Below are 54,526 nucleotides of genomic sequence, written 5' to 3'. Positions count from 1 at the left end.
GATCATGCCGATGCCGTCGCTGGTGGCGGTCATGATCATGGTGTCCATCGGGACGTTTTCGTGGTCGTCGATCAAGAACCTGAAGACGCATCCGCGGTCGTCCTCGATCGTCATGATCGCGACCGTGGCGACCGTGGTCTATACCCACAACCTGGCCATCGGCGTGCTGGTCGGCGTGCTCCTGTCGGGGATCTTCTTCGCCGCCAAGATCAGCCAGCTGTTCCGTGTGACCTCGCATCTGAGCGGCGACGGCCGGACCCGGACCTACAAGGTCGAAGGTCAGTTGTTCTATGCCTCGGTCGAGGATTTCCAGAACGCCTTCGACTTCCGCGAAGCGCCCGAGAACGTGATCCTGGACGTGTCCGAGGCGCATATCTGGGACATCTCTTCCGTCCAGGCCATCGACATGATGGTCCTGAAGTTCCGCCGTGAGGGCGCGCAGGTCGAAATCGTCGGCATGAACCGCGCGTCCGAGACGCTTGTCGACAAGCTGGCCATCCACGATAAACCCGGTGCGCTCGACACGCTGGGCACACATTAAGGGAGGGCAGAGCCATGACCGACAAGATCATCGCCATGGTCGACGGGTCGATCTATTCGCAAAGCGTCTGCGACCACGTGGCCTGGGTCGCGGGGCGCACCGGTTGCGCGGTGGAACTGATCCACGTGCTGGGCCGGCGCGAAGGGGCAGAGAAGAAGGATTATTCCGGCTCCCTCGCCCTTGGCGCGCGGTCGCAGCTTCTGGGCGAGCTGGCGGAGCTGGACGCGCAACGCGCCAAGCTGGTCAGCCAGCAGGGCCGCGCCATCCTCGAAGACGCGCAGAAGATCGTGACCGATGCGGGCGTGACCGACGTGACCACGCGCCTCTTCCACGGCGACCTGGTCGACACGGTCATGGACCGCGAACAGGACGCCGATTTCGTGGTGATCGGCAAACGGGGCGAGGCCGCAGATTTCGCCAAGGCGCATCTGGGATCGAACCTGGAACGCGTCGTGCGGGCCAGCAAGCGCCCCGTCATGGCCGTCGCCCGCAAGTTCCGCCCCATCGAGAAGGTGCTGATCGCCTATGACGGCGGCGTCTCGTCCCGGAAGGCGGTCGAGCATGTCGCGCGGACGCCGCTCTATCGGGGGCTGGATGTCCACGTGGTCACCATCGGCACCTCGACCGAGGAGACCCGCCGCGGACTGGACGACGCCGAGGCGACGCTGGATGCGGCCGGGCTGGCGGCGACGTCCGGGGTGATCTCGGGCAAGCCGGATACGGCCCTGGCCGAATTCGTGGACCTGTCGGGCTATGACCTGCTGGTCATGGGTGCCTATGGCCATTCGCGGATCCGCACGCTGATCATCGGGTCGACCACGACCGAGATGCTGCGGTCCTGCCAGCGGTCCGTCCTTCTGGTCCGGTAACGGGCCTTCTGGTCAGGTGGCGGGCGCGTCCTGCCAGGTCATCGCCTCGAACCCGTCGCGAAAGGCAAAGCGTTTCAGGTGCTCGTCCATGACGGACTTGGCCCGCGGCAGGCTGTCCGCATCCGGGGCGGTGACATGGATGGTAAAGACCGCCTCGTCCGCGGTCATCGTCGCCGGGCCCAGCGGCATCGCGCATTCGCCCTTCCTGACGTCATAGGTGACCTCGATCTTGTGGGCGAAATGCTTGCACAGCTGCTGCAGGTATTTCGACGCATTTGGCGTCGCGTACGTTCCGGTGGAAGACAGCATGGGAACCCTTTTCCGATTGTTTTAGTCAACAACCCATGAGGTGCCGTGTTTTCCAGGCCGAGTCAATCGTGCGGCGCGACCGTCAGCCCGTCCCGGCCGGGGGATCGAGCGCCTCTGTCAGGTTGGTCCGCACACGGCGCAGCATGTCCAGCAGGGTTTCGACCTCCTCCGGGCTGAACCCCGCCAGCGAGGTGTCGTTGACGGCCCTCGCCGCCTTCTCCAGTGCGGGGCGCTTGGCGCGGGCGGCATCGGTCAGCCAGATCCGTTTGGTCCGCCGGTCCTTCGGATCGGGCTGGCGGGCGACCCAGCCGGCGCCTTCCATCCGGTCGACCAGCCCGCTGAGCGCGACCGTCCCGATCCCCAGCAGCCCGGCCAGTTCCACCTGCGACCGGCCGTCCTGCCGGAACAGGTGATTGATCGCATAGACCTGGGCCGACGTCAGGCCATGCCCTTCGACGCCCCGGTCGTAAAGCCGATTGCGCAGCCGCGCGACGTGCTGGAAGATCAGGCCCACGGCGTTTTCGGTCTGCTGGTCTTCGGTCATGCGGCGAGGCTCCTTCACTTCGCGCCGGCAACAGGGTCGCGGCACCGGTCAGGTAGCCTCTCGGCCCCGCGAATTTAAGACCGGGAATTCCAGACTGACGTCGGGGTCCCCCGGTGCCCTGACCCTAGCCGAAGGCCAGAAGACCCGCCGACAGAAGGACAAACAGCGCCACGCAGTAGCTGCCGTTCCAGCGCATCGCGATTTCCCCCGGTTCGTGCCCGATGATCCGCCCCAGCATCCGGGTCGAGGCCGCGAAGGGGCCGGAATTGACGATCCAGGCCCAGGAACAGGTGGCCATGATGGCCACCGTCAGCGGGTCCATGTCCAGGTCGGGGATGTGGGGCAGCACCTCGACCGCGATGGTGACCGTCAGGATCGGGTTCAGCCCCAGCATGCCAAGGCCCGCGATGAACCAGAAGGCCAGCATCAGGATGCTTCCGGAGTTCAGGCCGATGGCCCGGATCCATTCGCCCGTGGCTTCCACGTCCACGACCGGGGCCAGAAGCACCCCAATGAAGGAGGACGCGGCGAAAATCCCGATCTCGGAGTGCATTTCCGACAAGGACGGCAGGGTCACATGGCGCAGGCGGCCCCATGTCCGGGCCAGCGGCCGGTCCACCGTCCCGCGCATCTGCAGGAAGATCCAGAGGATCGAAAAGACCGGCACGATCAGCACCAGCCCGCTGATCAGGCTGATTGACAGAAGGCTCGACACCGCCAACGCCCCGCCCGGCAGCGCGACCGCCAGCACGACCAGGTTCAGAAGCGGGGTCAGCGGCTCGGGCCGGCCGCTGGCCGCGCCCCGCGACGGGGCGGGATAGGTCAGCCGGTCCACCGCCCAGCCCAGCCCCAGATAGGCCAGGCTCAGGCAGATCCCGTAGGGCGCGATCTGCGCCCATTTCAGGTCCGGCATGGACGACAGCAGGATGACCAGCGTCACCGCCACGGGCGACCACATCGGCACGGTGGCAAAGCCCCGCAGGATCGCCAGCGACATCCGTTTCAGCCGGATGTCCGCGATCCGGTCCCCGGCGGTGGGGCGGTTCGCCTCCACCCCCTGCTGGACGATGTTGGCAAGAAGATTGACGCCGCCCAGGTTCAGCAGCATCCCGAACAGCGCCCCGCCCGAGGTCAGAACCAGATAGCGCCGGCCAGGGGGCTGGTGGACCAGCACATGCCCGCAACGCCGGATCATGGGAGAGCTTCGCGCCGCCGATTGCAGGAAGCCCAGCACCGTCACGAAGGCGGTCAGGAACATCGCGCGGTCCGTCGCCTCGACCAGGCCCGCCAGGGTCAGCTTGCCCAAGCCCGCCACCAGGATCACGACCGCGCCCGAGGCAAGGGCGAGCACCTTCGCCACCCGGGCCAGACGTTTCCATTCCAGCCCCATGAACAGCAAGATCAGCGGTCCGCCCAGGGCCGCCGACCACGCGCCCGCACCAAAGATCCAGGCCAGCGTGGCCGCGACCAGCGCCAGCATCGTCATGGCGGACAGGGGCAGGCCCGTCGGCAGTTCGATATCGGGGGGTCGGGACGGGTGGTGGTCTGGTGCCAAGATAGGGGCCCTGTCTGGGATCGTCGTCGGGGCCGCATCCGCCACGGGATTGCCGCCCCGCCCCCTTCCTTCTGCCCAGACAGGCCAAAAGGCCAGACTTAAATGCGCAGGCGTATAGTTCCGATGCGATCCATCACGCCCTTGCGGCCGTCGGGACCGGGCCCGCGCACCCCGCTTGTCGAGCCCGTCACGGGAAGGCAGGGACGGGCGCTGGCGGGCACGGATTGGGCATGGACGGGCATGGGACGTGTATGGACGGCGACGAACGGGCCACCCCGCGGCCCCCTGCCCCGGCGGCCGGGTGCCCGTCCTGCCAAGGGACATTCCCCGATGGCAATTTGTGGTCTATGTTCCACGAAAGGGAGGAGAAGGGTCTTGGCTACAGCTTCTCAACATGTTGCCCGCGTCGTGGAGATCGCGACCGATCCCGGCGCTGCCGCCCGGTCGCGGCTGGCCGCGTCCTGGCGCCGGTCGCTGGACCATTACAAGCTGGACCCCGCCCAGAAACGGGCCGTGCATCGGATCGACGCCGGCGCGCTGTCGGGACGGCTGGACCGGGCCGCCACCATGCTGCGGGTGGCGGCGCCGAAGCTGGACGCGCTGCACCAGCTGGTCGGCGCCTCGGGCTGTGGCGTGATGCTGACGGATGCGGAAGGCGTCGTTCTGGCCTCCCGCGCGGCGGATGCCGACCTAAGAGTTTTCCACGCCTGGGGCCTGGCGCCCGGCTCGGACTGGTCCGAAGCGTCGGAAGGAACCAACGGCATCGGCACCTGCATCGCCGAGGCGCGGCGCATCATCATCCACCGCGACGAACATTTCCACGCTCGCAATACCGCGATGAGCTGCATGGACGCGCCGATCTTCGGCGCCGAGGGAGAGCTGATCGGCGCGCTGGACGTGTCGTCCGCCCGCGCCGACCAGACCGAAGGCTTCAACCGCCTGATCGCTGCCATGGTCGCCCAGACCGCCAAGCAGATCGAGGTGGAAACGTTCCGCGCCGCCTTCCCCGGCGCCCGTGTCATCGTGGCCGATACCGACGATGCCGAAGCCGCGATGCTGCTGGCCGTCGATCCCAACGACATCGTGCTGGGCGCAACCCGTGGCGCGCGGAGGGCCTTTGGCCTGGCCGCGACCGGGCCAATCTCCGCCCTGCCCGCCTCCGACCTTTTCGGTCGCGAGGATGGGCCCACGGGGTTCGAAAAGGCCGAACGGGCCGCCGTGATTCGCGCCCTGACGCGCGCCGGGGGCAACGTGTCCGAGGCCGCCAGGACGCTGGGGATCGGACGCGCGACGCTCTACCGGCGCATGAAACGGCTGAATATCGGCTGAAGCGGGCCCCGAACTGTCTCAACCCTGAGACAGTTGCCCGGATCTGCCCCCCGGCGCCGGCCGACAGGCGGCCTGACCGGTGTCACATTCCCTGTAACCCCGGCGGAGGAGCCGAGGCGTCAAGGAGGACACCATGAACGAACTGACCCAGGTCACGGCCGAGTACACCTCGCCCTTCAAGAGCCGCTATGACAACTTCATCGGCGGCAAGTTCGTGGCCCCGGTGAAGGGCCAGTACTTCGACAACATCACCCCGATCACCGGCGCCAAGGTCTGCGAAGTCGCCCGCTCCACCGCCGAGGATGTCGAGCTGGCCCTGGACGCGGCCCATGCCGCCAAGGACGCCTGGGGCAAGACCCCGGCCGCCGAACGGTCGAACGTCCTGCTGAAGGTCGCCGACCGGATCGAGGAAAACCTGGAACTGATCGCGACCGCGGAAACCTGGGACAACGGCAAGCCGATCCGCGAGACGATGGCCGCCGACATCCCGCTGGCGGTGGACCACTTCCGCTATTTCGCCGGCGTGCTGCGGGGCCAGGAAGGCGCGATGTCGGAAATCGACAACGACACCGTGGCCTATCACTTCCACGAACCGCTGGGCGTCGTGGGCCAGATCATCCCCTGGAACTTCTCGATCCTGATGGCGGCATGGAAGCTGGCGCCGGCGCTGGCGGCGGGCAACTGCATCGTGATGAAGCCCGCCGAACAGACCCCGGCCGCAATCATGGTGCTGATGGAATGCATCGCCGACCTTCTGCCCGACGGTGTCCTGAACATCGTCAACGGCATGGGCCCCGAGGTCGGCAGCCCGCTGGCTGAATCCCCGCGCATCGCCAAGATCGCCTTCACCGGATCGACGGAAACCGGCCGCATCATCATGAAGGCCGCGACCAAGAACCTGATCCCGGTGACGCTGGAGCTGGGGGGCAAGTCGCCCAACATCTTCTTCTCGGATGTGATGGCCGAAGACGACGCTTTCCTCGACAAGGCGGTCGAGGGCTTCGTCCTGTTCGCCTTCAACCAGGGCGAGGTCTGCACCTGCCCCAGCCGCGCGCTGATCCAGGAAGACATCTACGAGAAGTTCATCGAACGCTGCATTGCCCGGGTGAAGGCGATCAAGCGGGGCGATCCGCGGGAACTGGACACCATGGTCGGCGCGCAGGCCAGCCGGGAACAGCAGGACAAGATCATGTCCTACCTGACCATCGGCGTGGAAGAAGGCGCCGAGGTGCTGGTGGGCGGCGATGCCGAACGCTTCAACGGCGAACTGTCGGGCGGGTTCTACATCCAGCCGACCATCCTGAAGGGCCACAACAAGATGCGGGTCTTCCAGGAGGAGATCTTTGGCCCGGTCGTGTCGGTGACCACCTTCAAGACCGAAGAAGAGGCGCTGCAGATCGCCAATGACACGATGTACGGCCTGGGCGCCGGCGTCTGGACCCGTGACGGCACCCGCGCCTATCGCTTCGGCCGCGAGATCGAGGCCGGCCGCGTCTGGATCAACAACTACCACGCCTACCCGGCACACGCGGCCTTCGGCGGTTACAAGCAGTCCGGCATCGGGCGCGAAAACCACAAGATGATGCTGGACCACTATCAGCAGACCAAGAACATGCTGGTCAGCTACAACCCGAACAAGCTGGGGTTCTTCTAGGGGACCGATCCGGGCGCCCGCTTCACCCTCCCTCTCGCCAGGGTGCCCGGGGAAGACACTTGGAAGCAGAACAGGCCGGGGCCGCGTCCCCGGCCTGTTCGCGTTTGACGACCCGCGATTGCATCGGCGGGCCGGTCCTTCCTGCGGTCCCGACAGCCCCGGGTCTTCGGATCGGTGGCGGCACGCGCCCGTCAAAGTCTTGACGCAAGGTCAATATCAAAGGTGAATTGTCAGACGGTCTGACATCATTCTAGCGTTTTACAAGGGGAGAGGGCGCCAAGTGCAGTGCGTGGACGAACATTTTTCGTCGACGGCTGACCCTGCATCGCCCCGGCCTGCCGCGCAACCAGGACCCAAGCCCGAGGCTGACATGACCGACTGGACCCGCTCGACCTATCTCGATCTGACGAGCTACGGATCATACGATTACACGTCTTCCACTACCGTGGTCGAAGCATACAACCTCGACCCGGACGACGTGTCGGAAGCGACGACGCAGACGCTGCGCATGGGCTTCGTATTGCCGCGCGCGAACGAGGCGACGGCGCTTCTCGACATGAACTGGGCCGACCGGCAGGCCGAACTGGCCAAGTTGAAGGCCGATGACGCCCTGTGGAAGACCTATGGTGCCGACAAGGCCGCCTTCGATGCGATGGCCGACGCGATCGAGGCGGCAGGTGGCAAGATCGCCGACACCGACGACGGTTACCTGACATCGGCAGAATCACGGACCGTGTGGGTCGAACTGGACCCCGCAGCCTTCGAGGCCCTGCTGGGTCAGACGCTCATGGTCACCGAAGACGGAAGGTTGTTCTGGGAAGGCGCCCTGGACCCGCAGGTCCAGAACCTGATGGGCCTGATCGTCGAAGCCGATTTCCACCCCGCCGCGCAGGTCCTGTACGACGAGACGGTGGAACTGGAGCAGGGCGACCAGAGCATCGGCAACGGCCGGTCGGCCCCGACGGCCGCGCGCCCGCAAGAGATTGCCGACCTCTACAATTTCCCGCTGACCTCGGACTTTGCCGTGGACTCGACCGTCGCCCTGATGGAACCCGGCGTAGGATCCGCGCTGCCGTCGGACGCGACACATACCTTCCAGGACCTGCTGGAGGAGTATGTCAACCTGATGGGCCAGCCCGGCGACCAGATCACGTCCTACACGGTGGCCCCGGGCGGCCAGTCCTATACCGAAGCCTCGGGCGAGCGTTCACTGGACGTGGGTGTCGTGGCTGCCGTGAACCCCTATGGGCGGATAGGGCTCTACGCGTCGCCCCACATCATGTACGCGACCTACCAGCTTGCCATCTTTGACGATGTGAACGACCCTGACGTCATGTCGTCGTCCTTTGGCGACAACGCCCAATATGCGCCGGATTCGCCCTTCTTCACGGCGACCCAGGAGATCTTTATCGACGCCCTGCTGGCCAACCGGACATTCTTTGTGGCAGCCGGCGATTCCGGGTCAGGCGCATTTGTCCTGGATGGGACGAACAACATCTTCTACTCGGGCTCCAGCCCCTATGTCGTATCGGTGGGCGGCACATCACTCAGCACGCAGGGCGCGGCGGACGAGGACTCCAGCCTGGTCGACATCGTAGTGCAGGCCGGTATCGGCGACCCCACCACGATCTGGAACCTGGTCCGCGGCGGCATGACGTCCATGCCATCCTCGTCGGAAGATGGCACCTACCTGATCGAGACCGCCTGGAACAACTATGTGCTGGATGGCGACACCATCCACTATCTGATCAACCAGACCGGATCCGGCGGCGTCGATGCCAGGGTCGAAATGCCGGGCTACCAGACGGATTACGGGGCGGCATCGACCGTGATGATCGCGGCCGGCGAGACCGGGCGGGCAATCCCCGACGTGTCCGCCGCAGGTGGCGGCAATACCTTCTACCTGGTTCCCGCGGGCGATATGGACAGCCTGGAGCCCAATGCGGGAACCAGCGCCGCGGCACCCTTGTGGGCCGCGCTGTTCCAGCAGATGACCACCCTGTTCGAAGCCCAGGGCCTGCCGCGGCCGGGCTATGTGAACGACATGCTCTATCAGGCCGCGGCGATCTCTCCGGCCGTTTTCAACGACGTGCTGCTGGGCAACAACAGGTCCAGCGCAATTCCCGGCAGCGACTACAACAGCGTGGATACAGACGGGAACACGGTCACCTTCGACGCGACCGGCCAGGGTTTCGAAGCCGGGCCGGATTTCGATCTGGTGTCCGGCCTTGGCACGCCGAATGCAGAGCTGCTGGCCCAGACGCTGCTGGCCATCGCCCACAACCAGACCTCTGCCGATGCGCCCGCGATCCTGGACGAAGGCACCGGTGGCTGGACCATCGGCGCGACCGGCACCGTGCTGACCCAGGTCTCGGGCAAAGCCGCGGCCGAGGTCGACCTGACCATCGGCGGCACCATGTCCCGAATCGACAGCGCGGCCACGGATGAATTCGCCTGGACCACCCGGCTGGCCCAGCAGTCGCTGCAGGACGACTTCTCGGCCGAACTGGTGGCGTTGTTCGACGGCAATGCCCAGGGGGCCGTGACCGAAATGGCAGTGACCTCCGGCGACAGCATCGGCGTTGCGGTAGACGGCGAAGCCGCCAGTTCGGCCCAGGGGGCGTTGACCCACGATTTCGGCTTCGTCGATTTCGTGAATACGGACGAACATTCCGGCCTGCGCATGGCCCGCCCCGTGGCGGTGGCCGATACCATCGGCGGCCAGGACGGCCAGAGCATCGTCGTTTCCACCCGGCAGGGCGGCCAGAACGACATCGCGCTGCAGATCTTCCGGGTCGACGACTTTGCCGGGACCATCAACGGCCTGACCCCGGGCGAGGACGGCTATGCCGAGGCAGCGGCGCGGCGTGCCTACCTGACCGACAGCGGCGCAGCCTGGGTCGATGGCGGCGGCTTCGGGGCGCACCGGTCGACGACCTTCGACGGCGTGGATGCAGGCGACCTGATCGGCATGCGCATCCAGACCGAGGAGGACGTGTTCTGGGGCTTCAGCGCCGGCAACGCGACGGCGGACGAGGATCCGACCACCCACCTGTGGAACTATGGCCGCAACACCTGGGGATTCGAGGACCAGAAGGACGGCGGCGACCGCGACTACAACGACCTGGTCGTGGGATTCGACTTTGCCCCGTTCACGGATCTGAGTGCATCCGACATGCTGGCCTAAGGCCAGGGCCCCGCGGCGCCCCGGGCGCCGTGCCCCTGCCGGACAGCGTGCAGTCGACCGCGATCCGGACGGGACCGGGTTGACCAAATTTCCGGAAAATGGTGCCGGCAGAGGACGCGCAACCAGCGTCTTATGGTGTCTCACGATGTCTCCTTATTTCCCTTTTCCCAAAGGCCCGTGCGACAGAGACTGTCGCATGCTGTCGCATCCCGAATCGTGGCATCGCAGGCATTTCGGGGGACCAGATGTGGGACCGGAGGGGACCGATGAAGAACAAGCTGACCGCGGTCCAGATCCGCAACGCGGGCGACGGAAAGCTCTACGACGGCGGGGGGCTGATGCTGGTCAAGAAGGCCGGTCTCGGGAAATGGGTCTTCAGGTACAGCTTTCTTGACCGGCGCCGCGACATGGGGCTGGGGTCGCTTGCCGATTTGACCTTGGCTGACGCAAGAAAGCTTCGGGACCAGTGGGCCGTGGTGCTGGCACATGGCGAAGATCCGATCGCGGTGCGGGATGCCAGACAGGAGGATGCGAAGCGCGCGCTGGACCGGTCAGACCCGACCTTCGCCGATATGGTCGATACCGTGTTTGAGGCGCGCAAGGCCACGCTCCGGGCCGATGGAAAGCGCGGCCGGTGGCGCAGTCCGCTGGACCACTACGTCATCCCGGCAATCGGCAAAAAGCGCATGTCCAGGATCGATGCGACCGACGTCAAGTTGGCCCTTGCCCAGATATGGCGAACGAAGCACCCAACCGCGGTCAAGGCAATCCGCAGGACAAAGATCGTTTTCACACAGGCACAGCTTATGGGCGTGGCGTGCGATCCGTTCACCGTGGACGCCGCGCAGCACATGCTTGGGGCCGTCAGCCATGAAGAGGTCCACCACCCGGCCGTCGCCTGGCAGGACATGCCGGCGCTGTACCGGAAGCTCAGCGACGAACACGTCAGCCACCTGTGCCTGCGGTGGGCGATGCTGACTCTGGTCCGAAGCGATGGATGCCGCGGCGCGCGCCTGGCGGAAATCGACGGCGGTATCTGGACCGTGCCGAAGGATCGGATCAAGGGCCGTGAGGGCAAGGTCACCGATTTCCGGGTGCCACTGTCGCAGGAGGCGCTGCACATCGCCGACATCTGCCGCAGGTTCTCCGGCGACCTGCTGTTTCCCGGGCCGCGCGGCACCCCAGTGTCAGATCAGGCCATGCACAAGATCTTGAGGAAGCAGCAGGTCGGAGGTTCTATCCACGGGTTCCGGACCAGCTTCCGCACATGGGTGCAGGACACCGAGGCCTGCAGCTACGAGGTTGCGGAGACTGTGCTTGGGCACAAGATCGGCGGAAAGGTGGAACGGGCCTATGCCAGGTCGGACCTGCTGGGCCTGCGGGCGGAGATCATGGAGCGGTGGGCCGGGTTTCTGACCGGGCAACAGGCTGACGTGATCAATCTTCCCCGGCGCGAAGGGCAGGGAACGGTTCTTCGCTGTGCGAACTAAGCGTTCCAGCACCAGCTGGAGAACGGCCACTCAAGCGCAGCCAAGAGTACCGCCGGCCCCCGTAACACTGGAGCATCAGATCGTGACGCGAACTTCATGTGGAAGACTTTTTGATTTGAAGTAACATTCTCTTCCACCTATGATGACATCCAAATAGTTAAAAAATCACGATGAGGCTGTCACATGGCGGAAAATGACAAGATTGAGAATGATTTCGTCCACCTAGCGCGAGTAGCGCTGTCAGGGCGCGCTCAGGACGTCCAAACGTACCTGCATCGTGTTGCGAAGCGTCGCGGCCTGAACAGGGAGCTTTCTATCGCGTTGGTAGACCTGCTCCGCAACAATCCCACCCGCTCGTCACCCTTGCGCAAGGGCATGGAAAAGGCTTTGCCGACGGACACAGATTCTCGCTTTCAGCTGCTGCGGGTAGAAGAGACTCCGTTTCTGCACATTGAGCCAGTCTACACTGAGAAAGTTCAAGGCACGCTGTCGCGCTTAGTTGAAGAGCGACAAAACCTAGGCGCCCTGCTTGAAGCCGGCTTGGAGCCGACTCGAACAGTGTTGTTCACTGGGCCTCCGGGCGTTGGAAAGACCCTGGGCGCAAGGTGGGTCGCGCGCGAACTTGGGCTTCCTCTCATGATCCTCGATCTTTCCGCCGTAATGAGCAGTTATCTTGGGCGAACTGGCTCCAATTTGAGGCACGTGCTTGATTACGCGAAGTCCAAAGATTGCGTACTTCTGCTCGATGAACTGGATGCGATTGCAAAACGTCGTGACGATTCGGGAGAGATCGGAGAGCTGAAGCGCCTGGTCACCGTTTTGCTCCAGCAGCTCGATGATTGGCCATCCTCCGGCTTATTGATCGCGGCAACCAACCATGCCGATCTACTCGACCCCGCTGTTTGGCGTCGCTTTGAGCAACCCGTCGATTTTTCACTTCCAGGAGAAGCTGGAATACGGGCGTTCTTGGGGGCGCTCTTTGACGAGGTTGCGCCAGATATGTCGGCTTGGGTCGAGATCCTATCTGTTTCTCTCGTTGGACGTTCTTATAGCGATATCGAGCGAGAGATCACTCTTGCACGGCGTTCTGCTGTGTTGAAAGGTGAGGGACTGGACCACTACCTCTCTCAACTCGTGACAGCTGACGAGCATTCGAAACAGGAACGTATCGAGATCGCGGTCCGACTGGTAAGCAATGGCCTAGCAACACAAAGAAAGGCCCACGAAATCACGGGCGTCGCACGCGACACAATCCGCGCACATTTGAAGAACGACGCTTTATCAGGGGGGTGACAAGGAAAATGAGCAAACAAAACTTTCTTTTAGGTAAGGGTGAACGACTCACCGACAACATCGTCATCAAAGGCGGGGGTGCGCCAAAGGAACCGCCCTATACCTTCACCGAAGCGAGAAGGCGACTTTCTCCGATGGTATCTGAAACGTCATCTCGTATCGATGAACTGCCACAAGCGGCCTGTCCAGGTGACGAGGCGGTAATTGCGCTGACGCTCAATCCAGAGTACATCGCAAAGTCTTACTTCCCGCATGAGCTCATGCGGGAAGTTGGTATTGAAGTGATTGGCAGTCGTCCCAAAAAAATTACTCCTGAGAAACGGTCACGCGGCAGGGCGCCGGAAGAGGCTGTTACCACTGAGCTGTTTGCGAGGGGACGCAGAGCCGCCATCAGATCTTGGAGCCAGCAGTTGCCGGATTGGCGCGCGGACAGAAGCAGCGCAAACGCACTCATTTCAATCGAAGAAGTTTCCGCGCCGGTTCCCCACGCCAAGATCAAAGGGGCGCTCCCCGAACATGGACGAATAGCGCTGGAAACCGTGCTTCACGCCAACGAGCTTGAATTGGGTATAATACAAGCCTTTGTTGCATACCTTGAAGGGGAAGAAATAGAGGCGGAACTCGGCCGCCGCTTCTTTGCAAAGGGACTGTGTTTCCTGGAGCTCGATGCGCCTGTGGAACGCGCGGATGATATCGCTCTCTTCACGGGAGTGCGTACATTGAGACAGATGCCGGAGCTAAGGGTCATGCGACCGACTGTCCGTTCTGCTGGCATCCCGTCAACGGATTTGGAATTGCCCACTGAAGCACCTGTTTCCGAGGACGTCAGGGTGGCCATCTTTGACGGTGGCGTTCCCAAGAATCACGTATTGACGCGATGGGTTTCACCGCTCGAGCTTCCCGGCATGTTACCGGCGCCTGACGAGTTCCTCGCGCACGGTGTTGGGGTGACATCGGCGGCGCTGTTTGGGCATATCGACACCAAAATGCCTTTACCGCGACCCTACGCAAGTATCGACCACTACCGTGTTCTGGATGATGCGCCTGGGCAGGATCCTCATGAACTCTACGAAGTGCTCGATCGGATCGAAGGTGTGTTGTCGAGCCAGGAATACGATTTCATCAACCTGAGCCTCGGGCCGCGTCTCCCTATTGAGGACGATGACGTTCACGCTTGGACCGCCGTGTTGGATGATCGACTTTCTCGGGTATCTACACTTGCGCTGATTGCCGTCGGGAACGATGGCGAAGGGGATTCCATTCTCGGGCTGGATCGCGTGCAAGTTCCCTCCGATTGTGTAAATGCCTTGGCGATTGGCGCATGTGACACTCCAGGCAAGGGTTGGCAGCGCGCGCCCTACAGTTCCAAGGGCCCGGGGCGTAGCCCGGGTCTAGTGAAGCCGGACCTAGTCGATTTTGGTGGAGAGTTCAGCCGCCCATTTGTTGTCGTTGCGCCGGATGCGACGCCGTCCCTTACGACAACCGGAGGCACATCTTTCGCCACCCCAAGTGTACTACGGCTAGGCACTGGCATTCGTGCCCATTTCGGCTCCAACTTAAACCACCTAGCCATCCGAACACTTCTTGTACACACATGTGAAGAAGGTGACCAGGATCACAAGGCCATTGGCTGGGGGCGTGTTGCCCGCAGTCTCGATGATATCATTCTGTGTGATGACGACACTGTGAGGGTCGTATATCAGGGCGAAATTTCGCCTGCGAAGTACATTCGCGCCGCAATCCCGGTACCTTCCGATCCGATGAGCGGCATGGTCTCGATCAAGGCGACGATCTGCTACAAGACCCAGATCGACCCGCATCACCCCGGAAACTACACCCAAGCTGGTCTGGAAGTGACATTTCGACCCAACGACACCAAGTATTCCCGTGACAAGCAAGTACATCCGGATTCCGACAGCTTCTTCGGATCGTCTCTACCTGGCGCGGCGGAAGACGAGCTGCGGCGCGATGCCTGGAAATGGGAAAACTGTCTTCACGCGGTCAAACGCAAACGGGGCAGTTCACTGGCTAATCCCAGCTTTGACATCCACTACAATGCCCGTCTTGAAGGTCGGAATTTCGCACCGCCGGAGAACCTAAGCTATGCGATGGTCGTCTCTGTCCAAGCAAAAGGCGTCGCCGATCTTTATGATCAGGTTGTGCGCCAGTATGCGACGCGAATCGAACCACTGCGGCCGATCCTCGAAGTGCCTATTCTAACTTGACCTGCAACGACGGCTTTCATCAAGCTGCATTGCAGCAATGGAGGAAGCAACAGATGTCCGGTCTGGGCCATCTGCAGCAACTGCCCCGACGCCATCAAGCGCCGGGGCAGTTGGCCTTCAGGTCTGGGGATCTCGAATTCCCAGCATCCGTCGGGAACGCGGGCGAACGCGCCCCGGGCGGATTTCGTCAGCGGCTTACCAGCCGCAGCCAGCCTCATTGGCCAGCACCAGGTCAGTCGCGGCTTCCCCGACCTCTTCGGGCGTAGCGGCCGCATTCCGGTCCAGCGCCGTTCGCAGCGCCACCACCGGCCGCCGCAGCCCAGCACACAGGCCCGAGGACTCAACAGGCGCCGTGCAGGCGGTCAGGCCAAGCGCAGCCGTCAGGGCGATCCAGCGCATCGTCGATCCTCTCGCGTGTTTCGATGTGGTCTTCCAGGTCCTGGACACGGTCGCCCCGGGCCCAGAACATGGCGCCGGCGGCGAAGGCCGCGATCACGGCCGCCGCGCCGATGCCGATCAGCGCCAGCCTCATGCCCCGCGCCGCTTCATTAGCCAGATGATCGCCGCGACCGCCGCCAGGACCAGTACCGCCGACAGCGCATAGGCCAGGGGCCCGTCGCCATCCGCTGCCGCGACGACAGCCGCGACGGTCGACCCGACCCCGCCCATGGCGGCCGGGCTCTTGATCGCGTCCAGCACCGGCTGCAGCGGCTTCTCGGGCCCCGCCCCCGCACCCGGTGCGGAAGCGACCTTCGGCGGCGCCAGGTCTTCGTCGGTCGCCCACATGTGGGCCAGCTGGCGCACATCGGCCACGCGCCGTGTCCAGCCCTTCCCAAACGTCGGCCAGGCGCGCAGGCGCTTCAGGAACGCCAGGCGGGCATCGCACATCGCGTCGATCACCTTGTGCGCGGGCGCCTTCGCAGCTGCCGCCAGGGTCTGCACCCCGATCACGCCATCCGCCGTGACACCCACCGCCGCCTGCAACCATTTTGCGGCGCGGGCCGGGCCGCTGTTCACGGCCGCGTCGAACACGGCATAGGCCACGCCCGCCGGCAGCTCGTCGCCGCGGATCGCATCCCAGTACTGCACCCCGTAGATCGCCGCGACCTCGGCATCCGAGATGTACTGGACGGGGCGAGACGCCCTGCCCTGCGATTTCAGCCAGCCATTGTAGGTGGCCTGCGTGATGCCCCGGTTCGTGGCCCCGCCCGGATCGGCCGGGTGGTTTACGAACCCGCCTTCGTGGGCGAGGATCCGGGGCAGCGCCCGGGCGAAACGGTCGGTCATGGCGGTTCTCCAATGGAAATGGCCCCGCGCGAGGCGGGGCCGTGATGGTCAGAGGCCCGCGGTTGCCGCGGCGACGGCGAACATCGCCGCCCCTTGAATCTGCGTGATCGCGATGGCGGCTTCACGTGCGCCAGGTCCGCGTTCGTCGCGGATCATCTCGCACTCCGAAACCAGGGCCGCGGCCAGCGCCTTCATGCGGTCGACCGGTTCGAGCCGGGACGGGTTGAACCCCATGCGCACGGTCTCGGCCGAGGTGTTCGAAATGGTCGTGGTCCCGTCCGGGATCGCAGCGGTGTGGATCTTGACGTGCATTTCAGTGTCCTTTTGCTGAAAACCCGGTGACGCTCGGGCGGGCGATCTGGCGTTTGCCAAATGCAAAAGACCCCGCACGAAGGCAGGGCGGATAGGTCGGATTGTCGGGATGGATCAGCCGGCCCGGGACTTGTCCCAGTCCAGCCGTTCGCGTTCGATCCGCTGCATGGCGCGCTTGTGCCACCATGACAGGGCGAGGCCCGCCACGCCGATCACGACACCGACCCACGCGATGACGATTTCGGAGTTGGCGATCCCCACCAGGGCGGTGCCGGATCCGCCGTAGGTTCCGACGCCCGAAACGATGGCGGCCGCCTTGCTGGCGACCGTTTGCTGTAGATCCGGGTTATGGGTCACCGGCCCGCCTCCTTAGGCTTCGTCATGATCGGATCCGGGCCGTCAGACCGTGATGCCGACGACGGCCATGGCCGCCTTGATCTGCGCGTACTGCGTCGCCAGGTCGGTATCATCCAGCTCGGCATCGTAGATGAACGCCGCCGCAACCCCTGTCCCGCCCGAGGACGTGCCGTCGATCGACCGGCCGATCAGCAGGTTGTCCGCCGATACCGGCATGGCATAGGCCAGCGTGTCGGTCGTCTCGGAACCGGCCGTCAGCATGGTCAGGCGGCGCACCCGGGTCGTCGCGTTGTAGCGCAGGGCCGCACAGAACGGCACGCCCTCGGTCAGCACACCGGTCGGACCGACCAGCGTGTCCGACGCGATCACCCCGCCGTTGTCGGTATAGGCCCCCGCCGTCAGCCGGTCCGGCGCGAAATCGGCGCGATAGAGCCAGATACCTGTTTCCTCGGCAGCGTTCCGGCTGCTGATATGCCACCCGGTCTGATCATTGTCCGTCGGCTTGGCGGCAAGGATCAGGGTAAAATCCCCGGCCGGCGACGGGATGTTGGTGTTGATGTAGTTGCTCTGCCCGACCTCTGCGAACTCGCCGGCCACCGGCGGAGCCCCCACGACCGTGGCCAGCGACCCGCCATCGACCAGGTTCCGTTTCAGCTTCGCAGACGCGTTGAAGAAGTTGGCATAGACCAGATTGGCCGAGATGTCGGCTTCGTATCCGTCTGCCACGCTTTCGATGTCCAGGCCGGACGGGACCGTCAGAAGTGCGCCCATGGATAGGTTCCTTGTCAGATGATGAAGAAGGTGTTGACCAGGTGCCCGGCGAACAGGCGTCCGCCGAGGTCGTTCATGTGCGAGTTGTCCCGCCAGATCCCGAGGTTCTGCGTGCTGGAATAGGGGCCGATCAGGTCCATCATGTTGATGAACTCGACGTCATCGCCGTCCTCGGCCATGTCCGCGCATTGCTCGGTATAGTCCGCGACGACATAGATGCCGGCCCGGAAGCACTCGTTGGGCGGATCCAGCACGATCCCGCAGTCCGGGCTGACGGCCCGGATGACGTCGATCATGCCTTCGATGGCGGCGCGATAGTCCAGCGGCGGAACCGCGTTGCTGATGTCGTTGGTTCCCAGGCAGATCGTGGCGGCGTGCGGGTCCACAAGGTCCAGGATATAGGCCAGCATCGGCGATGCCATGATCCGGTCCCAATCGAGACTGTCCGCCCCGCCGTTCCCGCACTTGCTGACCTCGACCCCATCGATCCCGGTGCAGTAGAGCCCGCAGTACCGGGCGGTCCCGGTATTGCCGACTGTGTCGAGCTCGACCGTGTGGGTTGCTCCGGTCGAAAGTCCGGAGACGGTGACCTTGGCCGGGTCGCCGCTGTCGGTCCCGGCGACCACGACCCAGCTTCCCCCGTCGATCCGGTAGCGGAAGGTCCCGTCGCCGTCCTGATAGAGTATATGGATCGTCTCGGCCCGCAGCCCGGTCGCAGTCCATGTCGCAAGCGTGCCGGTCGCTTCCAGGTAATCCGCCGTGATGGACCACGGGTCGGCCACGGTCCCGCCGTCGTCGGTCACGTCCATCTCGGTCCAGCCGCTGAACGAAACGGCAATGTCGTTGCAGTTCTCATCGGCCGCGCCCGAGCTGTCATGCGTGGGCGAAATCCAGCCGTCTGCCCCTTGGCCGTACCGGTCATAGAGCAGGTTCATCACTGCCTGAGCGATATAGGCGTGCTGGTGCCAGCTATCCCCCAGGAGCATGATCCGGGCCGTGGTCGCATCACCGGCCGCCAGGCGGGCCAGCATCAGGCGGAACTGCCAGAGCCCGGCGCCGTTCGTATGCAGCGGCGTGGTTTTCGGCTCGGCCGTCCCGGGCTGGTCCAGCCGCACCGTGAACCCGCGGGCATCGCGGATGTAAAAGCCGTCCTTGTCCGTGCTCCGGAACAGCGTTCGGGCACCGACAGGCTCGAACCAGAAGCCGCGGCTGTCCCGGATCCGGACACCGCCGGTTGCGCTCGGCACGATATCGAAGCCACCGCCCCGCAGGCGATCCGGGCTGATCTCATATTGGCTCGTCCGCAGCCGGTCCGCACCGGCGCGCAAGGCCCGAAAGCCGCGCTTGTCCCGCAGCACGATTTCGGTTCCTGCGCGCTCAGGCGCCGACACCAGGGTGGAAAGCGTGAAGCTGTCCGCTGCCTCCTCTGCCGCAGTGCCCAGCCCCAGCGCCGCCTTCTGCGCGTCAACATCGGCCGCCGTGAGCAGAGACCGTCCGGCCTCGGTGCTGTCGCTGATACCGGTCGCCGTGTGCGTGTGGCCTACGTCCGCCTTGGATGCCACCAGATCCCCGAAATCGTCCATCACGGCGAACTCGATATCATCGGTGCCCAGCGTCGTGACCGCGGAAATGCAGACCCAGGCCGTCGCCGCATAGGTCGCCCCGCCGGCGACACTGACCCGGGCACCTTCGCACTCGCCGGCGGCATTCATGTCCGCCGCGCGTGCCCAGGCGCCCGCCGCGGACACATAGATCCCGTTTTCCGCCGGATCGGTCTGACCGGTCAGCAGAACGCGGCTCGTCGCTGTCAGGACCCCGTCAATCGTCTGCTCGCCGGACAACACGATATCGGTCACGGCGACACAGGCGACCGGCCCCCCGGCCACAGGGAAGGTGCCGGAAGCCTGTGCCGCCTCGACAGCGGTCAGGCGGATCCCGTGGGCTGCTATGTCGGCTTCCGTCGTATTGATCCCGGTCTCGACCGTTCCGCCCCAATCACGAATGTCCGACTTCTCCGGATTTTTGGCGAGGCCGCCGTCAGTATCAGCCCATACGCCCGCGGCGCCACCATGGGGAAATTCAGTTGCCATGCTTTTGACCTCTCAGGTGATCGTTTGTGTGATGGGGCCCGCGTCGGATGCGTTCTCGGTGCCGGACACGTTGATGGACCGGGCCGTCCAGTCGAAGGTGCCGGCGCCCGGGCTGTCGAAGAAGACAACCGCTTCGCCCGGGTCGTCGTAGAAGGTCCCGATCAGGACGGCGTCCCGGTAGACCTCCGTCTTCCACAGATCCGGACTGGTGCTGGTGACCAGCTCCACCCGGGCGCTGCCGCCGGTCTCATTCGTGACGGCCAGGCCGGTCGGCGCGGCGGGCGCCGTCGTGCTGGCCCGAGCCGTGACCCCGGCAATCGTGACCTTTGCGGAGGTGTTCCCGTCCACGGTCTGGAACCACATGCGGATGTCGTAGCTGGCCCCGTCGACCAGGGGCGCGATGGTCGCGCCGTAGCGCTCGCTGGCCACAGGCCAGCTCTGCCAGTCGTCGTCGCCGGCGGAGGCGTATTCCAGCCGCAGCGCCAGGGCATCGCTCGCGGGCGCGTCGCAGATGGCCGCGATCCCGGCGGTGAAGCTGTTCTGCGCCGTCCGCACCCCTGCCCCGGCCGCGGCCGCATTGGCCGGCGACGGGATCGCCGCCGCCTCGCTCCCTTCCGGCAGGACCAGGGGCTGCCCCTCTTCGGCCGATGTCCAGGCCAGGCAGCTTTCGTCGTAGGAGGCCAGGCGCAGGACCACCGCGCCGTCGGAGAGCCGCAGGCTGTAGCCCTTCACGCGCCACCAGGTCCCGGGCAGTTCGGCCATGTCGATGCCGATGAAGCGCTCGAAGAGCGCCCTGCGCGCGGAAGGCCGCCAGACCGCCACCAGCTCGTGCAACGGGTTGTCCCGCTCGATCCGCTCCTTCGCCGCCCGGCGCCCCTGCCCGTGCGAGGGCGCGAAGGAATAGTCCTGCTGAGGGCCCACGGCGATCTCGCCATTCGCAGCCTCGCGCGCGGGATCTTCCCAGGTGTCCCCGGTGGTCGCCTTGAAGTCGAGCGCCGGGTCCACATAGGTGAAGGGCAGCTCCGTGTAGCGATCGAGCTTGTCCGGCCCCGAGGACCAGGACGAGATCTCGATGAGCTCGTCCCGGCGCAAGGTCACGTCGGGGGTCCGCCACTTGCCGACATGTACCCCGATCTTGCCATTGGGCAGAAGCTGCACGTCACCAGCGCAGGCATCGAGCATCCGGGTCAGCACATCCCCCGGCTTCTCCGTCAGGGCATAGCTGCCGCCGATCTGCCAGCGCGGCTCGGTGCCCCCGGCCGCCACCGGGATCGCGTCGTCGCTGTCATCCGCGGCCACCTCGAGCACGGCATCATCGACCATTCCGGCCAGGTTGAACCCGTCCGGGTGTTCGATCAGGTCGGCGATGGCCAGGGCCATGTTCTTCGAGAAGACGGTCAGCCCCGTGCGCGGGTCCCGCAGCTTCGTGGTGTTTGCCCGGATGGCAAGCGATGGCTCGCCATTCGGATAGACGCTGCGGAAGGCCTCGGCCGGCACCTGTTCCGCCATGGTCAGGGACGTCCAGAGCCCGTCGAGCCGGTGATCCTCATCAAAGGCCGGCCAAATCCCCTCGATCTGGTCGTAATGGGCGGAGGGCGCGACGCCCAGGCGGGACGCGATCCGGACACGCCTGGCGCCGCCGTGCTCGTACTGGCCCTCCTGGACGAAGAAGTCGGCCGGGTTCACCGTCACTTCCTTGCTGTCCAGAATGTAGCTCTCGATGCTGTCGATCTCGCCGTGACCGTGCACGATGACGCGGAAGAAGGTGCCGGAGCGGGCCCGGAAGAAGACGATGGTGCCGCCCACCTGCACCGTGCCGTAGTGCCGAATGCGCGGACCGATCGCCTGGCGGATGTTCAGCTGGACGTTCTCGGGATCCGCCGAGGCGGCAGACCTTCGCTTTTGCAAAGCCGTGCCAGCCGTGGCCAGCAGGACGGAACTCCCGATTGACACGGCGATCCCGAGGCCGCTGAGCGTGGTCACGCCCGCCGTGGTCACGAACAGCGCGGCGGTCCCGCCTGCCGCAAAGGTCGCCGGAAACGCGAGCGCAAGTCCTGCCGGCATCAGAAGCACCACCTGTCGAGAATCTTGAACTCCGAGGGCGCAATCGCCCCCCGATCCACCTTCAGCCACAGCCGGCCACCGGACAGGATGCCGGCCACCGTCTGCCCCTGCGCGACAGCGCTGCAGATCCCGTCGCCATCGCCGCCCATCGGGATACCTGCCATCTGCCGCCGTGCGACCGCGCGAAGCCCCCCGCCCGCCATCAACAGGCGGCGGCCGCCGAAGGCCGTGTCATAGGACCCGCGCAGCTCTGCCGCCGGATCGAAGCCCGTCGCCTCGCGCCACAGGCTCGCAACCCACGGCATGCAATCGGTGTGCCCATAGAACAGCGGCAACGGTGCCGTCCGGGCGATGTAATCGGCCGCGATGCTCACCAGTCCGTCCACTTCGGATTGGTGCTCATGACCTCGGCCACGTAGTTCAGCCCGGTGTCCCCCGGGTAGCGCCGGATCTGGTCCCGCGCCGTCAGCATCCCGTAGACCGGCGCCCCCTTCCGGGCGAGCGGCCCTTCCACCGACATCGACAGGATCGCAGCCGATGGGGTGTAGGTGGCCGAGACCGTGTCCATGAGCCCGAAGTGCAGCGCCGTCGGGATCCCGACCGGCGTCGGGCGGCCATGCGCGTCGAGCACATCGTCGCTCATCACCTGCTCGTAGAGGATCGCCTCGCGGTTCCGGTATTCCGCCGGATCCCCGATCAGGCCCGGGATCAGGCCCATGCCGTTCACGCCCCGCTCGTCGTCTTCCAGGATCTCCCAGGGGATCCCGAGCTGGTACTGCATGACCGGCGCCAGATCCTCCGGCCCCCCTTCAAGGTCGGAGACCCCGACCAGGTTGCCGAACCCCTGCCAGGTGAACCCTTTCGCGGGGTCGGTATCCGTGAAGGGCAAGAGCGCATTCGACAGGCAGACCGTGCCGGACGAGAAGCGCATCTCCAGCAGGAGGAAGACATGCACGGCCTCGTTTTCCAGCTGCGCCTGCACCGCGGCCGGATCGGGCTGGTTCGCCAGGTAGAGGCTCATCTGTCGAAGGCCTCGATCACGTCGAGATAGAACGGCGCGCCATAGGAGGCGAACGCGTGCGCACTTTCGGCCGCGGCGTCATCCACGAAGCGCACCCGGATCTTGGGCGCATTGACATTGACCGGGTCGCCCGCGGTCACCGCTGCGCGCAGGGGCGGGTTGAACGTGACCGTGCCACCGTCGTTCGCCGAGACCCGGTAATAGAACGCGTTGATCGAGAACCCCGCGCCCACGGACAGGACAGCCCCGAGGGTGCCGGAGAGCTGGACGATCCGGGCGCCCACCGGCGCGTCGGCCGCGATGACAGGATCTTCCGCCTCGGGCAGGGCAAAACCGGTGCCGTCGGAGAACCCGGTCCCGTCGTCATAGAAGAGATGCCCGGCCGCGATCTCCGCCTCCGACACGCCAAGACCGCGCAGGAAGGCCGTCCGCTCCGTCAGGCTGGTGAGCGTGAGCCCGTTCGGCACCGGCAGGCTGAAGGTATTGGCCGCGCCCCGCACCTCGTCCAGGAACGCGAGGTAGGCGCCTTCCGTGGCGCTGCTGCCCCAGGCGTAGACCACCTGGTAGACGCCGCGCCAGACCCGGGTCTCCCGGAAGATGAACTGCTGGCGGCCGCCCAGACCGGGGCCTGGCGTCGCGGTCAGCGTCCGCAGCCGCCAATGTTCGACGGGGCGATAGACCAGCGGCGACGGAAGCGGGATAACCGACATCGTCAGAGCTTCTGCGCCCGGCCCAGCCGGTAGTTCTGCTGTGCGATCTGCCGGCCCGACACCTCGCCGGCAATGTCCGCCACCGCCGCCTTCCAGTTGCCGTCCTGATCCACGTAAACGCGCGCGTCGATTTCGAGGCTGTCGCGCCCTTCGACCATCTTCTTCGACAGGTCGTTCGGATAGACCCGCGACCCGGACGGCAGGTCCACGATCTCGCCGCCCCGTTCGTTCAACCGCGTCAGGCCACCGCGCCAGTTGTCCGTGCCGTTGGCATTGGATCCGATCCCGAAGGCGGCGAGGATGCCCCCCGCGATCCCGTCGAAGCTGCCGAGGTTCCAGAGGACATCGAAGCTCTTGTCGAGCACCATGTCGGAGAGTTTCGTCAAGACGCCGCCCAGGGCATCGCCCAGCGACTTCGTCCCCTGGACCAGCCCCTTGAGACCGTCCCGCATGCTGCCCTTCCAGTCTTCCGTCGCCGTCTTCAGCTCGGACACTTGCTCCTTGGTCTTTTTCGCGGCCCCGCCTGCCGTTCCGAAGGAGGATTCGAGCTGGTCGACAGAGGCCCGGGTTTCTTCAAGGGCATCGGTCATCTCGTCGCCGCTGCCGGTGATCGTCTCCCGCAGGCGGCGCCAGGCATCGAGCGGAGAGGTCGCGAGCGCCCCGAGGGTCGAGGACGCCAGCCGGGCGTTGTCGGCCGCCCGCTCCGCGTCATCGGCCAACTGGGCGATCCCCGACGTGTCGGGACCGCTGAAGGTGTCGGTGTTGAAGCCGTCCTTGAAGGCCTCCCCGGCGGCCCGGGCGGCCTCTTCCGCGGCCCCGGCAAAGGGGTTGTCGATGCCGCCGAGCTCGACAGTCCCGACCACGCCGAACGTGCCGAAGCGCGCCTTGAGCGTCTCCGGGATCTTGTCGTTCACCTTGGTGATGAAGGAATTGATCTTGTCGACCACGCTGTTGAGCATCTCGCCCACCGCCTCGACCATCATGTTCGCCGCCTTGTAGGCGAGGTCGCCGATGACCGCGGGCAGCGCCGACCACAGTTCCTTGATCGCGTTGAAGGCCCCGCGATAGACCCCGACATAGCGATTGGCGAAGGTCACCCCGCCGTCGATCAAGGCCGCAAAGACATCGAGCCCCACGGCCTTGAGATCCAGCAGCACCGCCCGGATCGAGGACACGGCCGCCTCGGCCCCGATCTTCATCCTGCCCCAGACCTCGGAGGCCAGGTCCTTCAGGAGCACCATCGCCGCGCCGACGCTGCCGGCCGACTGGACCAGCCGCGAGAGCCAGAGCACGAGCTCGCCGGCCAGAACCACCACCGCCCCGATCCCGATCCGGATCAGCGCCGTCCGCACGAGCCCCAGGGCGCCGGCAAGCCCCACCGCCCCGATCTGCGTCGCGACGAAGGCCCCCGCAAGGTAGCTGCCGAAGCCCACCGCCGCCGTGGCGGCATAGGCCGCGAGACGGTCGAGGTTGCCCATGATCACGGTGATCATGCTGGACAGCGCGCCGCCCTGCCCGGTGAGCTGCACCAGGAGGTCCGCGACGGCCTGGAGCGACGGCAACGCCGCCACCGCGATCTGGTTGCGGACACCGGTCATGGCCACGCCGATCTGTGACATGGCCTTTTTGGTGTCACGCATGGCCGCGATCGCGCGCCCATCGAGGACGGCCCCCACGGCTTCCGCGGAATCGCCCAGCCGCTGCATCTCCGCCCCGCCATCCTTCAGAAGCGGGATCAGCGCCGTGGTGTCCGAGGCCATGGCCTCCAGGTAGAAGGTCATCTGCTGCTGGTTCACGCCCGCCTTCTGCAGGCTGTCGACATAGAGCTGCAGCGCCTCCGGGCCCGAGAGCCGCCGGAACTGGTCTGCCGTCACCCCGACCTTGGGCGCGATGTTCTCGAAGAAGTCCGCCATCGGCCCGCCGCCGGTGCTGAGAAAGTCCCCCACCCGGTCGTTCACGTCCTTCAGGATATCCGCGAGCTTGTCCTGTTCGATCCCGACACTCGAGGCCGCGGCACTCCAGCGCTGGAAGGTTTCCGGCGTGGCATTGGCGACCTGCGACAGCCGGGAGATCTCGGTCGCCGCATTCACGGTCGCAACCGTGATCCCCCCGATCGCCGCGACACCGGCCGCCAACGCCGTTCCGACCCGCCGGGCCATGGCCGCAACCTCGCGGGAGAAGCCGCGCGTCTGGCCGCTGGCCCGGTCGAGCCCCCGCTCGAAGTTGCGCGTGTCGAGGCCCAGAACGGCCTGCATGCGCCCCATCATCGTTGTTGCCATTCGCTCCAGGTCCTTCTGGGAAGCTCTGCGCTGAAGGCGCGCTGCTGCGCCCTGCGTTCCGCCGCGACCTCTTCCGGGTCGCGCTCGTCGTCGGGGTCGAGGATCTCGACCAGCTCGGGGATTTTCTGCGCCCGCTGCAGTTTCGCCGTGAGCCAGGCCAGTTCGCGCTGCCCGCGCCGCTCGTGCTTGGCCCGGGCCACCGCCGCATCCATGTGGATCACGAAGAGCGCCGGGGTCAGGTCAAGAAAGAGCGCGTAGGTGTACCCCGCCTCCAGGAAGCGCAGCAGCAGCTCGGACAGGATGCGCGCCTGGAGGGCGCCGTCTACTTTCCCCGCGCGCGGCCCTTCCCCTTGCCGGGGCCCTTCCCGGGCCCCTGTCCGGGCGCGGGCGGCAGCGCGGCGTTGATCCCCTGGAGGAGCGCCTCGGGCGCCGCGCTCATGATGTCGCCGGCCTGTTCCAGCGTGACCTCCGGCTGGTGACGCTTGAGGCCCGTCCAGAGCAGGAGCCGCAGGTCGGTGATGCGCGGCGGGGTCTTCTCATCCTCAAGACCTGCGATCACGTCGAGGGCCGGGACGCCGCGTTCCTCTTCGAAGAGCGCCAGGGCGTTGAAGTCGAACAGGAGCACCCAGTCCTGGCCGAGCGCGGTGAAGCGGGTCTCGCCTCGGAATTTCATCATGATCAGGCCCCCGCGACAGGATCGACGGCTTCGCCCGAGACGATGCCGTTGATCCGCAGGACCAGGGTTGCGGCAGACTTGCCCTGCACCGGCGCGGTCCGCCCGTAGGACCGCACGAAGCCGGCATAGATCTCGGGATCGCCACCGGCGGCCGTGACCTCGACCTGGACGAGTTCGCCGGTCTGGCGCAGGACGCGCAGCAGGATGTCCTGGTCGCTCTCCGGCACATAGTCGAGCGGCACCGAGATCGTGCCGTTGTCGATCATCCCGGCCACGTATTCCTTGGTCCGGTTGGGCGAGGTGTGCGAGGTGACCTCGACCTCGTCGTTCTCGCCCGCCGGGAAGTCGAAGTCCCCGACCCCGACCAGTGGGGTCCAGGCCGGAACTGCGCCGCGACCGATACGGATCGTTGCGCCGTACCCGATGGTTACGCCGGTTGCACTCATCGTCTCTACTCCGTTTGAAGGGTCAGGGTCCCGTGCGCCAGATGGTCACGCGGAAGCTCAGGGTTGCAGTGCCGATCCGGCGGGCGCCGGATCCGTCCACCACGGTGGTGGTCTCTTCGAGGACGCATTGCGCCTCGCGCGTCTGCAGGGCCGCGATGACCGTGGCCTCGATCACCGCCGTGTCATCGTCGAGGTGGTCCTCGATATCCTCGTCGCCCCGCCGCTTGAGCACGACTTGCAGGAGCGTGCCCTTCTCGACCGATCGGTGCGTTTCCACCCGCGAGCGTTCGCTGGGCGTCACCACGCCGATCACCGGCAGCGTGTCGGGGTCGATGTTTTCCGCCCAGGCCGACAGGAAGGTGATGCCCGCCAGAAGCGGATCGGCTGCCAGCGCGGCCCGGACATCGGCGCGGAACTGCGAACGGTAATGCATGGGATCAGTCGACCTCGAAGAGCTCGCAGATCACCCGCGCATCCGCCGCAGGCGACCCCGAGGGCCAGACGTTCCGGATCTCGTAGGTCAGCCCGTCACCGGGCACGATCCGGTCCCCGCGCTTCACCTCGGGCACCAGCGCTCGCGGCACGGTCCAGGTGGGCGTCGTGACCAGCACGGCATGCCCTTCCGGATCGGTCGCCTCGACCGGCGTCCGCCGGAAGACCGAAGCGATGACGCGGGGGGCGCCGCCCGCGGGCGTGTAGGTGACGGGCCCGCCGAAAGTCTCGGTCAGCAGGCCCGCCATGCCGTCAAAGAGCGAGGTCACCGTCAGGGTGCCGGAACAGCCGCTGCGGGCGCAGCACCGTTGAGACGCAGCATGCCGGTCGAACTCGGGTTCGCCGCAGCGGCCACCGCCACGCCGACGAAGATGTTGCCTTCGGCGGCCGTCGTCGTGGCCACGAGCGCCACCGGATCGACATAGACGGCCGCACCCTCGGTCCAGGCCTGGGCCGAGACTTTCGGAACATCGTGAACGCCGGTCAGGCTGACCTCGACGGCCTCGCCGATGGCCGCGTCATGGACCGCGAGGCCGCAGAGCGTGCCCTTGACGATGAAGCCGCCGCCGGAAACGGCCGCCGCGGCGGTGAGCGAGACGGTATCGCCCCGCTGGATGAAGGTCTTCATGCAAGTACCCTTTCGAATGGAAGGCCATAAACGACGAAGGGCGCCGTCATGGCGCCCTCGTCATGGGTTCAGGTCAGCAGGCGGTCAGGCGCCGGCGTTCTTGTAGCCGCCCCGGAAGTCGCAGGCCCCGAAGCCGAAATCGTGCTCGACGGTCATGGCAAAGCCCTGCGCACCGAAGGGCTCCTCGGTCCGCACCCGCGGTGCCTCGGCCCCGTCGAGGAAGCCGTAGACCCAGCAGGGCGCCCGGTCGGACAGGAGATACCAGGCGTTGCCGGTGATCTCGGTGGTCACCACCGGGCGCAGGCGCCCCGAGAACGGGTTCACCGCTGTGGCATCCGTGGGCGTGATCTGCGCCACGATCATTTCCGCCTCGGTTTCCTTTGCCGGCCCGACCAGCAGCGTGGTCGGCGCCAGGTTCAGCGACAGCCCGTCGATGGATTTCTGCTGGCGCATGGCGGTCCGCCCGGCCGACAGCGCGGCCGTCGTGATCGCGGTGCCCGCGCCGGCCAGATTGCCGTGATCCGCGTGGAACAGGTCCACATCGTCCGCCAGCTTCGCTGTGAGAGCGCCGGCATAGAAGGTCTTCTCCTCGAAGAAGGCGACCGTCTCGCCATAGCTCGACAGCAGGTCGTTGATCGCGCCGAGATCGTCGTTGATCATCATCTGCCGCGACACCGTCAGGCCCCGGGCATAGGGCACGATCAGCGCGGTCTCGCCGCTCTCACCGAAAGTGCCCCACTTGATCTCGCCACCCTCGCCCACCGGCAGCAGCGTCGGGAAGTCGCCCGCCCGGACCAGCGGCATCGGCCGGAAGTCGCGGAAGTTCTTCTTCTTCGCCACCGTGCGATAGGTCGGCTGGAACGCGGAATAGCGTTCCAGCAGCACCTTGTTCAGCGCGTTCTGGAAGATCGCCGGGAAGTCGCTGGTGGCATGCGACGCGGCCGTGAAGACGTTCAGCTTGTCGCCCGTGGACCGGATCCGGCCCCGGTGGTCGATGGACGCCGCGGCAATCTCCACGATCGACATGTCCATGAAGGGCCGCGCCGCGCCCGAGACCGGATCGCTGCCGGTGATCTGGGCGGTCAGCGCCTGGGACATGCCCAGGCGGCGGGTGTCGCGCTCGTCACGCTGGATCTGTGCCCGGGTCATGCCGGGGCGCGCTTTGGTCATGGTGTCATTCCCGTGCTTGGATTTGAACTCGGCGATGGCCTGGGCCGCGGTCAGCCCGCGGCCGATCCAGTCCATCGCGATATCGGTGCCGATGCGCCGCGAGGCCGCGAAGCGCAGGATGGCGCCTGCATGCGGGTTGTCGTCGGAGGCCTCGGCCTCGGGCGCGTCCTCGGGATCCTCTTCCCCGAGATCGTCTTCGCCCGCCGCCTCTTCCGGATCTTCGGAGGTCGCGTCGTCCTCCATCTCCGGATCGGTTTCGGTTTCGGCTTCAGCTTCGGCGTCGAGGATCTCCTGCTCCTCTTCCGCCTGCATCTGGATGGTCTTGGGCATGGAAATCCCTTTCTGAGGTTGCTTGGTCGTCGCCCCGGACATCAGGGCCACAAGGGCGTTCCGGGAATATCCCGAAGCAAGGCCCGTGCTGGTCGCGCGAAGAGCGGCCGGGGCCTTGGCATAAAGCCGGTAGTCGAAGAGCGCGGCGGCCGCCGCTTCCGCGCCGTCGTCGGTATCCGTGGCAAAACCCGCCTCGACCGCCGCCGGGCCGTCGTAATAGGTCTCCGCCCGCATGATCTCGCGCGCCGCGTCCAGGCTCATCCCGGACCGGGCGGCATAGACGGCCGCATAGGCATTGGCGCAGACCCCCAGGCCCTTGGCCGCGTCCAGGTGATCCTGTTCGGTCCCCCGGCCCACGGTCCAGCAGAGCGCCGGATCGTGGATCATCATCAGCGCACCCACCGGCATCACGATCCGGTCGCCCGCCATGGCCACCAGCGAGGCCGCCGACGCCGCGATCCCGTCGATCACCACGGTGACCTCGCCGTCATAGTTCTTGAGCACGGTGTAGATGGCCTGCCCCTCGGTCGCGATGCCGCCGCCGGAATTGAGCCGCACCGTCAGGGGACCCGTCAGACCTTCGAGCTGTTCGCGCACCGAGCGCGCCGTGAAGCTGTCCTCGTCCCAGAACGAGAAGCCCACGGTACCGGTGAGGAAGATTTCATTCATCCTTGTATCCCTCGTTCGTGAAGCTGGAGAGTTTCCGGGACGGGTCCGCCCGCGGGTCGCTGTCGAAGGGCAGACCCAGCCGGTCCGCCTCGTCCTTGTCCTGGAGCTGCTCTTCCAGCAGCCGCTCGGGATCGACGCCAAGCTGGCGCACCACGCCCTGCCGGCTCTGGAAGCCCGAACGCACGGCCGTGTTCAGCGCATCGAACTCGCGCGCCGGGTCCACGATGATCCGGTAGGGCGGCACCCAGCTGATCTTCACCGCGCCCGGCATCTCCCAGAGCTCCGGCAGCACTTCGGCCCAGGCGTCGATGATCCAGGCTCCGATCGGTCGCAGCATCATCGGCATCAGCATGCGCCACTGCCAGCCGGTAACGTTCCGTTCCATCTCAAGCCGCCCGATCCGGGCGGAGGAGAAGTTGACGTCGGTCAGATCCCCGGTCAGCGCCTCGTAGGTGATGCCGACCCCCTTGGCAGCAGACCGCAAAACCCCCTTCTGGAACTCGGAATAGTCGCCCACCTCGGGCGGATCCGCGAAGGTCATGTCCTCGTCGCTCGACACCGGCATGATGGTCCCCGGCGAAAGGGTGCCGCCCAGCTCCGGACGGGTTTTTCCGTCCAGGTTCATGTGATGGAAGGCCACGAAACAGGCGGCGATCTTCTGGCGCATCAGGTGGGCGTCTTCCGCGTCGTCCGCATGCAGCAGCTTTTCCGCGATGGGCGTGTACCAGCTGATCCCCCGCGTCTGCCCGGCCCGGTCGACCCGGAAGATGTGCCGGATATCCTCGGCCGGCACCCGCTCCGAGATCAGCGGATTGGACCCGGGCCGCCATTCGCCCCCCGGGTGCTGGTTGAAGAGCCAGTAGGCCACCCGGTCGCCGCTCTCGGCATCGTATTCGATGCCCTCGCGGATCTCGTTGCCGCCCGCCGTCAGCCCCCAACGGGTGCTGTCGATGTAATCGGGCTCCAGGATCTCGAGCTGCAGCGGGATCGTGATCCGGTTCAGCATCGGCCGATGCCGCCGGATCAGCACCTCGCCCGCATCGACCACCGTGTTCATCGCCGTGGCTTGCAGCCCGTAGAGGTTCTGCAGCCCGGCCTTGTCGATGTCCACCGTATCGCAATGTTCCTCGATCATCTCGAGACCCAGCGCCTTGATCCGCTTGCGCGCCGCCGCCGGAATGGTCGTAGATACGTTGATTTTCGGGATGATCCCGTCGCCGATCACGTTTGCCGTAATCACCTGCTGGATGCTCGTGGCCATCGGCGTGTTGCGGATCATGTCGCGGATATAGAAAGCGATCCTGCGGCGATCCCGGCTGGCCATATCCGCGTCCGTGCCATCCGGCCGGATGCTCTCGTTGCGGTGCCCGAGGCGCGAGGCCCGGTAATGCATCGCGATGGCCCGGTGGCGCTCACGCTCCGCCGCCCGGCGAGGGGAGATCGCCAGGAGAAGGTTTTCGAACATGCTCATGGTCAGCCCCGCGAGAAGCTGGGCGTGTAGAAGCCAGACGATGTCGAGGAAGAAATGTCGCTTTCGAGCATCGCGATGATCTGGCGCATCTCGGCCAGCGGCCGGAACGTGATCTTCTCTCCGTTCAACTCGATAGAGGTGACGCCCTTCGCGAGGTTGGACTTCACCTGGATCAGGTTAGCCTTGATCTGCGCAAGCTCTTCAGGAGTATAGGGGCTCACAGCCAACCCTCTCGTTTCTGGATCCATCCGCCGCGTCCGGGCGCGCCGGGTCTCGCCTCGGCCAGCGGCCGGGACGGTGCCTGCGGTCGCGCGGGCGGAGTTTCGGGCGCATCCACCGCCAGCTCTTCCGGTTCGGGGGGTGCAGAGAGCAGCAGGAACTGGTTCTTCGCGCCCCAGGATGCCCAATCCGGCGGGCTCGACCAGTCGATGACCTCGCCGCGCCGGATGATGTGCTGCGCCCGGGCCTGCACGAGGTGGTCGAGGCTTTCGTTGCGCACCATGCCGGGCCGCTTCTTCCAGCCCTTCTCTTCCCGGCGCTCCGCGGTCATCTCCGCCAGCTGCTCTTCGGTCATCCAGCCCGGGATCAGGCAGGCATTGGCGGTTCCGGCCTCGGCCAGCAGGGACGCCGCGACCGAATCCTTCAGCTTGTCGACCGCCATGTGCAGGATCTCGATATCCTTCGCGACCCGGCGCCGACGCGCCCGCTGGCTCTTCTGGCTGGCACTCTCCGGGGCCTTCAGCCAGACCCGGTCCGCATGCCGCAGCCCGCCCTCGCCCCGGGTCAGGTACCAAAGGTGCCCCTGCCCGGCCCGGCGCCGCTCCCGGTAGAAGCGATAGGCATTGTCGGTCGTGGCGCCGCCGCCGTGCATGTCCACGGCGATCGAGGACGCCCGCATCTGCGCCTCGGTCCCGTCCACCGGCCAGGTCCTGGCCTCCAGCACCTCCAGGATCCGCCAGTCTTCCGGCACCTTGAACGGGTCGATCATCTGATCCTCAACCCCGGGGCGCTGGAACAGGTCGAACCGGTCGATCGGCATGTGCTGCCCGTTCTCGCCCCAGGCCGTGACCCCCACCGGGAAGCGCGAGGCCTGCACGTCGACCGAGATCGTGATGTAGCGCGTCCAGTTCGGGGCGATGCCGCGGGGCAGATCGTTCCCGAGCGCCTGATCCTTCAGACCCTGCAAGGTCACCTCCATTTCCGAACTGGCCGAGCGCGGGAAATAGGGCTGTGCAAAGCCCGTGTTCATCACGCTCTTCAGCTTTTCCTCGTCCCCCGTGGCTTCGAAGGTCCGAAGCGCCTGCCGGTAGAGCGTCACCAGCTCTTTCCAGGAGGCGAAGGCCGCCGCCGTGCCGTCGAGCCAGTAGCTCAGGAGGTCCGTCCGGCGGACCCGGCCGCTGTCGATGCGCACCAGCTCCGGCCGGCCGTGGGCGTCGAGGCCCTGCCCCTCGTGAAGCCAGATCCCTTCCGCGTTCAGCTCGCGCTTCAGGTCATGCCCGAAGGTCTCGCGGCAATGCGGGCACCGCATCTCCGCCGCCTCTCCGGCCTCGAGCGGATCTGTGCTGTCCGGATAGACCAGCCGGGAATAGCTCGGCTCGAACCGCGCCCCGCAGCACGGGCATTCCCAGTACCACCGGCCCCGGGTGCCGTCTGGATAGAGCGAGAGCACCCCGTATTTCACCGGCGGGCAGTCATGCGGCGACGACGGCCGCCAGTCCTCGCTGACCAGCGGCGCCCCGGGGCTGCTCTCGACCACCACCATGCCCCGCGACAGGTAGGTCCGGGTCCGCGCCCGCATCAGCGAGTAGGCGTCGCCTTCCCCGTCGATGCTTTCCGGGAAGTGGTCATAGTCGGTGCCCAGGACCAGGCGCATGGTGGCCGAGCTGAGCTTCGTGATCGTCGGCCAGTCGATCGTCAGCTGCGTCCCGCCCGTGTAGAGCTTGTGGTAGATGTTGTCCGACCCCCGGCCGCGCCCCTGGCGCTCCCGCAGGTCCGGGCTGTTGCGCACCATCGGCGCGATCTTGTTCCGTTCGAACTCGGCCGCCGCCTCCCGTGTCATCTGGAACAGCGCCACCCGGCCCGGGTCCGCCCGGATCGTGTAGGCCAGCGCCGATTGCAGCATCTGCGTCTTGCCCGACTGTGACGGCCCGCAGAAGACCTCGCCGCGGTACTCCCGCGACGCGATCATGTCCGTGGGCTCGACCATGTAGGGCGTCACGTCCCGGCGGAACGGTTGCCACTGCCCCGAGACGTTGACCCGCATGTATTTCTCGGCCGCCTCGGTGACCGAGATCTGCTCCGCCGGTCGCCAGGCCGGAAGTGCGAGCTTCAGCGCCTCCCTCGGATCCGCATAGGGCGGCAGCGGCTCGAACTCATCAAGCATTCGCATGCCCGCTCCTTTCAGATCATGAGAGACGCGCCGAGCTCGGCGTCCGCGACATCGCGCTCCCGCAGCTCGGCCTCGTCGATCTCGTCGGCCCAGGTCGTCAGCATGTCGTCCCCGGCCCGCTTCACCGCCGCCACCTGGGCCGGCGTCAGGTCGAGTTCTCGCTCGAGCCGGTCCGGCATCGCCTCGATCCCGTTCCGCACGATCCGCCCCAGCGCCTCGAGGAGATCGAGAACGTCGGTCAGCGGCACCAGCTGGCGCCGCTTCCGCTGCGCCTCCGACCACCGCATGTCCGCCTCTGCCAGCTCGCGCCGCTCCCGCGCCGAGAGCTGCGCCGCCTGGCTGTCGATCTCGACCCCCAGAAGCTCCGCCCGCAGCATGCTGATCTGGTTTTCGTTGTGCTTCGTCCGGGCCGCGCTGTCGGCTTCGATCGACCTTCGCCAGGCCCAGCAATGTGACAGGCGCAGGACATAGGCCCGGCCATTGCCGCCAACCTGCGCGACCGGCATCCCCTCGCGGATCCACTTCGACACGGTGTTCACCGAGACATCGAAGGCCTGCCCGATCTCTTCCTGGTTCATGTCCGTGTCCGCGAGCTTCGCGGGCAGCGGATACTTCCGCAGCAGCTTCAGCAGATCATCGTCAACGGCCACGTCCAGCAGTGGCGGCGCCTCTGTTCCATCCGTCATCGGAAACCCCAACAACAACCCCATCTCTCACGATCGCAGCCGTCAGAAAAACTTGCGCGCATCGGGGTGCGAATTACCCCCGTACGGGCGTTTCCCAGGAAGGACCCGAGGCGACGCTCAGGTCCGGGAGGCCGCCTTTGCCGCGGCGCGCTCCGCGACCTTCTGCAACGTCCGCCGCAGGTGATCCGGCAGGCGGGCCTCATAGACCTCTGCCGCCCCATCCTGGAAGCCCAGCCGCCGGTCATAGACCGGGGCGAGCGACGTGAAGTGCAGCACCTTGGTGATGCGCCCGCGCCCGTCCCGCTTCCAGATCCCCGGCGACAGCTTCGAACCCGCCGCCGGCACGAAGAAGCCAGCCCGCTTTCGGTTCCGCTTGCGCGAAGCCTTCGTCGTGTTCGCCGTGCTGTCGCGCTGCGCCTGCACCGCCGACAGTGCCTGGTTCCGTTCGCCCGTCGACCAGTTTCCGTGCTGGTTCAGCCGGGCGCCCGCGGCCGGGATCACCGCCTGCAGGTCGCCGGCATAGGCGAGCCGACTGTCCAGCAGCTTCTCCAGCCCCGTCTGTGCCCGGGGACCGCCCGCCTCCTGGATCTTCAGGAAGTGACGCTTGCCCACCGAGGGACGCTCGATGACCTTCGCTTCCAGCGTCGAGGCATTCGCTCGCCAGACCATCAACGCGTTCTTCGTGAAGCGCGTGGGCCTGTCGAAGACGACGTCCATCCGGCCCTGCATGTGCGCGAGCACATCATCGGCCGTATCGTTCAGAGCCCAGACAGCCGCCGTCTTCGCATCCTTCCGCGACAGATCCCTGGCTGCCTCCAGGAAGACCCTGTCATTGACGCGCATGCTCAGCATCGGGGCTCCCCCTCAAACGCAACGCGCCCGGTCGGGATGTCCCGCCGGGCGCGCGTGTGGTGCTGGCATCTTGTCTAGTACCCTAGAAGTTCGCCTGTCAAGCGCCCTGTGCCCACGGGGTCAGCGGCGGCATCTCGTCGGTCAGCTTGAAGCCGGTCAGGCCGCCGTAGGTCTGGAAGGAAATCCGCAGCCAAAACAGCGTCCCGCGCCATTGCAGATAGGCGCGCCGCGCCCGGCCGATCTGGTCCGGCGTCGGGCGGCAGACGACAGGCGTGTACTGCACCGCGTCCTGCACGATCACGCCCTTCCGGTTTCGACGCGGCTGTGCAGGCCATCCGAACGGTCCAAGGTCCGCAGCATCCCTGGTCTTCGCATTTGTCCCGTGCCGGTTCGTGTGAACATCGGCCGGCTCGAACCGAGGCCGGGCATCCTGCATGCAGTCCGGCCGTATCCCTGCGCGGGCCAACTCTGCGATCCAGATCCCCGTCCGCATGCCGCCGTGTTCCTCGGGCAGCTCGACAAGTGCCGCAGCGACGATCTCGGCATCCGGGTGCGGGTCCGATCTTCCGCCTCCGTCCACCCGACACCCCAGCTTGGCTTGCTGCAGCAGCACGTATTCGAAACCGAACCCCGGCAGCGCGAACCCCGCGAGCCGGGACACCCTGTCCAGGTTCAGCGTCACCCGTTCCGCCTGAAAGGCCCAGACCAGAAGTTGCTCAATTGAGATCGGCACCGCCGGTTGGCTTCCCCGTGCTGGAACCGGAAAACGATCCTGTTGGCCGCAGATCTGCTTTCGCCCCTGAACTCTCACTGCATGTTGTGCCATGTCTTCACTGCTCCACTTGATCTTGGAATTGCCTGTCTTTTCGGAAGGAAGTTCCAAGAAGGAGGATCGGGACCTGAGGGATGAAGCGGGGCAGATGGGGCAGAACATGACAAAGCGGGGCAGAAACCGACACGCAGAGCACAACTGGTAAGGTGTTGAAGCGACAGGGATAATGAAGCGAACGGGGCGCATAGGGCAGATAGGGCACAAAGGCGCGACCTATACGCAAGACAACAATCCCCCAGACCCCGAAGAAGTCGCGCGTGCACGTAAGTCGAAAACTTCTGCCCTATGCGCCCCGCGCGCCCCAACTCAGGACTAACCGACGATGATGATGGGGTTTTTCCGAACACGGGCCTCAGGCAAGCGCGCCCCGTTTCGGGGCAGATCTTTGAGATCTGCCCCGTTCTAGTTCGTAGTTGGGTGTAGGGGTGCGGGGTGCGGGCGGCGGTAAACGCGGGATATGCCGCCCGGATCGTCACAGCGGGTCGTCCCCGCCGTAAGGTGATGGGCCGTCGTCCCTTCGGAGCTGCGGCAGCCCCTTCGAATCCCGCGGTGCGCTGTCCAGCTTGGACTTCATGTCTGCGCTCAGGCGGATCCCGGAATAGCCCCATGTGCCATTCCGCTTGTGACGCGCATAGGACTTAGCCGTCAGCGGATGAACGTACTTCCCGGCCCGGTCCTTGATCTTGCGCTGCAGGTTGCCCGGCTGCCAGGCGTGCGACGTGTTCTCCAGCAGGTAGAGATAGCAGGCGTCGACCAGGTCGCGCGCCGGCAGGAAGTCCGTTCCGCCGTCGATCTCGCAACCGGTGGCAAAGAAGTCCCCGATCGGGTCGCTGTCCTTGCGATAGTCCTCTGTCGCCTCGATGACCTGGGCGGGTTCCTGCAGCCCGCCTTCCAGGTACTGGGCCAGGCCGTCAATCATCCAGTTCAGGATGCCGGACCGCTCTTCATCGAACAGCTTGTCGCCCAGCTTTTCGTCCCGTTCCGCTTCCGGGATCTGGACATTGAAGGGCAGCAGCAGCGGGCGCCGCCAGATGCCGTCATCCGTGCCCCGGATCTCCAGCTTGTGGTTGCCGGTGAAGGTCAGCTTGAAGTGCGGAGTGAAGGCGACGAAGTCGGAATGCAGGTTGCGGACCAGCATTTCGTCGCCGCCGGTCATTTCCTTGATCTTCTGTTCCTGCATCCGCTCGCCTTCGTCCGGCTCGCTGGTCAGGGCCGCCCGGGCGCCGATCAAACGCATGAGGTCCGGAGTTGCGTCCGATCCGGACTTCCGGTTCTTTCCCGTCAGGCTCTCGATCTTCACCATCGTGGCGTAATCGCCGAGCATGCGCCGCATGAGGCCGGCCAGCAGCGACTTGCCGTTCGCCCCCTGGCCGTAGCAATACAGGAACTTCTGGATCGGCAGGGCCGTCATGGACAGGCCGAACCAGCGCTGAATGAAGGCGCGAACTTCCGGATCAGGCTGAACCCGTTGCAGGAATGCGTCGAACTTCGGGCACCTGGCGTCGGGGTCGAACTCGACCGGCATCATCTTGGTCACGTACTGGACAGCATTCCGGCCCGTGATCGGCGCGGCGCGTTCGTGCCGGTGCATGCTGAACTGCACCAGCCGGCCGGCGCCTTCATCCCGCATGTCGATGATCTGAAAGCGCAGAAGGCCCGATTCAGTGTTGACCGCCAGCGGGTCTGCATCCAGATCCTCGACCTCTCGATTCAGGCTGGTAACCGCTTCGGACAGAAGGTTCTTGATGGCGTTGGAATTGCCGGCCGAGCGCGCAAAGGTCTTATGGCGGGCCCGGGTCGATCCCTTCCCCCACAGGTCCTTGGTCAGCTGGTCCCGCTCTGACTGCAGTTTCAGGCGCTTCTCGCGCTGATCCTCGCTCAGGTCCTTTGCATTGCCGTCCAGATCCCGAAGTTCCCAGTGAACCTCCTGCAGCCTGTCGACCTGACGCTGTTCTGTCTGTGTCAGCTTCAGATAGGGCACTTCCTGCTCGATCCGCTGATGGATCGTCTGCGCATGTCGCCGAACGGCAATGCCGTCGGGGTCCAGCTTCCACCGTCGGCCGTCCCAAACGTGCCACCCGACGCGGGGAACGAACATCGCCAGTTCGCCGCAATACAAGGCGAAGCGCAAACCGTTCCCGGTGTCGTTCAATGGATAGGTCGCACCGATCGCCTCGGGCGGCTCGTCCTCGGACGGGCCGGACGGTGGTTCCTGGTCGCGCGGCGGTTCCGCCGCGAACTGCTGCAGATCCTCGTCGGGCGCCACGTCCTCGGGCGTGTCAAAGGCCTGCCTGATCTTTTCGATTCCGTCTGCCATGGGATGCGCCTATGCCCCCTCGGCCGGGATAGTTTCGGACGCGCCTGTCAATACGTCGTTCAGGTCGACACCGGCGCCTGCATGGACAATCTGGCCCCGCAGGCCCGGCCGGAACGCCATCGCCCGGCGAAGCCCGCATTCCAGTTTCGCCCGGGTGAGGACCGGATCGGAATCTCCGTCCATGATGAAGACCAGGCGCCGGGCCCAGGGCGGCGGCAGGAACGCTTTCCTGTCGGTCATGTCCGGCCGGCCGGAATGGCGCATACCCTTTACCTTGACCATGCGGCCCGACATGTTGCCCAGGTCGACCCCGGCCCAATAGGCGGCGCGTTCGAAGGGCCGCGCGATCATCGCGCTCAGCGTGGTTTCGATCCCCTCGCCCATGACCAGGATCTCAGCATCGGCGGGCGTGTGCAGGCGGATCGCCCCTCCCTTCTTGGACCCCCGGACCAGCTTGGACTGCAGCACCTCGCCGTTCCATTCGATCCGCGCCTTGCCATGTGGCGGGGACGGATCGACCCATGTCTGATGCACGGCCGTCAGTTCGCCGCTCGGCGCGGTGATTTCCGCGATCATGCAGGGACCGCGGTGCGGGGTGACCCATTCACCGCCGATCTGTTTGACATAGGCATGGTCCAGGACGAACCGCAGGACCGGAGGCAGATCCGGCAGCAGATCCGGCGCGATCCCGCGCGCCATCAGGTAGGCGCGGACCACGCCCATGGATCCCGGCCGTGACCGGTCCCAGATCGCCCGTGCATCCGCAACGGCCTTCCGACGATAGCGCTCCTGCGTCTCGCGCTGCTTGCGCTCTGCCTCTTCCGCGATCTTCCGACGGCGCTGCAGTTCCCGCTCATCCAACCGGGCGGGCGCGTCCCCGCACAGGAACTGCAATGCCTGGGGAAAGGTCATGTTCAGCATCTGCATGGCCAGCGCGATCTGATCGCCGCCCCGCAGGTCGCATTTCCGGCACAGGAACACGGCCGAGGTCAGATTGATGCCGAACCGATCGCGCCCACCGCACAGGGGGCACGGGCCCACCAGCTCGGTCCCTGTCGGGTGCAGGCGGGCGATGCCAAGCCGGTTCACCAGTTCGGGTACTGGGATCGCCTTGGCTTCAGCAATCCGAAAGTCATCCCGCGATCGGCTGTCTGTGCGTGCGTCGGCCACCAGGTCAGTCCCCACCCAGTTCCGCGTCGAGGGCGGCCAGCGCCTCGGCCACCGCGCCGACCGGGCTTGCCGGGCCTTCGACGCCCATCGCCCCCGGCACCCGGCCCAGGCTGTGGGTCAGATCGGCAATCGGCACCCCGTGCTGCAACGCGACAGAGATGATGACACAGGCGTCCTGCACCGTGTGCTGCAATGCCGTGCCGGACTTCTGGCCATCGGCATAGAAGACCTCGGACAGCCGTCCGTCCCGCGGATCGACACCGACGGTCAGTGCGAAGGCGTGGTTTTGCCAGTCGACCGATACCGTCAGCGACGGCCGGCGGTTCGGAAGGCGGTTGCGGGTGCTCATGATACCAGCGCCTCCAGCCGCCGCTGGGCATAGTCGCCAACGGCTTCGCGCAGATATCGAAACGCCCGACCGGCCGCGGCCGGGTCGCCGGACCGCATGGCTTGGTCCAGCCGCGTGATCATGCCGGCAATGGTGATCATCGACTCGGACGGCTGCGCCTTCGTTTGAAGCCATAGCCTCTGGGCGACGTATTCGGACCGGACGGCATGGCGGACCGCCTGCGATACCCGCGGATCGTGCGGCCCGTCAGTGGTCACCACGGCCATTGCTGCCAGCAGAAGGACCTTGTCGCTCATGCGCCGGGCTCCGCAATGCCGGGCTTGCCTTCGATCTCGTCGGCTGTGGCGATAAGGGCAGCGGCCAGTTCACGCGCCTGATCCGGCGTCAGTTCCCGGCAGCTCAGGAACAGCGGCGGAAACATGACGACATGGCCAATATCCTGGCCGACAACGATCTGCCCCGGCTGCCCATGATCCTGGACCTGTATGCGCCTTGTTCCGAACATCATCAGCCCTCCGGTTTCAATTGACCCGGCCGGGGCGGGTTTCCCCGTGCTCGTCCCCGGCCGGTTGGCAACGCGCCTGTAATGATCTGCCGACGTCGCCAGACCGCCCGCAGATCCGCGTCGCCGAATTAGGTTGCCTGCGTCGGCTCAGGCACGGACGTGCGGACAGTTCCGACCCTGACCACATCTCCGCTGGTCAACGCCTTGATACGGCGCTCTTCAGCAACTTCAGATGGGTCTGGTTCGCTGCAGAAAGCCTTGCCAACTCGTGTCAGTACCGTTTCGATGCTCATTGAACGCCCCTTTCTCGCGGCTGATGTGTCTCAAGCGCGAAGTCCAATTGTGGAGGAACACGATGAAGCTCCCCAAGCTCAGCCTGCAAACCTACGAACGATGGCTCGACGACCTGATTGCCAAAGGCATGCCGGCGGCTTCGATGCTCGACGGCATGATCACGGCCCGCGCAACCCGCGTCGGCGTCATGCCAACGCATGAAGGGTGCATTATCACGTTCACCTCTGACCCCGACCAGACGACGCGCGTGGTGTTGAATGCTGCACAAGCCAACCATCTGTTCAGGGCTCTCGCCCAAGCAGGAGTGGACGGAGGGTGGATGGATCGGCATGGAAATCCACTAACAGAACCTCGCGCCACACAGGATCGTCAACCTTGGCCAAGACCACGAGATCTGAAGAAGTGAATGCCGAAGGCGCGACATCGCCATAGGGGATATCAAGCACAGGCGGTCGCCGGGCATAATCCATAGGAATGAACGTTGTTACTGCCATTTCAGGCCCTCCCCTTGCACATGTGGAAAAGTTTTTCCGCAGCGCGGCGAAGCGCGGTTGCGGTGCCAGTCCAGCCCCGCCGGGCCGGGCGGCGCGACAGGGCAAGAAGGGCGTGACCACCCCAATGGGCGGCGGCGTGAACGGTATTGCGGATCATCTGTCGCCACGCCCCAGCCAGTGGCCCATGAACATCATCGGTTGCATGATCACCAACGCCGACAGGTGCACCGCACTGGGCAGCGTTTCTTCCCGCAGCCAGTACCGCACCGTACGGGGCGAGATCGGATCGCCCTTCTTGTCCCGGAAGTAATGGCAGGCCTCGTCAGCCAGGCCCTTTTCGCTCTGGTGCCCCGGGAACTCTGTCCACAGCGCCTTGACCACCAGCTTCTTCAGGGCCTGCTCTTCCGCCGGACCGACGCATTTCTGGCAAGATCTTTCCACATCAACTGTCCTATGTTCACCACGTGGACGGCGAACATGAACAGGATCGGGAAAGGACGGGACGGAGGTCATGGCGTGGCCTCCGTCTTCGTTTCCGCCGGCGGGTTGGAAGACGCCGGCGAACTGAACATTTCCGCGAGGTCTGGACGCAAGCTTTGAACCGGTACACCCAACGCCGCGGCGAGTGCGCCCGCCTTACCCGTGCCAACCCGTCTTTCGCCCTTCTCGATGAGGCTCAAGTAGGCTCTGGAAATGCCCGCCACTTCGCAGATCTCTGCGCGAGACAAGCCCTGATCCTTGATGTGTGCACTGATATCCATGCAGGACTTTTACATTATGTGAATTTCATCTGCAAGGCGGATTTCACATAGTGTTTATGGCGCGTCAAACAGACCTGACAGAGAAGTCAGGCATGAAATTCAGCATACGTGAAAAGCGGAAAGCGGCCGGCCTGACGCAAGAAGACATGGCCGAACGGCTTGAGATTTCTACCAGCCTGTACAACGGGCTGGAGACCGGCAAGCGCCGGATGAATGAGACGTATCTGGACGGTATAAGCAAGGTACTGCACATCCCAGTGTCGGACCTGATCATTGAAGAACGCCCCACCATCGCCATAGCAGGCAAGGTTGGCGCCGGCGCCCAGGTCCCGCTGTTCGACGCCTATGAGAAGGGGGACGGACCTCAGGTCGAATGCCCGCGCGACCTGTCGCCCCACGGCATCGTGGCGGTCGAGGTTGAAGGTGACAGTATGGAACCAGTCTACAGCGGCGGAGATCTTCTGTTCTACAGCCGGGTCAGCCATGACGGCGTCCCCGCCGAGGCCTTGGGCCGGCGCTGCGTCTGCGAGGACGCCAATGGCATGGGTTGGGTCAAGGTGGTCCGGGCCGGCCGCGAAGCCGGAACCTTCGACCTGCACAGCTTCAACGACACCAGCCCGACAATGTACGGGGTCCGCCTTAAATGGGCAGCACCGGTGCGCCTGCATTGGCCTGCTGACATGGCGAAAAAAGTATGAGGTGCTAGCATGGGCAGGCCAGTTGTTTGGTTGGCACTCGGGATCTTGGTTGCCGGGTGCGAATACGGATCGTCCGGATTCGGTGTGGTAAGCGATGGGAGGACGCTTTCGGCAGTCCAAGAAGCGAGCCCTAGCGGAATTTACATTGCGGGCTATCGATTGGCACTTTCGGATGGCACTGAATGCACGATTCCGATCAAGTACCGCGATTGGCTGAACGGCGTCCGGGACTTCCCAATCTCCTGCACCAACGGAGAGAACGGGATGGCGCACATCTCACTATTCGCGACCTCCACCATCACCAGCACCGCAAATATTTCCTTCCGGCTTACCAGCGGCGCGACCGGTCAAGCGACAGTGACAGCGGGCGCGGTCGTATGACTGCCGCGCACAGCTAAAGCAACTCCTGTTCGTCCATCTCTCAGTCAAACCCCGCCATGTGCGGGTTTTTTCGTGTCATCCGCACGTAACTGGCGCCACGCCCCGCGCCCATGGGGCACAATGGCGTAATTCACATAGTGTAAAATCTGCGCTTGCCTCATTTTTTCACATAGTGTAAATCATACCTCCATCGCCGCTCACCCACAGCGGCTCAGATGGAGGGACACCATGTCAGACCAGACGAACGACCAGACCCCTGCGCCCGAGGACAGGATCACCCGCATCCTGCGCATGGCGACGGATGCGCCTTCCGGCAGCGACGCCCGGTACCTGCTGATCATTCTGGCCAATAGTGCGACCGCAGTTCGCACGAAAACGGACCAGCCGTTTTATGACACGGCGGAACTGCGCGCGCTCTACGAAGACGCAATGCTGGACGTGACCAATCGGGATCCGGACTGGCTTCGCCGTTTTCGCGACGTGATCAAGATCATCGAAGGCTGGAACGACATCGCGATCCGGACCGCGACGGCGGAACAGGCTTCCGGGATGGTTGCGAAAGCCCCCACCCCGGAAAACCTGAGCACCCGCATCCTAAGCATGGCGCTGGCCGAGCCCGAGGGCAGTTGGGCCCGCGCCCAGTTGAGCAGCCTGGCGGGCAGCTGCGCCGGGGGGGATCCGCAGAGCGACAGGCCGTACTACGACGTGACGGAGCTTCGTGCGCTCTACGACGAAGTCAAATGGGACCTGATAGACCAGGACCCGCACGCGCTTGTCGCTCTTCGCAGCACAATCAATCTGTTCGAAATGGCGAACAGGTTCGTACTGCGTCTCCCGAACGGCGACATCGCCGCCCCGGAGAACAAGGACCCGGAAACGACGTGATGCGCTGCGGGTCCGGTCAGATCGTCCTCGTCGCTCAGCCCTCTTCGAAGTGGCTCAGCAGCTCGGTGACTTCCTTTTTCACGTTGGGGTTTCCCGAGCTTTCGATCGCGCGTGCCGAGATGCGTTTGATCTGTTCCGGCTCCATTTCTTCCAGCATTGCCCGCACAATCAGCCATCTCGCGGCGACAAGGTTGAGCATTCCGAATTTTTCGCGACCGGTTTCAGCATGGATCTTCTCTGTCAACCGGTTCTCTAAAGCCTTCAGGCGCTGGTCGAAGTCTCTTTCTGCGGTCATCGGAACAGTCCTTGGGTTGGTTGATAACTCATGGGCTCAGGCAGCGAGGGATGCGGTCAACATCGCTCGCTGCCGCCTGATTTCGATTTCATTCATATCACAACTTCCGCGGACTCGCATGTGGAACCGCGTTCCGACCGGCCTGCGATAGGAGGATCACGATGTCCGAACCGACAATCACACTTACTACCGACGAACTGACCCAGATCTGCACGACCGCGATGTGGCGTGCACTGGCGTTGCACGACCGGCAGCAGGCCATCGAAAGCATCATCCAGGACGAAGCGGAGATGCGGGCCGAGATCGCCCGGGCGGAAGCCGGGCAGACCCGGGGGGAACATTCAATGCTGGCGCGCTGGGTCAGGGATCGCATGGATCATCGCATCTGTCCCAAAGATCCCAGTTTCGATTTTCACCGCGAAGCCCCTCCGGAACATGTTCTGTGCATCGTCGAAGAAGCGCGGCGGCATCTTCAGGCCGATCTGTCAGGTTTTGAACCAGCGCCTCGAACGACGTCCGCGCGGCTGACGCGCAATCTGGCTGCTTCTTTGGCACCTCAGCGGAGGTACTGATGACCGACACCTGGAAACCAGCCTTCGACGCCCACCGCATCGCGGCGCAGCCCGAAGCCTATGCCGATCACCCGGAACTCTATCGCGCCGCCTGGGTTTCCCTGAAAGCTGAACGCGGCCAATCGGTCGATCTGCAACGGATGGGCCCGGCCCTGCACCGGATCCAGCCCGAAGGGCACGGCAATGTCGTGGACACGGTCGCCGCGATCCGCCAGCGCGCCGCCGGCAAGGCCGCCGCCTACATCGCCACCACCTACCCGGGGACCAAGCGATGACAGAGCGGAAGCGCGCGATCATGGCCGCCCGTCACCTGCCGCAATACCTGCAGGACGTGGCCTTTTCGAAGTTCAGCGCGAAGGCCGAACGCAAGCGCAAGGTGCAGGGCACCTTCGGCGCCGCCGGCCCCGCCCGCCGGATCGACCCGCAGACAGGCGAGGTCATCGAGGTGATCGCTGCGCGGCCGGAACGCACCAGCCGCGCAGCATCCCGTCAGGCGCGGAGGCAGATCGATGAATGAGCTTGTGATCATCGTTGGGATGGTGTCAGCGGCCGTCGGGCTGGGGGCGGCGGCCGGTGCTTCGGAATTCAGGAAACGGAAGCACGCCTACGACCGAGGTTTGGCGGACGGGGTCTGGTACGCAGCCGGAGTTGTAGCGGCGATGGCCCTCGGCGACCACACCAACCAAGACTATTACGACGCCATCGTCTCCCTCATCGAGCCGGAGGCGGACTGATGGCCACGCAAAGCTATGCCGACTTCCTGAAGGCCAAGGCCGCCATCGCCCCACGCTTCGGCGGGATCGAGGTGGACGAGGCCGACCTGAACCCGGCCCTGAAACCCCACACCCGCCGCATGGTCGCCTGGGCGCTGGCCGGCGGGCGGCGGGCGTGGTTTGCATCCTTCGGCCTGCACAAAACGGCCACCCAGATCGAAACCATGCGGGTGATCGTGGCCCAGATCGGGGGCGCCGCGCTGATCGTGGCGCCGCTGGGCGTGCGTCGGGAGTTCCTTCAGGAATCGCGCACCAGGTTCACCGGCGCCTTCGCCGCGCCGATCCGCTTCATCCGATCCAGCGACGAGGTCGATGGCCCGGGGATCTATCTGACGAACTATGAAAGCGTCCGGGAAGGCAAGGTTAGCCCGGATCCGTTCATCGCCGTCAGCCTGGACGAAGCGGCGATCCTGCGCGGCTTCGGCGGGACGAAGACCTTCCGCGAGTTCATGGCGCTGTTCGCCGGGGACGACCGGCGGGACCGGTCGAACCATGTGCGCACCGAAGGGGTAAAGTACCGCTTCGTCGCCACCGCCACGCCCAGCCCGAACGACTATATCGAACTGCTGGCCTATGCCGCCTTCCTTGATGTCATGGACATCTCGGCCGCGAAGACCCGGTTCTTCAAGCGCAACAGCCAGAAGGCCGACCAGTTGACGCTGATGCAGCACAAGGAACGCGAGTTCTGGATGTGGGTCGCGTCCTGGGCGCTGTTCGTCACCCGGCCGTCCGATCTGGATCCCCGATTCGATGATGCCGGATATGTCCTGCCCAAGCTGAAGGTGAACTGGCACGAGCTGCCGGTCGACCATCTGGCCGGTGCCGGCGCCGAGCGAAACGGACAGGCGCGGATGTTCCGCGAAGCGACGACCAGCCTGTCGGCCGCCGCGGCCGAGAAGCGCGACAGCCTGCCCGACCGGATCGCGAAGATGTTGGACCTGCGGGCCGAAGATCCGGCCGCGCACCGGATCCTGTGGCACGATCTGGAAGCCGAACGCCACGCCATCGAAAAGGCGGTCCCGGGCGTGGCCTCGGTTTATGGCGCGCAGGATCTGGACCGGCGCGAGGACCTGATCGGCGCCTTTGCAGATGGCGAACTGGCGGAACTGGCAGCGAAGCCGGTGATGCTGGGCAGCGGCACGAACCTGCAGCGGCACTGCGCCTGGCACGTCTTCCTGGGGATTGGCTTCAAGTTCAACGACTTCATCCAGGCCGTGCACCGGCTGCTCCGCTTCGGGCAGCCCGCGGCCGAGGTCCGGCTGGACCTGATCTACACCGAGGCCGAGCGCGAAATCCGCCGGGCCCTGGAACGCAAGTGGCGACAGCACGAGGAGATGGTTCAGAAGATGATCAGCATCATCAAGGAATACGGCCTGTCCGAGATCTCGATGCAGAAGGCGCTGACCCGCGCCATGGGCGTCGAACGGGTGGAAATCACCGGCAAAAACTATCGCATCGTCCATAACGACTGTGTCGACGAAACCCGCAGAATGGACGAGGCCTCGGTCCAGCTGATCGTCACGTCCATCCCGTTCTCGACACAGTACGAATACAGCCCGAACTATGCAGACTTCGGACACACCGACGACGACGGGCATTTCTGGCAACAGATGGACTTCCTGATCCCGGAGCTGCTGCGCGTGCTGGAACCCGGGCGGATCGCTGCAATCCACGTCAAGGACAGGATCATCCCGGGCGGCTTGAACGGTCTGGGCTTCCAGACGCTATCGACACTGCATTGCGACTGTATCCGCGAATTCTGCGGCCACGGCTTCGCCTATCTGGGGATGAAGACCATCACGACAGACGTGGTGCGCGAGAACAACCAGACCTACCGCCTGGGCTGGACGGAACAGTGCAAGGACGGGTCCCGCATGGGCTGCGGTGTTCCGGAATACCTGCTGATCTTCCGCAAGCCGCCTTCGGATCGCAGCAACGGCTATGCCGACCGACCGCCCGCCAAGGCGAAGAAGGAATGGGATCCGGATGCGAAGGACTGGCGCAACGAAGGCGGCTACAGCCGGGCACGCTGGCAGGTCGACGCCCATGCCTACGCGCGGTCCAGCGGCGACCGGCAGCTGACACCGCAGGAACTTGCCGGGCTCGATGCTGACCAGGTCTTCAAGATCTGGCGCCAGCACAACCTGGGCGCGGTCTATGATTTCGAGCACCATGTCCGCATCGCCGAAGGGCTGGAGATGACGGGACGCCTGCCGCCGACGTTCATGCTCCTGCCGCCCCACAGCCTGCACCCTGACGTCTGGACCGACGTTGCCAGGATGATGACCATCAATGCGGAACAGGCGCGCAAGGGCGGCGAGATGCACCTGTGCCCGCTGCAGTACGACATCGTTGACCGCGCGATCGCGCAATACACCGAGAAGGGCGAGACGGTCTTCGACCCGTTCGGCGGGCTGATGACGGTTCCCTTCCGGGCGATCAAGCAAGGCCGCCGCGGCATCGGTGTCGAACTGAACCACGGATATTTCGTCGACGGGGCCGCCTATGTCGCAGCGGCCGAGCGCGATGCGGACATGCCGTCACTCTTCGATCTGCTGGAACCCGAAGATCAGGCGGGCGCCGACGCCGCCTGATCGCGAACGTCACCCCTTCCCCGGCCATTCTCCTCCATCCCCGGCCGGGGGAACGCCGGCGCGGCCCATCCCCTCCCTGCCGCGCCGGCCCCCACACAGGAGCACCACCATGCCGAAGGTCACCCACGGCCCCTGGGCCCACACCAGACACACACTGAACCGCCAACGTCGCATGCCGTCTGGCTGGTGGATCCTGCCGGGCGTCGTCCTCGGGCTGGTCGTCATCTTCGGCGGGATCGCCGCTGCGCTGGGGGCGTCGTGATGGGCATGATCGACGACATCAAGCGGGATCGTGAGGCGGGGACGCCGGGGCCGTGGACAGGGCACAACATGGTGCATGCGGATGGGCGCGCCATGACACCAGACGAGATCGGCGAGTACGTCTGCAATTCCGTGAAGATGGGGGAGCCTAATAAGTTCTTGTTCGTCATCGGTAAGCACGCAGATGGCGGAGATTGCGATGTCTGCCATACCGGGAATGGGCCCAGAGGCGCGGCGAATACCGCGCGCATCGCCCGCGTCCCCGACATGGAAGCCGCTCTACTGGCCGCTGCCGATCTTGCGGATGCACTGGAAGCGAGATCGCCATTCACCGGCTTCGCATCTCGCGGGGAAATTATCGCCGCGCTTGGCGAATTGCGCCGCCTTCTGGACGGCGTCCAGCACGATGGGGTGCCGGGATGAGCGGCGCCAGATACCCCGGCATCACCGCCGCAGCGCTGGAAATCGCCTACGACAATGGCGGAATCAGCCGCTTCCGGCCCGAAGATCAGATGCGCGCCGAGCTTGACGCATTTCTTGCACGACAGGCCATAGCACTTGGTCCCATCGACCGCTGGCTGGCCGACCTACCCCAGAGCGACCTGGAAACGGTCTGCGCCGGCGATCAGGACGAGGCGAAGGCAATCCTTGCCACGGCCCCGCCCGGCACACACGACCTCCTGAACCGCTACTTCGACGAGGTATGTTGATGACCGTCTACGTAGACGACATGCGGGCCCCGGTCGGCCAGATGATCATGTGCCACATGGTGGCCGACACGACGGCCGAGCTGCTGGCCATGGTCGACGAGATAGGTGTGGCGCGCCGGTGGATCCAGGCACTCGGCACCCGCCGCGAGCATTTCGACATCTGCATGTCGAAGCGCGCGCTGGCCGTGAAGCACGGCGCGGTCGAGATCGATCGGCGGAAGCTGGCGGAGATCCTGCGCGCCAGGTCCGCGAAGCCCACCCCGCCCCAGCCCACCGACATGACCAGACCGGGAGACGTGATCCATGACTGCTGACACCATCGCCCGCGCGATCTGCCAAGAACGCTGCGCCTTCAAGGGCGAGCCCGCATGCTGGCAGGTCGTCCCCGATGAATGGCCGAACCCGAACTGCGACGATCCCGGGTGCCAGGCTCTGGCGACCGTTGCCATGGCCGCCACGGCGGCAGCGGACGGCGACACGTGCGATACCTGCGGCCGCGTCTTCCGGACCGCCTACCGCGTCCCTAACGACTTGTGGCGGCAGATCGCGCCGAAGCCAGAGACGTTGGGCGATCACCCCGAGCATCTGCTTGGCGGCACCCTCTGCCCCGATTGCGCGACCGTCGCGGCCGATAGGATCGGGCAGAAGCTGCATTTCGATGCGGATGACCATGGGTGGGGCGGCGCGCCCGTGTCCCCCGGTGTCGCCGCCATCGCGGCAGAGCGCCGCCGTCAGGTCGAGGTCGAAGGCTGGACGCCAGCGCATGACGACGCGCATCAGGCGGGTGAACTGGCTGGCGCTGCGGCCTGCTACGCCATGCACGGCCTTAGCATCGGGAACATGGTCCTAGCCCGAAATGTGCGCGGCATGGTCACAAGCCTCTGGCCGTGGGCTGCTGACTGGTGGAAGCCGAAAGACCCCCTGACCGACCTCGCCCGAGCCGGTGCCTTGATCGCGGCCGAGTATGACCGACAACAGCGCGCCGCCCTCACGCAAGAGGGAGCGTAGTGATGGCCGACCTTCTTTCGAACAGATTCGCTCTGGCTGCCCTCGTCGCGCTGAACGCGGAACAGGCATCGAGGGCTCCGTTCCTACGCGACGAGATGCAAGACCTGCGGAGACGGTTGAATGAGATCGAGGGCCGCGCCGATGAGCGCAGCGCCTATGCCGTGTCCGGGCATCGCTGGGGAAAGGCACTCGCCATCGGCCACCGCGACAAGATCCGCGCCAAGGCCAAGGCGGCGCGCAAGGCCCGCAAGATCACGCGGAGGAATCGGAAATGACCGCCGCCGACCAGTGGGGCGGCTGGGCGATGAAGGAGGAAGCGGCGTGAACTGGGAACGTCGAAAGACCGGAAGGATCCGGCATCGGGTGAACATCCAGAAGCGCCTGTTTCGGGATCCGATCATCACCCTGGTTCTGCAGTACGAATACGAGGGGCTTACAGGCGGCTACCGGGCCGGAACGTTCGGCACATGGAAGGTCCGGAAGTTCTGGCTCGACGCGCGCCCCGAAGAGGTCATGGAGACCCATGGTCCGACGCACATCTATCCAGTCCAGGAGCAACAGCAGGCAGCGGAGGCAGAAGCATGACGGAAGAACTGAAACCATGCCCATTCTGCAGTGGCCGCGGCTATCATTACTGCGCCTGCCATCCCGGGGATTGCCTCTGCGGCGAGGACTACCGGGATTGCGAGGAATGCGATGGCACCGGATGGATGGATCCGGATTTCGCCGATTTCTATGAAGACGATCCGACCTTAAGCGACCCGCCCTGCCCGCCGCAGGTCCCGCAGCCGAGGGAATAGAACGATGGCCACCCCCGAACCCGTCTATGTCCGCGTCAGCGACAGCAAGGCTGTCGTCGGCATCAACCGGGCCACGATCTACCGCTGGAGCAAGGCCGGCTACATCAAGATCGAGAAATGGGGCGGATGCGCCATGTTCTCGATGGAAGAGTTCAGGGCCGCCAAAGATAGGATCGCGGCGGCAAAGAAGGCGAAGGCGCCAGCTTAGGGCGTGGCCCGCGCTATCGCCACAAGTCACAGGAGGCCACATGCGAAAGTGCAACGTCAGGATCGAGGATCAGCATTTCCACGAACTGCATCACGCCCTCGGGTGCCCGTGGCCGGATGAGATCATGGGCGAGACCTATCGAAATCATTTCGCCACCGACGCGGACAGCGACAACGAGAAGGGCTGGCTGCTTTGGAATGACGGCTGGGGCCATATCGAAGGTCACGACTATCACTCGTTCGTCGCCGTTTGCCCGACATGGATCATGTTCGGGAAGTGAGCCCAACACCCCCGCATAGGCGGGAAGCAAAAGGAAGGACAGGGAATGAAATACACCTGGGAAGAACAAGACATTATTGATGATGGGGACGGCCGCAGGATCTGGTCGTCAACGGATGCCTGCAATGGTGAATGCATCATCGCTTATCGCAGAAATCCAGACTGGAACAGAGGCGACAGCGGAAGCGTGAACCAATATGCGGTCGTGTCCCTGACAGACGGCATGGTTTACACCGAATTCATGAGTGCAGAAGATCTTGCCGCCAAACTCAACGATCACGGATACAGACCAATGAGCGTGATCGAAGACTTCTCCAAATATGTCCGGTACGAAACGGATTTTCGAGGCGCTCCCAAGACAAAATAGGCCGTAAGCAAGAGGATTACGAAAATAGCAGATCAACTCGACATCGAGGCCGAAGTGCGGGCGCTGTTTGAGGCGAAACTCCGCGAGTTTGCGGCGTTCTGTCGTCAGCAGTGGCAGATGTCCGAACAGGATCTGGCTGGAATGGGGCTGGAGTGGAGCGAAGAGTACACCACCGGCTATAACGCCGGCATAACCGATGGTGTCGATGGTGCGCTGGATCATTGGCTGCGCGACGAGCTCGACTGGTAGTTACCTGGAGCACGCTTCCGCCCTAGCGTCTAACGCTTGACCGGATGTGGGACCGGATGTGGGACCAGACTGCAGGCTACCCAATCACATACTGATTTCATTAGCAAATTTTGGTTGAAATGGTGCCGGCAGAGGGACTTGAACCCCCGACCCCGAGATTACAAATCACGTGCTCTACCAGCTGAGCTATACCGGCTTCGCGCCATCGCCCCCTCGGGGCCCGTGCGCCTGGTGGGTCGCACCGCCACGGGACGGTACAACCGGGTGCGATCCGTACTGCATCCCCGGACCGGACGCAATCAGGAACCGGATCAAAGCCCCGTTGCATCGTCGGATCCCAATGGCAGATTTCACTGGCAGATCTCACTGGCCGGCCCGTCCCATAGGCAGGAAGCGTTCCCCCTGATGCAGACCCTCGCACAGGCAGTGTGCCGGGACCGCCCCGGCCTTCGGATGACCCACGCGTGCGAACGGCGGACAGGGTGGGGACGCTGTCCCCACGCCCCTGAGGTATTTGAAGATCAAAGAAGTGGCGAGCGCGCGCCGCTTCTTCTTTTCGGAAATACTCCCGCCGGAGGCGGAGCGGCGGCACGGACGGGGCGCCCGCTGCGAAACCGGGGCCCGCAGGCAAGGGTTTCCCCGCGTGCCGCACCCAATGGTCACGTCAACCCGGGCTGGTCCAGCAGATGACGGCCCTTGCGGTCCTCGACCTCGATCACCCAGAGATCGGGATCGAAACCACGCTGTCTGGCGATAGCGGCATCGACATCCGGCTCGGCGCCGCTGGCCAGTTCCATCCAGGCGCGTTCACCGGTCGTCAGGTCGAAACTGCGCTGATAGGCCGTGGCGCGACCGTCGAGCGTGGCGAGCTTGATCAGCACCGCGCCGGCCGTGTCATCGCCATGGGCCAGGACATAGGCCGGGATCCCCTCGATCTGAAGCCGCATCAGGTAGGCGTCGACCCAGAAACGGGCCGTCAGGCGGCTCACCCGTTGCTGTCCTTGAAATCCAGGCCCATCTGGTCGTAGCGCTCTGCCTCGTTCATCCAGTTCTCGCGCACGCGGACCTGCAGGAACAGGTGGACGCGGCGGTCCATCATCTCTTCCAGGTCCTTGCGGGCCAGCTGGCCCACGGCCTTGATCGTCTCGCCCTTGTGGCCCAGCACGATACCCTTGTGGCCGTCACGGCTGACATAGACGACCTGATCGATCCGGGCGGAACCGTCGGGACGTTCCTCCCAGCTCTCGGTCTCGACCGTCAGTTGGTAGGGCAGTTCCTGATGAAGGCGCAGGGTCAGCTTCTCGCGCGTGACCTCGGCCGCGATCATGCGCATGGGCAGGTCGGCGATCTGGTCTTCGGGGTAAAGCCAGGGGCCATCCGGCAGTTGTTCGGCCAGCCATGCCCGCAGGTCGGCCACGCCATAGCCCTTTTCGGCCGAGATCATGAAGGTCTTCGCGAACTCGAAGCGTTCGTTCAGTTCCTGGGAAAGGCCCAGAAGCTTCGGCGCCTCGACCCGGTCAATCTTGTTGATCGCCAGCGCGATGGGGCGGCCGACCCCGATTTCCGGCAGGGTCTTCAGGATCCGTTCGACGCCTTCGGTCAGACCGCGATGCGCCTCGATCATCAGGACGATCACGTCGGCATCCGACGCCCCGCCCCAGGCGGCGGCGACCATGGCACGATCCAGCCGGCGGCGCGGCTGGAACAGGCCCGGCGTGTCGACGAAGACGATCTGTGCATCCCCTTCCAGCGCCACGCCGCGGATCCGTGCGCGGGTCGTCTGCACCTTGTGGGTGACGATGGAGATCTTGGATCCCACCATCTGGTTGAGAAGCGTCGACTTGCCCGCGTTGGGCTCGCCGATCAGGGCGACGAAACCGGCCTTAGTCATGTGTCCTGGCCCTCCAGCCGGTCGAGCAGCATACGTGCCGCTTCCTGTTCCGCCTGCCGCTTGGTCGAGGCGGTGGCGCGTGCCTCCTGCCCGCCGTCAAGGCGAACGGCAATGGTGAAAATCGGCGCGTGGTCCGG

Annotated in this window: 65 protein-coding genes and 1 tRNA gene (2 of these 66 cut by a window edge); 27 read left to right on the top strand and 39 right to left on the bottom strand. The window is 65.1% G+C overall.

Going from position 1 to position 54,526, the window contains the following annotated elements; genetic code table 11:
* Both FQK05_RS09965 and FQK05_RS09960 read left to right on the top strand, forming a co-directional pair.
* A protein-coding gene (locus tag FQK05_RS09965; protein ID WP_158966299.1) for a SulP family inorganic anion transporter crosses the window boundary here: on the top strand, window positions 1–541 show its final stretch. 950 nt of this gene lie to the left of the window's left edge; the window shows 541 of its 1,491 coding nt (coding positions 951–1,491); its start codon lies beyond the left edge, outside the window; it ends in the stop codon at window positions 539–541.
* Between the two features lie 14 nt (window positions 542–555).
* A complete protein-coding gene (locus tag FQK05_RS09960; protein ID WP_158966297.1) occupies window positions 556–1,410 on the top strand; it encodes a universal stress protein in 855 nt (284 codons plus the stop codon).
* 12 nt (window positions 1,411–1,422) lie between these two features.
* On the opposite strand, the gene FQK05_RS09955 is transcribed toward FQK05_RS09960, so the two are convergent.
* The 3 genes from FQK05_RS09955 to FQK05_RS09945 all read right to left on the bottom strand — a co-directional run bounded on the left by FQK05_RS09955 (window position 1,423) and on the right by FQK05_RS09945 (window position 3,818).
* Window positions 1,423–1,719, bottom strand: coding sequence for a DUF2218 domain-containing protein (locus tag FQK05_RS09955; protein WP_158966295.1), 297 nt, complete (start codon window positions 1,717–1,719; stop codon window positions 1,423–1,425).
* Window positions 1,720–1,801: 82 nt separating this feature from the next.
* Window positions 1,802–2,263 (bottom strand): MarR family winged helix-turn-helix transcriptional regulator, encoded by a 462-nt coding sequence (locus tag FQK05_RS09950; RefSeq protein WP_158966293.1) that lies wholly within the window; start codon window positions 2,261–2,263, stop codon window positions 1,802–1,804.
* Between the two features lie 124 nt (window positions 2,264–2,387).
* Window positions 2,388–3,818 carry a hypothetical protein gene (locus FQK05_RS09945; protein WP_158966291.1) on the bottom strand — a complete coding sequence of 477 codons (1,431 nt, stop codon included), beginning with the start codon at window positions 3,816–3,818 and terminating at the stop codon, window positions 2,388–2,390.
* 567 nt (window positions 3,819–4,385) lie between these two features.
* Here FQK05_RS09945 and FQK05_RS09940 point away from each other — a divergent pair.
* From FQK05_RS09940 to FQK05_RS09915, 6 genes are all read left to right on the top strand, one after another.
* Window positions 4,386–5,147 (top strand): GAF domain-containing protein, encoded by a 762-nt coding sequence (locus FQK05_RS09940; RefSeq protein WP_407644505.1) that lies wholly within the window; start codon window positions 4,386–4,388, stop codon window positions 5,145–5,147.
* A gap of 133 nt (window positions 5,148–5,280) precedes the next feature.
* Window positions 5,281–6,801, top strand: a complete 1,521-nt coding sequence (adh, locus tag FQK05_RS09935; protein ID WP_158966289.1) for an aldehyde dehydrogenase — start codon at window positions 5,281–5,283, stop codon at window positions 6,799–6,801.
* A gap of 370 nt (window positions 6,802–7,171) precedes the next feature.
* Complete coding sequence (locus tag FQK05_RS09930; protein WP_158966287.1) at window positions 7,172–9,988, top strand: S53 family peptidase; 2,817 nt, start codon at window positions 7,172–7,174, stop codon at window positions 9,986–9,988.
* 266 nt (window positions 9,989–10,254) lie between these two features.
* Window positions 10,255–11,478: a tyrosine-type recombinase/integrase gene (locus FQK05_RS09925; RefSeq protein ID WP_158966285.1), complete on the top strand. Its 1,224-nt coding sequence runs from the start codon at window positions 10,255–10,257 to the stop codon at window positions 11,476–11,478.
* A gap of 183 nt (window positions 11,479–11,661) precedes the next feature.
* On the top strand, window positions 11,662–12,771 hold the full coding sequence (locus tag FQK05_RS09920) for an AAA family ATPase (protein WP_158966283.1): 1,110 nt from the start codon (window positions 11,662–11,664) through the stop codon (window positions 12,769–12,771).
* An 8-nt stretch (window positions 12,772–12,779) separates the two neighbouring features.
* Window positions 12,780–14,996, top strand: coding sequence for a S8 family peptidase (locus tag FQK05_RS09915; RefSeq protein WP_158966281.1), 2,217 nt, complete (start codon window positions 12,780–12,782; stop codon window positions 14,994–14,996).
* A gap of 340 nt (window positions 14,997–15,336) precedes the next feature.
* Here FQK05_RS09915 and FQK05_RS09910 read toward each other — a convergent pair whose 3' ends face one another.
* The 29 genes from FQK05_RS09910 to FQK05_RS09770 all read right to left on the bottom strand — a co-directional run bounded on the left by FQK05_RS09910 (window position 15,337) and on the right by FQK05_RS09770 (window position 40,872).
* A complete protein-coding gene (locus FQK05_RS09910; protein WP_158966279.1) occupies window positions 15,337–15,528 on the bottom strand; it encodes a hypothetical protein in 192 nt (63 codons plus the stop codon).
* A complete protein-coding gene (locus tag FQK05_RS09905; RefSeq protein WP_158966277.1) occupies window positions 15,525–16,283 on the bottom strand; it encodes a glycoside hydrolase family 108 protein in 759 nt (252 codons plus the stop codon). The genes FQK05_RS09910 and FQK05_RS09905 overlap by 4 nt, the downstream gene beginning before the upstream one ends.
* A gap of 48 nt (window positions 16,284–16,331) precedes the next feature.
* Window positions 16,332–16,595, bottom strand: coding sequence for an Acb2/Tad1 domain-containing protein (locus tag FQK05_RS09900; RefSeq protein ID WP_158966275.1), 264 nt, complete (start codon window positions 16,593–16,595; stop codon window positions 16,332–16,334).
* 114 nt (window positions 16,596–16,709) lie between these two features.
* Window positions 16,710–16,952 (bottom strand): holin, encoded by a 243-nt coding sequence (locus FQK05_RS09895; protein WP_158966273.1) that lies wholly within the window; start codon window positions 16,950–16,952, stop codon window positions 16,710–16,712.
* Window positions 16,953–16,994: 42 nt separating this feature from the next.
* Window positions 16,995–17,723 (bottom strand): hypothetical protein, encoded by a 729-nt coding sequence (locus FQK05_RS09890; RefSeq protein ID WP_158966271.1) that lies wholly within the window; start codon window positions 17,721–17,723, stop codon window positions 16,995–16,997.
* Between the two features lie 14 nt (window positions 17,724–17,737).
* Window positions 17,738–19,813 (bottom strand): SGNH/GDSL hydrolase family protein, encoded by a 2,076-nt coding sequence (locus tag FQK05_RS09885; protein WP_158966269.1) that lies wholly within the window; start codon window positions 19,811–19,813, stop codon window positions 17,738–17,740.
* A 12-nt stretch (window positions 19,814–19,825) separates the two neighbouring features.
* Window positions 19,826–21,877, bottom strand: coding sequence for a phage tail protein (locus tag FQK05_RS09880; protein WP_158966267.1), 2,052 nt, complete (start codon window positions 21,875–21,877; stop codon window positions 19,826–19,828).
* A complete protein-coding gene (locus tag FQK05_RS09875; protein ID WP_158966265.1) occupies window positions 21,877–22,251 on the bottom strand; it encodes a DUF6950 family protein in 375 nt (124 codons plus the stop codon). Before FQK05_RS09875 ends, FQK05_RS09880 begins: the two co-directional genes overlap by 1 nt.
* On the bottom strand, window positions 22,248–22,898 hold the full coding sequence (locus tag FQK05_RS09870) for a hypothetical protein (protein ID WP_158966263.1): 651 nt from the start codon (window positions 22,896–22,898) through the stop codon (window positions 22,248–22,250). Before FQK05_RS09870 ends, FQK05_RS09875 begins: the two co-directional genes overlap by 4 nt.
* Window positions 22,895–23,608 carry a hypothetical protein gene (locus tag FQK05_RS09865; protein ID WP_158966261.1) on the bottom strand — a complete coding sequence of 238 codons (714 nt, stop codon included), beginning with the start codon at window positions 23,606–23,608 and terminating at the stop codon, window positions 22,895–22,897. The genes FQK05_RS09870 and FQK05_RS09865 overlap by 4 nt, the downstream gene beginning before the upstream one ends.
* 2 nt (window positions 23,609–23,610) lie before the next feature.
* Window positions 23,611–25,887 (bottom strand): phage tail tape measure protein, encoded by a 2,277-nt coding sequence (locus FQK05_RS09860; RefSeq protein ID WP_158966259.1) that lies wholly within the window; start codon window positions 25,885–25,887, stop codon window positions 23,611–23,613.
* Window positions 25,872–26,108, bottom strand: a complete 237-nt coding sequence (locus FQK05_RS09855) for a hypothetical protein (RefSeq protein ID WP_158966257.1) — start codon at window positions 26,106–26,108, stop codon at window positions 25,872–25,874. The genes FQK05_RS09860 and FQK05_RS09855 overlap by 16 nt, the downstream gene beginning before the upstream one ends.
* A gap of 101 nt (window positions 26,109–26,209) precedes the next feature.
* Window positions 26,210–26,563, bottom strand: coding sequence for a hypothetical protein (locus tag FQK05_RS09850; protein ID WP_158966255.1), 354 nt, complete (start codon window positions 26,561–26,563; stop codon window positions 26,210–26,212).
* Window positions 26,564–26,565: 2 nt separating this feature from the next.
* Window positions 26,566–27,009, bottom strand: a complete 444-nt coding sequence (locus FQK05_RS09845; RefSeq protein ID WP_158966253.1) for a phage tail tube protein — start codon at window positions 27,007–27,009, stop codon at window positions 26,566–26,568.
* Between the two features lie 22 nt (window positions 27,010–27,031).
* Window positions 27,032–27,442 carry a hypothetical protein gene (locus tag FQK05_RS09840; RefSeq protein ID WP_158966251.1) on the bottom strand — a complete coding sequence of 137 codons (411 nt, stop codon included), beginning with the start codon at window positions 27,440–27,442 and terminating at the stop codon, window positions 27,032–27,034.
* A 4-nt stretch (window positions 27,443–27,446) separates the two neighbouring features.
* Window positions 27,447–27,770: a head-tail joining protein gene (locus FQK05_RS09835; protein WP_158966249.1), complete on the bottom strand. Its 324-nt coding sequence runs from the start codon at window positions 27,768–27,770 to the stop codon at window positions 27,447–27,449.
* A gap of 2 nt (window positions 27,771–27,772) precedes the next feature.
* Window positions 27,773–28,129: a DUF2190 family protein gene (locus FQK05_RS09830; RefSeq protein ID WP_158966247.1), complete on the bottom strand. Its 357-nt coding sequence runs from the start codon at window positions 28,127–28,129 to the stop codon at window positions 27,773–27,775.
* Between the two features lie 84 nt (window positions 28,130–28,213).
* Window positions 28,214–30,298 (bottom strand): head maturation protease, ClpP-related, encoded by a 2,085-nt coding sequence (locus FQK05_RS09825; protein WP_158966245.1) that lies wholly within the window; start codon window positions 30,296–30,298, stop codon window positions 28,214–28,216.
* Entirely contained in the window at window positions 30,291–31,769 is a 1,479-nt protein-coding gene (locus FQK05_RS09820) for a phage portal protein (protein ID WP_158966243.1), read from the bottom strand. The genes FQK05_RS09825 and FQK05_RS09820 overlap by 8 nt, the downstream gene beginning before the upstream one ends.
* A 2-nt stretch (window positions 31,770–31,771) precedes the next feature.
* Window positions 31,772–31,990: a phage head-tail joining protein gene (locus FQK05_RS09815; RefSeq protein WP_158966241.1), complete on the bottom strand. Its 219-nt coding sequence runs from the start codon at window positions 31,988–31,990 to the stop codon at window positions 31,772–31,774.
* Window positions 31,987–34,158, bottom strand: a complete 2,172-nt coding sequence (locus tag FQK05_RS09810) for a phage terminase large subunit family protein (RefSeq protein WP_233270450.1) — start codon at window positions 34,156–34,158, stop codon at window positions 31,987–31,989. Before FQK05_RS09810 ends, FQK05_RS09815 begins: the two co-directional genes overlap by 4 nt.
* Window positions 34,159–34,169: 11 nt before the next feature.
* On the bottom strand, window positions 34,170–34,844 hold the full coding sequence (locus FQK05_RS09805; protein ID WP_158966239.1) for a terminase small subunit: 675 nt from the start codon (window positions 34,842–34,844) through the stop codon (window positions 34,170–34,172).
* A gap of 117 nt (window positions 34,845–34,961) precedes the next feature.
* Window positions 34,962–35,696 (bottom strand): hypothetical protein, encoded by a 735-nt coding sequence (locus FQK05_RS09800; protein WP_233270449.1) that lies wholly within the window; start codon window positions 35,694–35,696, stop codon window positions 34,962–34,964.
* 97 nt (window positions 35,697–35,793) lie between these two features.
* Window positions 35,794–36,630 (bottom strand): hypothetical protein, encoded by an 837-nt coding sequence (locus tag FQK05_RS09795; protein WP_158966237.1) that lies wholly within the window; start codon window positions 36,628–36,630, stop codon window positions 35,794–35,796.
* A gap of 370 nt (window positions 36,631–37,000) precedes the next feature.
* Complete coding sequence (locus tag FQK05_RS09790) at window positions 37,001–38,845, bottom strand: DNA primase family protein (protein WP_158966235.1); 1,845 nt, start codon at window positions 38,843–38,845, stop codon at window positions 37,001–37,003.
* 9 nt (window positions 38,846–38,854) lie between these two features.
* A complete protein-coding gene (locus FQK05_RS09785; RefSeq protein ID WP_158966233.1) occupies window positions 38,855–40,015 on the bottom strand; it encodes a DUF7146 domain-containing protein in 1,161 nt (386 codons plus the stop codon).
* 4 nt (window positions 40,016–40,019) lie between these two features.
* Complete coding sequence (locus FQK05_RS09780) at window positions 40,020–40,364, bottom strand: TSCPD domain-containing protein (protein WP_158966231.1); 345 nt, start codon at window positions 40,362–40,364, stop codon at window positions 40,020–40,022.
* A complete protein-coding gene (locus FQK05_RS09775; protein ID WP_158966229.1) occupies window positions 40,361–40,660 on the bottom strand; it encodes a hypothetical protein in 300 nt (99 codons plus the stop codon). Before FQK05_RS09775 ends, FQK05_RS09780 begins: the two co-directional genes overlap by 4 nt.
* Entirely contained in the window at window positions 40,657–40,872 is a 216-nt protein-coding gene (locus tag FQK05_RS09770) for a hypothetical protein (RefSeq protein ID WP_158966227.1), read from the bottom strand. Before FQK05_RS09770 ends, FQK05_RS09775 begins: the two co-directional genes overlap by 4 nt.
* Before the next feature lie 352 nt (window positions 40,873–41,224).
* On the opposite strand from FQK05_RS09770, the gene FQK05_RS09765 reads away from it, so the two are divergent.
* Window positions 41,225–41,569 carry a hypothetical protein gene (locus FQK05_RS09765; RefSeq protein WP_158966225.1) on the top strand — a complete coding sequence of 115 codons (345 nt, stop codon included), beginning with the start codon at window positions 41,225–41,227 and terminating at the stop codon, window positions 41,567–41,569.
* Window positions 41,570–41,810: 241 nt separating this feature from the next.
* On the opposite strand, the gene FQK05_RS09760 is transcribed toward FQK05_RS09765, so the two are convergent.
* Window positions 41,811–42,098 (bottom strand): hypothetical protein, encoded by a 288-nt coding sequence (locus tag FQK05_RS09760; protein ID WP_158966223.1) that lies wholly within the window; start codon window positions 42,096–42,098, stop codon window positions 41,811–41,813.
* Window positions 42,099–42,166: 68 nt separating this feature from the next.
* Window positions 42,167–42,418, bottom strand: coding sequence for a helix-turn-helix domain-containing protein (locus FQK05_RS09755; RefSeq protein WP_158966221.1), 252 nt, complete (start codon window positions 42,416–42,418; stop codon window positions 42,167–42,169).
* A gap of 56 nt (window positions 42,419–42,474) precedes the next feature.
* Here FQK05_RS09755 and FQK05_RS09750 point away from each other — a divergent pair, with 56 nt between their 5' ends.
* Both FQK05_RS09750 and FQK05_RS09745 read left to right on the top strand, forming a co-directional pair.
* A complete protein-coding gene (locus FQK05_RS09750) occupies window positions 42,475–43,116 on the top strand; it encodes an XRE family transcriptional regulator (RefSeq protein WP_325063881.1) in 642 nt (213 codons plus the stop codon).
* A gap of 609 nt (window positions 43,117–43,725) precedes the next feature.
* Window positions 43,726–44,382 carry a hypothetical protein gene (locus FQK05_RS09745; protein WP_158966217.1) on the top strand — a complete coding sequence of 219 codons (657 nt, stop codon included), beginning with the start codon at window positions 43,726–43,728 and terminating at the stop codon, window positions 44,380–44,382.
* 34 nt (window positions 44,383–44,416) lie between these two features.
* Here FQK05_RS09745 and FQK05_RS09740 read toward each other — a convergent pair whose 3' ends face one another.
* Window positions 44,417–44,677, bottom strand: coding sequence for a hypothetical protein (locus FQK05_RS09740; RefSeq protein WP_158966215.1), 261 nt, complete (start codon window positions 44,675–44,677; stop codon window positions 44,417–44,419).
* 161 nt (window positions 44,678–44,838) lie between these two features.
* On the opposite strand from FQK05_RS09740, the gene FQK05_RS09735 reads away from it, so the two are divergent.
* From FQK05_RS09735 to FQK05_RS09660, 16 genes are all read left to right on the top strand, one after another.
* The gene (locus FQK05_RS09735) at window positions 44,839–45,249 is read left to right on the top strand and encodes a hypothetical protein (protein ID WP_158966213.1); all 411 of its coding nucleotides are present in this window, start codon (window positions 44,839–44,841) and stop codon (window positions 45,247–45,249) included.
* On the top strand, window positions 45,249–45,524 hold the full coding sequence (locus tag FQK05_RS09730) for a hypothetical protein (protein WP_158966211.1): 276 nt from the start codon (window positions 45,249–45,251) through the stop codon (window positions 45,522–45,524). The genes FQK05_RS09735 and FQK05_RS09730 overlap by 1 nt, the downstream gene beginning before the upstream one ends.
* Window positions 45,521–45,766: a hypothetical protein gene (locus FQK05_RS09725; RefSeq protein ID WP_158966209.1), complete on the top strand. Its 246-nt coding sequence runs from the start codon at window positions 45,521–45,523 to the stop codon at window positions 45,764–45,766. Before FQK05_RS09730 ends, FQK05_RS09725 begins: the two co-directional genes overlap by 4 nt.
* A complete protein-coding gene (locus FQK05_RS09720; protein ID WP_158966207.1) occupies window positions 45,759–45,983 on the top strand; it encodes a hypothetical protein in 225 nt (74 codons plus the stop codon). Before FQK05_RS09725 ends, FQK05_RS09720 begins: the two co-directional genes overlap by 8 nt.
* Window positions 45,983–48,616, top strand: a complete 2,634-nt coding sequence (locus FQK05_RS09715) for a DNA methyltransferase (protein WP_158966205.1) — start codon at window positions 45,983–45,985, stop codon at window positions 48,614–48,616. The genes FQK05_RS09720 and FQK05_RS09715 overlap by 1 nt, the downstream gene beginning before the upstream one ends.
* A gap of 109 nt (window positions 48,617–48,725) precedes the next feature.
* The gene (locus FQK05_RS09710) at window positions 48,726–48,878 is read left to right on the top strand and encodes a hypothetical protein (protein ID WP_158966203.1); all 153 of its coding nucleotides are present in this window, start codon (window positions 48,726–48,728) and stop codon (window positions 48,876–48,878) included.
* Complete coding sequence (locus FQK05_RS09705) at window positions 48,878–49,300, top strand: hypothetical protein (protein ID WP_233270448.1); 423 nt, start codon at window positions 48,878–48,880, stop codon at window positions 49,298–49,300. The genes FQK05_RS09710 and FQK05_RS09705 overlap by 1 nt, the downstream gene beginning before the upstream one ends.
* A complete protein-coding gene (locus tag FQK05_RS09700) occupies window positions 49,297–49,587 on the top strand; it encodes a hypothetical protein (protein WP_158966199.1) in 291 nt (96 codons plus the stop codon). Before FQK05_RS09705 ends, FQK05_RS09700 begins: the two co-directional genes overlap by 4 nt.
* Complete coding sequence (locus tag FQK05_RS09695; RefSeq protein ID WP_158966197.1) at window positions 49,587–49,901, top strand: DUF4031 domain-containing protein; 315 nt, start codon at window positions 49,587–49,589, stop codon at window positions 49,899–49,901. Before FQK05_RS09700 ends, FQK05_RS09695 begins: the two co-directional genes overlap by 1 nt.
* Complete coding sequence (locus FQK05_RS25845) at window positions 49,891–50,595, top strand: hypothetical protein (protein ID WP_199252628.1); 705 nt, start codon at window positions 49,891–49,893, stop codon at window positions 50,593–50,595. The genes FQK05_RS09695 and FQK05_RS25845 overlap by 11 nt, the downstream gene beginning before the upstream one ends.
* A 2-nt stretch (window positions 50,596–50,597) precedes the next feature.
* Complete coding sequence (locus FQK05_RS09685; protein ID WP_158966195.1) at window positions 50,598–50,870, top strand: hypothetical protein; 273 nt, start codon at window positions 50,598–50,600, stop codon at window positions 50,868–50,870.
* Window positions 50,871–50,916: 46 nt separating this feature from the next.
* Window positions 50,917–51,180 carry a hypothetical protein gene (locus FQK05_RS09680; protein ID WP_233270447.1) on the top strand — a complete coding sequence of 88 codons (264 nt, stop codon included), beginning with the start codon at window positions 50,917–50,919 and terminating at the stop codon, window positions 51,178–51,180.
* A gap of 219 nt (window positions 51,181–51,399) precedes the next feature.
* Window positions 51,400–51,603, top strand: a complete 204-nt coding sequence (locus FQK05_RS09675) for a hypothetical protein (protein WP_158966191.1) — start codon at window positions 51,400–51,402, stop codon at window positions 51,601–51,603.
* A 40-nt stretch (window positions 51,604–51,643) separates the two neighbouring features.
* Complete coding sequence (locus tag FQK05_RS09670) at window positions 51,644–51,883, top strand: hypothetical protein (protein ID WP_158966189.1); 240 nt, start codon at window positions 51,644–51,646, stop codon at window positions 51,881–51,883.
* Window positions 51,884–51,928: 45 nt separating this feature from the next.
* A complete protein-coding gene (locus tag FQK05_RS09665) occupies window positions 51,929–52,249 on the top strand; it encodes a hypothetical protein (RefSeq protein ID WP_158966187.1) in 321 nt (106 codons plus the stop codon).
* Between the two features lie 54 nt (window positions 52,250–52,303).
* The gene (locus FQK05_RS09660) at window positions 52,304–52,498 is read left to right on the top strand and encodes a hypothetical protein (RefSeq protein ID WP_158966185.1); all 195 of its coding nucleotides are present in this window, start codon (window positions 52,304–52,306) and stop codon (window positions 52,496–52,498) included.
* A gap of 120 nt (window positions 52,499–52,618) precedes the next feature.
* On the opposite strand, the gene FQK05_RS09655 is transcribed toward FQK05_RS09660, so the two are convergent.
* From FQK05_RS09655 to rnc, 4 genes are all read right to left on the bottom strand, one after another.
* Window positions 52,619–52,694 (bottom strand) — tRNA-Thr (locus FQK05_RS09655).
* Window positions 52,695–53,157: 463 nt separating this feature from the next.
* Entirely contained in the window at window positions 53,158–53,487 is a 330-nt protein-coding gene (locus FQK05_RS09650; protein WP_158966182.1) for a DUF1491 family protein, read from the bottom strand.
* Complete coding sequence (era, locus tag FQK05_RS09645) at window positions 53,484–54,389, bottom strand: GTPase Era (protein ID WP_158966180.1); 906 nt, start codon at window positions 54,387–54,389, stop codon at window positions 53,484–53,486. The genes FQK05_RS09650 and era overlap by 4 nt, the downstream gene beginning before the upstream one ends.
* Window positions 54,386–54,526, bottom strand: partial view of a ribonuclease III gene (gene rnc / locus FQK05_RS09640; protein ID WP_158966178.1) — the 3' portion only. 549 nt of this gene lie beyond the right edge of the window; 141 of the gene's 690 nt are visible here — the last part of the coding sequence; the start codon falls outside the window, past its right edge — the gene reads right to left on this strand; the stop codon is at window positions 54,386–54,388. The genes era and rnc overlap by 4 nt, the downstream gene beginning before the upstream one ends.

This window comes from Chachezhania sediminis (assembly GCF_009765275.1).
Lineage (GTDB): Bacteria > Pseudomonadota > Alphaproteobacteria > Rhodobacterales > Rhodobacteraceae > Chachezhania > Chachezhania sediminis.
Note: the sequence above shows the minus strand (reverse complement) of the source record. Positions and strands in the feature narration are given on the sequence as shown.

Excerpts from the sequence above, each read along its gene's own strand:
- FQK05_RS09930 (WP_158966287.1), top strand. The coding sequence starts at position 7,172 with ATGACCGACTGGACCCGCTCGACCTATCTCGATCTGACGAGCTACGGA.
- FQK05_RS09880 (WP_158966267.1), bottom strand. The coding sequence starts at position 21,877 with ATGCCGGCAGGACTTGCGCTCGCGTTTCCGGCGACCTTTGCGGCAGGC.
- FQK05_RS09830 (WP_158966247.1), bottom strand. The coding sequence starts at position 28,129 with ATGAAGACCTTCATCCAGCGGGGCGATACCGTCTCGCTCACCGCCGCG.
- FQK05_RS09795 (WP_158966237.1), bottom strand. The coding sequence starts at position 36,630 with ATGTTCTGCCCCATCTGCCCCGCTTCATCCCTCAGGTCCCGATCCTCC.
- FQK05_RS09950 (WP_158966293.1), bottom strand. The coding sequence starts at position 2,263 with ATGACCGAAGACCAGCAGACCGAAAACGCCGTGGGCCTGATCTTCCAG.
- FQK05_RS09850 (WP_158966255.1), bottom strand. The coding sequence starts at position 26,563 with ATGATGAAATTCCGAGGCGAGACCCGCTTCACCGCGCTCGGCCAGGAC.
- FQK05_RS09955 (WP_158966295.1), bottom strand. The coding sequence starts at position 1,719 with ATGCTGTCTTCCACCGGAACGTACGCGACGCCAAATGCGTCGAAATAC.
- FQK05_RS09745 (WP_158966217.1), top strand. The coding sequence starts at position 43,726 with ATGTCAGACCAGACGAACGACCAGACCCCTGCGCCCGAGGACAGGATC.
- FQK05_RS09810 (WP_233270450.1), bottom strand. The coding sequence starts at position 34,158 with ATGCGAATGCTTGATGAGTTCGAGCCGCTGCCGCCCTATGCGGATCCG.
- FQK05_RS09755 (WP_158966221.1), bottom strand. The coding sequence starts at position 42,418 with ATGGATATCAGTGCACACATCAAGGATCAGGGCTTGTCTCGCGCAGAG.
- FQK05_RS09885 (WP_158966269.1), bottom strand. The coding sequence starts at position 19,813 with ATGGCAACTGAATTTCCCCATGGTGGCGCCGCGGGCGTATGGGCTGAT.
- FQK05_RS09715 (WP_158966205.1), top strand. The coding sequence starts at position 45,983 with ATGGCCACGCAAAGCTATGCCGACTTCCTGAAGGCCAAGGCCGCCATC.
- FQK05_RS09675 (WP_158966191.1), top strand. The coding sequence starts at position 51,400 with ATGGCCACCCCCGAACCCGTCTATGTCCGCGTCAGCGACAGCAAGGCT.
- FQK05_RS09790 (WP_158966235.1), bottom strand. The coding sequence starts at position 38,845 with ATGGCAGACGGAATCGAAAAGATCAGGCAGGCCTTTGACACGCCCGAG.
- FQK05_RS09915 (WP_158966281.1), top strand. The coding sequence starts at position 12,780 with ATGAGCAAACAAAACTTTCTTTTAGGTAAGGGTGAACGACTCACCGAC.
- FQK05_RS09720 (WP_158966207.1), top strand. The coding sequence starts at position 45,759 with ATGAATGAGCTTGTGATCATCGTTGGGATGGTGTCAGCGGCCGTCGGG.
- FQK05_RS09765 (WP_158966225.1), top strand. The coding sequence starts at position 41,225 with ATGAAGCTCCCCAAGCTCAGCCTGCAAACCTACGAACGATGGCTCGAC.
- FQK05_RS09670 (WP_158966189.1), top strand. The coding sequence starts at position 51,644 with ATGCGAAAGTGCAACGTCAGGATCGAGGATCAGCATTTCCACGAACTG.
- FQK05_RS09695 (WP_158966197.1), top strand. The coding sequence starts at position 49,587 with ATGACCGTCTACGTAGACGACATGCGGGCCCCGGTCGGCCAGATGATC.
- FQK05_RS09700 (WP_158966199.1), top strand. The coding sequence starts at position 49,297 with ATGAGCGGCGCCAGATACCCCGGCATCACCGCCGCAGCGCTGGAAATC.
- FQK05_RS09925 (WP_158966285.1), top strand. The coding sequence starts at position 10,255 with ATGAAGAACAAGCTGACCGCGGTCCAGATCCGCAACGCGGGCGACGGA.
- FQK05_RS09750 (WP_325063881.1), top strand. The coding sequence starts at position 42,475 with ATGGCGCGTCAAACAGACCTGACAGAGAAGTCAGGCATGAAATTCAGC.
- FQK05_RS09870 (WP_158966263.1), bottom strand. The coding sequence starts at position 22,898 with ATGAGCCTCTACCTGGCGAACCAGCCCGATCCGGCCGCGGTGCAGGCG.
- FQK05_RS09900 (WP_158966275.1), bottom strand. The coding sequence starts at position 16,595 with ATGCACGTCAAGATCCACACCGCTGCGATCCCGGACGGGACCACGACC.
- FQK05_RS09735 (WP_158966213.1), top strand. The coding sequence starts at position 44,839 with ATGTCCGAACCGACAATCACACTTACTACCGACGAACTGACCCAGATC.
- FQK05_RS09780 (WP_158966231.1), bottom strand. The coding sequence starts at position 40,364 with ATGAGCACCCGCAACCGCCTTCCGAACCGCCGGCCGTCGCTGACGGTA.
- FQK05_RS09940 (WP_407644505.1), top strand. The coding sequence starts at position 4,386 with ATGCTGCGGGTGGCGGCGCCGAAGCTGGACGCGCTGCACCAGCTGGTC.
- FQK05_RS09740 (WP_158966215.1), bottom strand. The coding sequence starts at position 44,677 with ATGACCGCAGAAAGAGACTTCGACCAGCGCCTGAAGGCTTTAGAGAAC.
- FQK05_RS09920 (WP_158966283.1), top strand. The coding sequence starts at position 11,662 with ATGGCGGAAAATGACAAGATTGAGAATGATTTCGTCCACCTAGCGCGA.
- FQK05_RS09775 (WP_158966229.1), bottom strand. The coding sequence starts at position 40,660 with ATGAGCGACAAGGTCCTTCTGCTGGCAGCAATGGCCGTGGTGACCACT.
- FQK05_RS09710 (WP_158966203.1), top strand. The coding sequence starts at position 48,726 with ATGCCGAAGGTCACCCACGGCCCCTGGGCCCACACCAGACACACACTG.
- FQK05_RS09685 (WP_158966195.1), top strand. The coding sequence starts at position 50,598 with ATGGCCGACCTTCTTTCGAACAGATTCGCTCTGGCTGCCCTCGTCGCG.
- FQK05_RS09805 (WP_158966239.1), bottom strand. The coding sequence starts at position 34,844 with ATGACGGATGGAACAGAGGCGCCGCCACTGCTGGACGTGGCCGTTGAC.
- FQK05_RS09730 (WP_158966211.1), top strand. The coding sequence starts at position 45,249 with ATGACCGACACCTGGAAACCAGCCTTCGACGCCCACCGCATCGCGGCG.
- FQK05_RS09825 (WP_158966245.1), bottom strand. The coding sequence starts at position 30,298 with ATGAATGAAATCTTCCTCACCGGTACCGTGGGCTTCTCGTTCTGGGAC.
- adh (WP_158966289.1), top strand. The coding sequence starts at position 5,281 with ATGAACGAACTGACCCAGGTCACGGCCGAGTACACCTCGCCCTTCAAG.
- FQK05_RS09905 (WP_158966277.1), bottom strand. The coding sequence starts at position 16,283 with ATGACCGACCGTTTCGCCCGGGCGCTGCCCCGGATCCTCGCCCACGAA.
- FQK05_RS09865 (WP_158966261.1), bottom strand. The coding sequence starts at position 23,608 with ATGTCGGTTATCCCGCTTCCGTCGCCGCTGGTCTATCGCCCCGTCGAA.
- FQK05_RS09770 (WP_158966227.1), bottom strand. The coding sequence starts at position 40,872 with ATGATGTTCGGAACAAGGCGCATACAGGTCCAGGATCATGGGCAGCCG.
- FQK05_RS09890 (WP_158966271.1), bottom strand. The coding sequence starts at position 17,723 with ATGGGCGCACTTCTGACGGTCCCGTCCGGCCTGGACATCGAAAGCGTG.
- FQK05_RS09705 (WP_233270448.1), top strand. The coding sequence starts at position 48,878 with ATGGGCATGATCGACGACATCAAGCGGGATCGTGAGGCGGGGACGCCG.
- FQK05_RS09840 (WP_158966251.1), bottom strand. The coding sequence starts at position 27,442 with ATGCATTACCGTTCGCAGTTCCGCGCCGATGTCCGGGCCGCGCTGGCA.
- FQK05_RS09845 (WP_158966253.1), bottom strand. The coding sequence starts at position 27,009 with ATGAGTGCAACCGGCGTAACCATCGGGTACGGCGCAACGATCCGTATC.
- FQK05_RS25845 (WP_199252628.1), top strand. The coding sequence starts at position 49,891 with ATGACTGCTGACACCATCGCCCGCGCGATCTGCCAAGAACGCTGCGCC.
- FQK05_RS09910 (WP_158966279.1), bottom strand. The coding sequence starts at position 15,528 with ATGAGGCTGGCGCTGATCGGCATCGGCGCGGCGGCCGTGATCGCGGCC.
- FQK05_RS09725 (WP_158966209.1), top strand. The coding sequence starts at position 45,521 with ATGACAGAGCGGAAGCGCGCGATCATGGCCGCCCGTCACCTGCCGCAA.
- FQK05_RS09800 (WP_233270449.1), bottom strand. The coding sequence starts at position 35,696 with ATGCTGAGCATGCGCGTCAATGACAGGGTCTTCCTGGAGGCAGCCAGG.
- FQK05_RS09820 (WP_158966243.1), bottom strand. The coding sequence starts at position 31,769 with ATGAGCATGTTCGAAAACCTTCTCCTGGCGATCTCCCCTCGCCGGGCG.
- FQK05_RS09665 (WP_158966187.1), top strand. The coding sequence starts at position 51,929 with ATGAAATACACCTGGGAAGAACAAGACATTATTGATGATGGGGACGGC.
- FQK05_RS09960 (WP_158966297.1), top strand. The coding sequence starts at position 556 with ATGACCGACAAGATCATCGCCATGGTCGACGGGTCGATCTATTCGCAA.
- FQK05_RS09860 (WP_158966259.1), bottom strand. The coding sequence starts at position 25,887 with ATGGCAACAACGATGATGGGGCGCATGCAGGCCGTTCTGGGCCTCGAC.
- era (WP_158966180.1), bottom strand. The coding sequence starts at position 54,389 with ATGACTAAGGCCGGTTTCGTCGCCCTGATCGGCGAGCCCAACGCGGGC.